The following is a 57,671-nucleotide window of genomic DNA, read 5'->3' as shown; positions in this document are numbered from 1 at the left end:
TGGATTTTGCTGATCTTCGACTGGTAATTGAGTAAATTTTTGCCAAATGTTTTTTGTTTTAAACGATGCCATTTGTCTTAAAAACTGCTCTTTATATTTCTTTTCAAATTCATTCAACAAATATGATTTTTCGCCAGTGTGATAATCTTTTCCGGCAGCTTGCCAATAAAGGTGTTCAAAGCTGGTTTCTAAATCGGTATTTTCATCAAAGTTTGCTTTGTATCTGCGGTCTGTTAAATTTATAACATCAGTCGACGCAAATTCGATCATTCTATATTGTGCACTCTGGAATCCGCTGGCAGGAGTAAGCGTGTTTCTGAATTTCATGTATTGATCTACTTCCATTCCATTTTCCATAATGCTGAACGAATTGGTAAGCATATCAAAATATCTTGTAATTCTTGATAATCTTTCACTGAAAAAATCAACCTGAATGTTTTCTGTTTCTGCTATCTGATCAATTTCCCACAAGATCATTTTAAAGATTAATTCGTTTACCTGATGGTACATAATAAAAACCATTTCATCAGGAAGTGTAGTGCGCTGAATTTGTAAATTTAATAGTGCATCAGTTTGAATGTAATCCCAGTAAGTGATTGGTTTAGCCCAAAGCAATCCTTCTAATTGAACATCAGTTTTTTGATTTATGGCTTGAAATTTAAGGTCAATTTCTTTTAAAATTGCTTCAGAATGATCTGTAGGGTTCATTATTTTTTTGCTTTAAGTGGACTTTGCAATCCTTTATATTCATCGAGATCGGCCTTAAGAGATCCTACTGCCAAATCTGCTTTAATTCTAATTGGAACTTTGTTTACATCGTCTGTTATCCAAAGTGTTAAGCTCTCTTTTTCTTTAAACACTCTACCTGTTTGTACCAATGGTTTGAATACCATCGTAGAAACCGTTCCAAATTTAGTCGTAATATCTTGACGACCTACATATTTTAACTTAAATTTTGTGATTTCGTCATCAAAAAACATATCGATTGTAATGGCTTCACCTGATTTAAGTTTGTCAATGTTTGGGTGATTTCTCAAATAGTAAAATGCAGAAACAATATCCTGTACTTCTTCTGAAACCATAATGGTTTTTTCTGATTTGCGCTTATAGTCTTTTACTAAAACTTTGTTTTCACTTTGATTAAAAAAACCTTCTTGATTTTTGGTGTAACCGCCTTCATCAATTTTTCTAACATAACGATATGGTTTTCCCGTTTCTTTGTCAAAATAGCTTTCATATAAATCTTCTACTTTGAAGAAAAATTTGGACATTCCGGTTGTGTAACCCTTTCCAACAGAGTGGTATACCTTTTTATTATTTATGGTCGCATCTTTAACTTCTAGAGTTGCATATCCAGCATTTACAAATCCATAATGTATTCTAAATTTGAAATATTCTCCAGTATCGAAAGCATCTTCTTTTTGAGGAGCAAAAGAAAGTATTGTTAGTGCTAATATAATGAGGATGAGCTTTTTCATAGTACATTCTTTACGTTTTATTATAAAGGTAGATAAATGCAAATTCTATTCCAAATGTATCAAAACAAAAAAACTCAGTCAAAGATGACTGAGTTTTTATGCTATTAACTAACCAAAAAACTATAAATTATGAAATTTATATCAATTCGGAAGGAAACCACCCCTTCCTGATTTGCGAGTGCAAAGATAGATAGAAAGTTCAAAAATAAAATAGCAAAAGTCAAGTTTAACATAACATTTGCAAAAAAAGCATCGTTTTTTGGAGAATTATACGGTTTTCTATATGTAAATTAACATTTTATAGCGTTCCTCTCAATTCTTGCTCTCTTTCGATAGATTCAAAAAGGGCTTTAAAGTTACCTGCACCGAACCCTTTTGCACCCATTCTCTGAATAATTTCGAAGAAAAGTGTCGGTCTGTCTTGAACTGGCTTGGTAAAAATCTGTAATAAGTATCCATCTTCGTCTGCGTCTACCATGATTGCCAATTTTTCGATTTCGTTCAAATCTTCTTTCATCATATCCATATGAACACCCAATCTTTCTGGAATTGCTTCATAATAAGTATGAGGAGGAGCAGATAAAAATTCAACACCGCGTGCTCTTAATTGTGATACCGTTTTAATGATATCATCTGTAGCAATAGCGATATGCTGAATTCCAGGTCCGCCATAGAAATCTAAATATTCCTCAATTTGAGATTTTTTCTTTCCTTCAGCTGGTTCGTTGATTGGGAATTTAATTCTTCCGTTTCCGTTTGACATTACTTTACTCATCAAAGCAGAATATTCTGTAGTGATTTGTTTGTCATCAAAAGATAGGAAATTCACGAATCCCATCACTTCTTCGTAGAATTTTACCCAAGTATTCATCTCGTTCCATCCCACATTTCCAACCATGTGGTCGATGTATTTTAATCCTGTTGGTTCTGGATTAAAGTCAGATTTCCATTCTCTGTAACCTGGCAAGAAAACTCCGTTATAGTTTTTTCTTTCTACGAAAATGTGAACCGTTTCTCCATAAGTGTAAATTCCAGAACGAACTACTTGACCAAATTCATCTTCTTCAACGGTTGGTTCCATAAAAGAACGCGCACCGCGTTTCATAGTTTCTTCGTAAGATTTTGTAGCATCTTCAACCCAAAGTGCAGCCACTTTTACTCCGTCGCCGTGTTTTTTCAAATGTTCGTTTATTGGAGAATCGGCCGTTAAAGGCGTTGTTAAAACAATTCTGATTTTGTCTTGTTTCAAAACATAAGATGCTCTGTCTCGCACTCCAGTTTCTAATCCGGCATAAGCCAATGATTGATACCCAAATGCAGATTTATAATAATGTGCTGCTTGTTTTGCATTACCTACATAAAACTCTACATAATCTGTTCCTAATAATGGAAGGAAATCTTGCGCTCCTTCAAATATTTTTTCTAATCCGTATTCTACTGATTTTACTTCTTTGCTCATAATTAGATAATTTGATAATGAGAAAATGAGATAATTCTTGAAATGCGTTAATTTTCTAATTGACACATTTTCTAATTTTCTAACTCCTCCTTGATGTTGATATTATTTTATTTAAAATTTTTAAAATTTCTGAAAGATCATTTAATAAACGTTTGCAATTTGGATATTCTCTATGGGCATCACATAAAAACAGCCAATATTCGGTTTCGTCTGCTTCTTTAATTGCAATTTTTAATTTATGAATAAAATCTGCTTTGCTTTCTGCGTTTTGTGATTCTTTTGAGTTTGCTCCAATTGATGTTCCGCTTTTTAATAGTTGATTTGCAATTACGAATTTCTTTTGATCTTGAAGTTCTGTTGTGTAATCAATTATGTTTAGTGCGAAATTGAAAGTCTTAATTAAAAGAGCGTTGTCTTTGTATTTTTCGTTAAAAGTCATTTTGGGCAATTAGATAATTAGTCAATGTGTTAATGAGATGATTTTTATTTTGTAAGTTTAAAATTACAATAATTGTTTTAATTATTTAATTTATACGCTTTGCAAAGTATTATCTAATTGACAAATTGCCACATTTTCTAATTATTCAGTCCACGATTTATAGTACTGACCATCGTCAAGTCCCATAGCTTCTTCAGTAACCATTAACGGACGGAAAGTATCCACCATAACAGCTAATTCCTGAGTTTCTTTGTGACCGATACTACGTTCCATTGCGCCTGGTGCTGGTCCGTGCGGAATTCCTTTTGGGTGTAAAGTGATATGACCTTGCTCAATATTATTACGGCTCATAAAATCACCATCAACATAATATAGTACTTCGTCAGAATCTATATTGCTATGATTGTACGGTGCCGGAATAGCTTTTGGGTGATAATCGTAAAGTCTAGGGCAGAATGAACAAACAACGAAAGCTGCTGTTTCAAAAGTTTGATGTACTGGAGGAGGTTGATGAACACGTCCAGTTATAGGTTCGAAATTGTGAATTGAAAATCCGTATGGGAAATTGTAGCCGTCCCAGCCCACAACGTCAAACGGATGTGTGGCATAAACCACTTCGTGAATCATTCCCTCTTTTTTGATTTTAATTAAAAAATCACCTTTTTCGTCGTGCGTTTCCAATTCGCTTGGCAAAATAAAATCACGCTCGCAAAATGGAGAATGTTCTAAATGCTGACCAGATTGGTTTTTATATCGTTTTGGAGTATAAAAAGGAGAATACGATTCTACATAAAAAAGTCGATTATCTTCTGTTTCAAATTCTATTTGGTAAATAATGCCACGCGGAATAATTAAATAATCGCCATATTCAAACGGAATATTTCCTAACATGGTTCTTAATTTTCCTTTTCCTCTGTGAATGAAAAGCATTTCATCAGCATCAGCATTTTTGTAGAAATAATTTCGAAGCGATTCTTTTGGAGCAGCCAAACCTATGATGCAGTCTTTATTAACCAACATTGCTTTTCGGCTGTCCAGAAAATCATTTTCAGGATTCAATTCAAAACCTTTAAAAAGAAGTGATTTTATATTTTTTCCGATTGCAATTTTAGGTTCAACTGAATAGGAATTTAAAATTTCTTTGACCTGTGTTGGTCTGTGTATGTGATATGATAACGACGAATGCCCGTGAAAGCCTTCGGTTCCAAACAATTGTTCGTAGTAAAAACCTCCATTTGGTTTTTCAAATTGGGTGTGTCGCTTTTGAGGAAAATCCCCAAGTTTATGATATAGTGGCATGGCTTTTTCAATTAGATAATTAGTAAATTAGATAATTCGAAAATTTGAATTGCAGAGATAAATAATCGGTTCAATTTTTTGTAATTGACTGATTATTTCAATTCGATAGAGCCATTACTCAGGATTTCTCTTGATGAGGAATTGAAGATACTCTAATAAACCTGTCCAATTTGTTTTCATTATAACAAATGTCGTAATTTTTTCGGAGTAAAAATAAAAATTATATTATTTATAACTATAAAATAACTTAGTTTTTTTGATATAATTTTTAGGATGTAAAAAAATAGGCAGAATTTATTGAAGTATTCTCGATTATACTACTAAAATTGAAATCCTATACTAAACCACGTAAAACTTTTTGACATTTCTGGAGACCAAGATTGTTTTACTTCTATAGGGCCAATTATAGTTTCTAAACCATAACCAATTGCGTATCCTGTATATTTTGGCATAGAGACCCAATCGACAGAAGAGAAAATGTCATCTCCTAAATTGGCAAAATTAGCTGATATATTGATGTGGTTTTTTTTGAAGATTTCGTAATCAATATTAATATCAGTTTTAATATAACTGTTGCCGGCAATACTTAGAAAGTCATATCCGTAGAAATAATTAAAATTATTTATTTTGTTGTAGCCATAACCTCCAAGTATAAAATCAAAAAACGGAACGCTATCGCTGCCAATATTAAACCCAGCATCGGCTCCAAATTTTATAGTTGCTTTTCTAAATAACGGTCTAACAATTGATACTTCAGCTTTTGCAATCGAAAATGGTTTAAATTTATTAGTGTAATCTGATGATGCCATGTAAGTCTGCAGATCTGTAGAAAAGTACAATCCAGAACTTGGATAATATTTTTCATCTAACGAATCGTATTTTAAATAGGCAAAGGCGCTAAAATAATTGCTTTTCTCAATTATGTTGTCCTCATTGGCAAGTGTAGGCGAATTGATTTTTAGATATTTATATTCTAAACCACCGCCCATTAAAAATTTCTGCACAAAAATAGTTTGAAAATAAGCCTGATTATTTATGTCCATGAAATCAACATTAATAAGATTGACATTTGGGGTTTCTTTAAGAACACCGCTCAAACTGGTAGTTACATTTCGGTTAAATTGATTCAATCTAGAACGGAATCCAAAACTGATGTTAAAACCATTTTCGACATAATAGTTAAAATCATATCGGAAATTATCACCCAAAATGATATCAAGCGAAGTAACATCGTTTTTTAAGAAAGTCTTTTTATGCGTAAGATTTAATAAAACGGCACTTTTGTAAAGGCCATCATAATGAAGTCCAAGTTTAAGGTAAGTCTGCGTTGGGTTTTCTCTTAAAACCAAATCCAAGTTGTCTTTGTCTCCATTTGGCTGAAGGCAATAGGAAATTGTACTAAAGTTTTGTGTTGCATTTAAGTTGTTAATTCCAGCTTTAAGACCATCATAAGTTATCGTGCTTCCTGGCTTGAAACGAAGTTTACCGCGAATATATTCTTTGGTATAATTTTCTAATTTATCCGTATTTATGTCTTGAATATGAAGTGTATCTGTGGCAACTTTTAATTTTGGTTTTTTATAAAAGTTGTTTTCGTCTGTCAATGTTTTGAGTTTTTCGTAAACAGCAAAGGCCGCTTCTTCACCTTTTCTGACGATTTCTTCTCCTCGATCAAATGAAATAACACCAAAATCGCGAATATCGGGTTTGATATAAACATCGGTATCCTTTCTTTTGTTTTTCATTTTCTCGATAGATTGCAGATTGGTAATCTGAACCAAAATTCTCGTGGCATTTTTCAGGTTTTTTCTTTTCAGCAAATCGTCCTGAACGTCGACACCAATAATAATATCTGCGCCAAGATTGCGAACTTCTTGTATAGGGTAATTGTTTACAACGCCGCCATCAACAAGAAGATTTCCGTCAATTTCTACTGGAGTAAATAGGGAAGGAAAAGCAGCACTTGCCATCATTGCTTGAACGAGATTTCCTTTGTTTAGTAAAACTTCTTCGCCTGTTTCAATATTCGTTCCGATACATAAAAATGGAGTTGGCAGTTTGTTGAAATCACGAACATGGCGCACGTTTCTAGTTAAACTGCTCAATAAATTATAGTTGTACATTCCTTTTGAAAGGGCTTCTGGAATGCCTATTCTGAAATTGCTAAATGGTAAAACAATTGCATAGAGCTCATCATTCTTTTTGCCATAAAAGTTTTTGGATGAACGCGGAATATAATCGTTAATTAATTCGTCAAAATTGGTCTTTTTAAAAATAGAATCAATTTGTGAAGCGTTGTAGCCAGAAGCATAAAGTCCGCCAATTACAGATCCCATACTGGTACCGCCGATATAATCAATTTTGATTCCGGCTTCTTCCAAAACTTTTAAAACTCCAATATGAGCAAAACCTTTGGCGCCACCACCGCTAAGAACCAAACCAATTTTGGGTCTTTTAACACTGTCTTTTTTAATTTCCTGTGTAAAAGATTTTTGCGAAAATAAAAATAACAGCAATACAACAAATGAGAATGCGCGCGAGGAAACTCCTTTGAACCAAATTTTTGAAATGTACAGTTGGAATGAACGCATAAAACTCTAGTTGGTTTTGTAAAAGTCGACAATTTTTTTGGCTTTAGAAACACCTACAACGGCTGAAATTTCTTTTTCTGTGGCCAATTTTAATCTTTTAACACTTTTGAAATGTTGTATTAACGTAGTCATGGTTTTTTCGCCAATTCCAGGAATGCTTTCCACAGAAGAATTAAGCGCCGATTTGCTTCTTTTGTCCCTATGAAATGTGATTCCAAATCTATGCGCCTCATTTCTTAAATGCTGAATAACTTTTAATGTTTCTGATTTTTTGTCCAAATATAACGGAATTGAATCGCCAGGATAGAAAAGTTCTTCCAAACGTTTTGCGATTCCAATAATAGCGACTTTTCCTCGTAAGCCTAAATCGTCAATACTTTTTAAAGCTGCCGAAAGCTGTCCTTTTCCACCATCAATTATTATCAATTGTGGCAAAGGTTCGTTTTCTTCCAATACTCTTTTGTAGCGGCGATACACAATTTCGGTCATCGAGGCAAAATCGTTCGGACCTTCAACGGTTTTAACATTGAAATGGCGATAATCTTTTTTGCTTGGTTTTCCATCTTTAAAAACGACGCAAGCCGCAACTGGATTTGTTCCCTGAATATTCGAGTTATCAAAACATTCGATATGTCTTGGTTCAGACGGAAGACGCAAATCTTTCTGCATCTGTGCCATAATTCGGTTTACGTGACGATCTGGATCTACAATTTGCAATTGCTTTAATTGTTCTATTCGGTAGAATTTGGCATTTCGAATCGATAAATCCAGAATCTGTTTTTTATCTCCAAGTTGTGGAACGGTCACTTTAATGTTTTCGCCCAAATCCATTTCAAAAGGAACGATGATTTCTTTGGATAATAATTGAAAACGCTCGCGAAGTTCGACAATTGCTAATTCCAGTAATTCTTCATCAGATTCGTCCAATTTTTTCTTCATTTCTAAAGTGTGCGAACGAATAATCGAACCATGAGAAATCTGAAGGAAATTGACATAAGCCGCACTTTCGTCAGAAACAATCGAGAAAACATCAATATTGGTAATCTTCGGATTGATAATGGTAGATCTGGATTGATAATTTTCTAAAACTTCAATCTTTTCTTTTATTTTCTGCGCTTCCTCAAATTGTAAATTCTGGGCATAAGTATTCATTACTTTCTTAAAATCCTTCAAACTTTCTTTGAAGTTTCCTTTCAAGATTTCGCGAATCGCGTTAACCTGTCTTTGATATTCTTCCAAAGGTTCCAAGCCTTCGCATGGGCCTTTGCAATTGCCAATATGATATTCCAGGCAAACTTTAAATTTTCCGGAATTAATGTTCGATTCGCTCAAATCGTAATTGCAAGTTCGAAGCGGATATAATTCTTTGATTAAATCTAAGATGGTATGTACCGTTTTAAAACTGGTGTATGGACCAAAATATTCAGAGCCATCTTTGACCATGTTTCGAGTTGAAAATATTCTCGAAAAAGGTTCTTTTTTAATACAGATCCATGGATACGTTTTATCATCGCGAAGCAAAACATTGTATCGCGGCTGAAGTGTTTTAATTAAATTGTTTTCCAGTAAAAGCGCATCAGTTTCGGTTGGAACTACGATATGTTTTATTGTCACGATTTTTTTTACCAATACGTTGGTTTTGGCAGTGTCGTGAATTTTATTGAAATAGGACGAAACCCTTTTTTTTAAATTTTTAGCTTTTCCGACATACAAGATTTTCCCGTCTTTATCATAATACTGATAAACGCCCGGATTATCAGGCAACGTTAAAATTTGAAGATCTAAGGACGGTTTTTGCATTCTACTGTGTTTGTGAAGATGTTCGAGAAGCTTTTCAAAAACCATTCCGATTTCTTAAATAAGCTTAACATTGAATTAGTTTCAAATTTACAAAATCAAAAGAATAATTTCTATATTTAGATTTTATAATTCACATGAAAAATAGTACTCCCTTGGTCATTTTTGGCGAATCGATTTTGCCAGGAGAACATAGAACCATAAACGTCGAAATTGCTCGACTTCATACGACAACTAAGCTGAATATTCCTGTTATTGTGCGCCGTTCCAAGCATGAAGGCCCTGTTGTTTTATTTTCTGCAGGAATTCATGGGGATGAAATTAACGGTGTAGAAATTGTGCGTCAGATTATCAGTAAAAAAATAAACAGACCTGCACGAGGCACGATAATTTGCATTCCGGTTATCAACATGTATGGTTTTGTAAACAAATCAAGAGAGTTTCCTGATGGACGTGACTTGAATCGTGTTTTCCCAGGAAGTAAAAAAGGTTCGCTTGCCAGCAGATTTGCCTATCATATTGTCGAAGAAATTCTCCCGATTTTAGATTATGCTGTCGATTTTCATGCAGGTGGAGCAAGCCGTTTTAATGCGCCTCAAATTAGAATTACCGAAAATAATCCTGAATTGAAAGTTCTCGCCGATATTTTTAATGCGCCGTTTACGTTGTATTCTAAAAATATAAATGGCTCTTTTAGAAAAACTTCTGAAACGGCCAATGTAAAAATGTTGCTTTTTGAAGGCGGAAAATCATTAGACATCAATAATGAAATTGCAAATCAAGGTGTTTTAGGTACAAAACGTTTGCTTCATTATTTAGGAATGTTGGATTCTAAACAAATTATGGAACCCGCATTAACGCCTTCAATTTATATAAAACAATCCATTTGGCTTAGAGCAAAATGTTCTGGACTGCTTCATGATTTTAACTTAGTTGGGAAATTTGTAACCAAAGGCACTATCTTAGCCATTATTACAGATCCGTTTGGGAAATTTGAACAAAAAGTCAAAGCGCCGCATGATGGTTATGTAATCAATGCCAATCATTCGCCAATTGTTTATGAAGGCGATGCCATTTATCATTTATCCAAAACCCCAGACGACAATGCCGACGAGTAAAAAAGAACTTCGTATAGAATATAAAAATCTTCGTAAAGCACTTTCTTTTGATGAAATAGAAGAGAAAAGCCTTGCAATTGCCAATCAATTAATTCAAATGCCAATTTGGGATAAAACGTATTATCACGTTTTTCTTCCGATTGAAGAGCATAAAGAAGTAAATACCGAATTTATCCTGCATTTGCTTTCTGGAAAAGATAAAGAAATCCTGATTTCGAAAAGTGATTTCGAAACTAGGAAAATGACGCATTTTCTTTTAACAGATAATACTAAAATTAAAAAGAACGAATACAATATTCCTGAACCCGTTGATGGAATCGAAGTTCCGTCGTCTAAAGTTGAAGTTGTTTTTGTGCCACTTTTGGCTTTTGATATTTTTGGAAACCGAATTGGCTACGGAAAAGGTTTCTACGATAAATTTCTTGCCGAATGCAACCCCGAAACCATAAAAATTGGACTTTCTTTTTTTGAATCGATAAACCAAATTGATGACGTTTTTGAATCGGATATTAAATTGGATTATTGCGTTACGCCAGAAAAAATTTATACATTTTAATTTTGCATACTAGCGTTCAAAATTTAATGCCACAGATTAAAGGATTAAAAAGGATTAATCTTTTGGAATCATTTTAATCTGTGGCAAAAAAATCTTCACATTCAAAAAAAATATTCCACACCAAATCCCTTTAAAAATCAAGGTTTCTCATTTTATTTTCACGTAAGAAAAATATTTGTAAAAAATTTGGCACGATTTTGATACTCGAAAAATTGCAAATAATCGCCTCTAGTAAATCCGGAATGCTAGTCCTTATTTGAAGCCTATAACCTTTTATTAATTTTTTAAAAACTTACTTTATGAGAAATCTTAATTTCTTTATGATGGCATTCCTCGTACTTACTATTTTCGGCTGTAAGAAAGTTGATTATGCTACCATGGAAACTGCAGATTCTACCGCAGTTGCAGCTACGACCGATTTAATTGAAGAGGAAAATTATATTCCTGAGACCAATACAGAAAGCTATGCAGGATTAGAAGAAAATCCGTTTGAATCTCCGCTAAAAGAACCTCTTTCTACTTTTTCTATCGATGTTGATAATGCATCGTATACTAATATCCGCCGATTTATAAACGAAGGGCAGAAAGTTCCAAAAGATGCTGTTCGTGTTGAAGAAATGATCAATTTCTTTAAATACAAATATCCGCAGCCAGAGGGTCAGCATCCGTTTTCTATAAATACAGAATACAGCGATTGTCCGTGGAATAAAAACAGTCGACTGCTAAAAATTGGTCTGCAGGGAAAGAATGTTCCAATGGCAAATTTGCCAGCAACTAATTTAGTTTTTCTAGTGGATGTTTCAGGTTCGATGGATGAGCCAAACAAACTGCCGTTGCTAAAAGAATCGATGAAAGTTCTGGTAAAAGAGCTTCGAAGCATTGACAAAGTTTCGATTGTGGTTTATGCGGGATCAGCAGGAGTAGTTTTGGAGCCAACTTCTGGAGATAATAAAGATGAAATTATGGATGCTTTTGACGATTTGCATGCAGGCGGAAGCACGGCAGGAGGAGAAGGAATTGAATTGGCGTACAAATTGGCACAACAAAATTTCATCAAAGAAGGAAACAATAGAGTAGTGATAGCGACTGATGGAGATTTTAATGTTGGCGCTTCTTCTGATGATGATATGTTGAAATTGATTGAGCAGAAAAGAGAGTCTGGTGTTTTCTTGACCGTTCTTGGATTTGGAATGGGAAATTACAAAGACAGTAAAATGGAAATTTTGGCTGATAAAGGAAATGGGAATTATGCTTATATCGATAACATTCAGGAAGCGAATCGTTTTCTTGGAAAAGAATTTAAAGGATCAATGTTTGCTATCGCGAAAGATGTAAAAATCCAAATTGAGTTTAATCCAAATCATGTTCAAGCGTATCGATTGATTGGTTATGAAAACCGAAAATTGAATGCAGAAGATTTTAAAAATGATAAAATTGATGCGGGCGAATTAGGTAGCGGACATTCGGTTACGGCTTTGTATGAAATAGTTCCGGTAGGTGTAGAGAGTGATTATGTCCCTTCAGATTTAAAATATACTAAAATGTCAAAAGTTGCTGAAAATCATAGTAATGAGTTGGCAACTGTAAAATTCAGGTATAAAAAACCTGATGGCAATAAAAGCATTGAAATCGTAAATGTTATAGCAGATAAGAAAACAGACTTAGAAAACAGTTCTCCAGATTTCAAATTTACGACAGCAGTTTCTTGGTTCGGATTAAAACTTAGAGATTCAAAATACATTGCCAGCAGTTCAAGTTCGGATATTAAAAGATTGGCAAAATCTGGTTTATCAAATGATGAAGATGGTTACAGATCTGAGTTTGTTAGATTGGTGGATGCGGTGAATTAATTATTAAATTCAAAAAAAACAAGAAATCCCAAATTCCAAAACAGTAATTGGAATTTGGGATTTTTATATTTGAATTATTTCTAAACGTTATTTTACTTCTTTAATTGTTGAAGAGTCAATCCAACCTTGCGTTCCGTCTGTCAATTCAATTTTTTTCCAGCCTGCAACACTTTCTAAAACATAAACTTTTGCTCCTTCGTGCAATAAAATAATGCCATTTGAAGATTTTTCAGGTTTGTGTCGTACTTGGCTTAATTCAGAAAAAACAATGGCAACACGATCGTTTTCAAAATGACTTTTTTCAGACATTCCAGCCGAAATGCTTAACGCAAAAGCAACCAGAATGATAAACATCCCAACAAAATAAATTCTTTTTGCCAATGTAGCATTTGAAAAATAATACCCGATAAAACTCAATAAAAATACAAAACCAAGTACAACAGAAATTTTAGCCCAAGCGTTATAATCAAAAATAGAGGTAAAGTTTTGAATCAGTTTTGCAAAACCTACTTTTGGAACTTCTTTAATTTCATCAATAGTCAGTTTTTTGGCAAACTTTAAATTGTTTAAAGTCTCTGGATCGTTTGGCTTAAGAACCAATGCTTTCTCATAATTATAAATCGAAGGCGCAACCTGGTTTAGTTTGTAATAACAGTTTCCAAGATTAAAATACAATTCGGCAGATTGCAATTTATCTTCTTTTATAATGTTCTCATAAACCTGTGCCGCTTCTTTATATTGTCCTTTTTGGTACAATGCATTTCCTGCTTCAAAGCGACCTTGCGCAAAGAAAACCTGCGAGATGAATAAAAAGAGATATAGTATGTTTTTCATTTTCTTTTTTAATAAGATTTTCAACTTTGCGAACTTAAATTCGACTCAATCTAAATCAATTTTCTTAGCGAACTTTGCGGTAAAAAAATTAAACAATCTGTTTTTCTAATTCAGAAATAATCATAACAGCCTTATCATAATCCTGCTGAATTGAAGCGCTCGATGCTGGTGCATAACGTGCAAATTCGCAGTTTTCAGTCAAAGCAATAAAATTCTGAACCGTTTCTGCATTTGCATTTCTAGACAACAGCAATTCTCTAATATTGTCTTTACTCATTTCTGAAGTTTCAATATGCAGTTTTGCTTTCAAGAAATTGTGCATTGCTTTTTCAAGTGCAATATAGAAAGGCTCTTTATTGTTAAGATGTTTCTTCGCTTGCGATAAATATTTCTTCGCCAGTTTATTGTTCATTCTAATTCTATTTCCAGTAACATCACTATCCATAGCTTCTTTTTTCTTTCTAGCTAAAATGATAATCGGAATAATGATGAATGGAGCAAACAATAATCCTAAATACAGATTTGAATCATAAAAATCCTTTTTCTCAATAGGAATCAATGCTGTTTTAGATTTAATATTTTTGAATTGATCTGCTTTGGCCACAACATTTTTAGCTGCTCCAGTATTTGCTTCAGCAGGTGTTGGTCCGTCTAACACATCAATCATAATTTCTTTTGAAGTGATGGTTTTATAAGATCCAGTACTCAAATCAAAATACGAAAACTGCATTGGTTTGATAGCGTATTTTCCTCTGTACTGTGGTACAATCGTGTATTTGTCTGTAATTCTGCCAGACATTCCATTCAAAGAGGTAGTTACTTGCTCATCGTGAACTGGATCGTACATCTCTAATGCGTTTGGAACAACTGGTTTTGGAAGCGTAAATAACTTCATGTTTCCAGTTCCCTGAGCACTTACGATCAAGTCAAGACCCTCACCATTTTTAAGCGTTGTTTTTGATGGAGTAACGGTAAAATTGAATCGTCCGACAGCGCCAGTAAAACTTTCGGGTTTTCCAGTTTCAGGAAGTGGTTTTACGTTAATTGTTTTTGCCCCAGCAGAAACGACTTTATTACCTTCTGTTGTAATCATTTGACCAAACATGTCACGACGATTAGAAGCCATTTCTACTTCAATATCTAAAGAAAGAGGATCAATTGTCAATCTTCCAGACTTTTGCGGATATAAAACGGTTTTCATCAAGATTACAGAATAACATCTCTGACCTTTATAACTTCCTTCTTCAATCTGTAATTGCTTAATGGCTATATTCTGATTCCAGAAATCATTGTATTTAGGTTTTGCCAATTCTTTAAAACGGTTTACTCCGATATTATTAAAATATAATTTGTAAACAACTGTAATTGGTTCGTTTAAGTACGGATTTGTTTTTGAGATTTCGGCAACAAGTTCCAATAATTCATCAGGAGATCCTGGAGGTCTGTCATTTGGATCTCTTTCTTGAGCAACTGCATTGGTTACTGTAACCTTTATAGGATTGGTTTTGTAAACCTGACCATTAAATTCAATCGCAGCCTGTTTTATTGTTATAGCGCCTTTTCTCTCAGGCTGTAAGATATAAGAATATATTTTTTGAAAAGAACTGCGACCATTAATCCAAGACTGGCTAATCTGCTGGCTTGGTCCGGCAACCATTTTAAATCCATCAAAAGAAGGCTGTTCGAAATTATCTCCGTCAACATTCATGATGAAATCAATGCGAAGTCTTTCGTTTAGTCCAAGTGTATTCTTGCTGACTCTGGCTTCAAATTGCACCTGAGCCATCAGTCCTTGAAAAGTGATTAGAAATAGAATTAAATATCTTTTCATTCTTTGTTTTAGTCGTTGTTTATTTAGCTGTTAAACTGTTTAACCGTTTAATCGTTTAACTGTATATTCGATTAAACAAATAAACAATTAAACGATTAAACTCAAAATCCTACCAGTCTTTTTCTGTTTTCTTAGGATTTGCTTTTACTTTCTGAGCATTTACTTTGTCCTGAATTTTCTTTTCTTCATTATTTACCGCATCTAACAAATTCTGAACACGCTCTTTTGATATTCCGCCAGGCTGTGGTTTTGGCTGTCCTTGGTTGTCAGACTTATCATCTTGTTTAGGATCATTTTTACCGTCTTTTTTGTCTTTGTCCTGGTCGCCTTTATCGTCTTTCTTATCTTTATCCTTGTCTTTATCTTTATTGTTGTCCTTGTTTTTGTCTTTATTTTTATCCTTATCCTTGTTTTTGTCCTTGTTTTTATCTTTATTCTGATCGTTTTTAGGAGGATTTTCTTTTAGTTTTTGTTTGGCGTAAGCATAATTGTAACGCGTTTCTTCATCGGTTGGATCGTTACGAAGTGCTTGTTTGTAAGCTTCAACTGCCTGTGTGTAATCTTTCTCTTTCATGAAAGTATTTCCAAGATTATGATAAGCCTTGTGTTTTTCAGGTCTTGTTTTGGCATTTTTTATCGCTTTCGCGTAAGCAAATTTAGCTTCCGAAATCTGATTTTGTCTATAAATGGTATTACCTAAATTATAGGCCGCTGCTGATTTTTTAGGAAATTTTGATTCCGAAATTCTATAGTTTGCCTCAGCATCAGTAAATTTATTCTGTTTATATTCTTCATTCCCAGTAGGCAATGTTTTGTCTTTTTCTTGAGCAGAAACTGCAAAAGAAACCGTTAGTAAAATATAAAGAAGTAAATTTTTCATTCTAGTTTTATTTTTTTTCGCCACGAATTTCGCTAATTGGCACTAATTTATTTTGTTATTTTCTTTTTGAATTTCACCAAAAAAGCAATTGTTTTTCGTGTAAATTCGAGCAATTAGTGGCTAACTTTTTTATTTCTTTTCATTAAATAAATCCAACTCTTTGATCCAGTTTGTTTTTCTTTCTAATAAGAAAATGTCTAGGAAAAGCAATAAAAACGCAAATCCGATAAACCATTGAAACTGCGATTGAAATTCGGCCATTTGTGTAGCTTCAAATTCTGTTTTCTGAATATTGTTTAAAGCATTTTTGACATATTCTAAAACCTCTTTCGTGCTTCCGCCGTAAACATAACCACCTTTTGTTGCTTTTGCAATTGTTTTTAAACCTTCTTGGTTTAATTTGGTGATTACTGTTTCTCCGTTTTGATCTTTCTGATAACCTCTTACAACGCCATTTTCTTTTAACGGAATTGTTCCTCCTCTTTCTGTTCCAACACCAATTGTGATGATTTTCATTCCCAATTTATTGGCCTCTTCTGCCGCAGCAGCTGCGCCTTCAGAATGATCTTCTCCATCAGAAATCAGAATTAATAATTTGCTGGTTTTGCTTTTTTCATCAAAATAAGTCGAAGACAATTTAATCGCTTCATCCAAAGACGTTCCTTGAGATGAAACCATTCCTGGACTCATGCTCTGCAGAAACATTTTAGCAACGCTGTAATCTGATGTGATTGGTAAAACAGGAAAAGCACTTCCTGCATAAGCTACGATTCCGATTCTATCACTTCCTAAATTGTTGATGATCTGTGAAACTAACTGTTTGCTTTTATCCAAACGGCTTGGAACAACGTCTTCGGCAAGCATACTTTTAGAAACGTCGACAGCAAAAACAATATCAATACCTTCTCGTTTTACGGTTTCCATTTTAGTTCCGATCTTCGGATTAACTAAACCGATAATCAAACACGTAAGTGCCAGAAGAATCACTACGATTTTTAAAACAGGTTTGAAAACTGATTTTTCAGGACTCAGCCTTTTTACCATTTCCAAATCACCAAATTCGCGTTGCGTTCTTCTTTTCCAATACATATTGAAAAGAAAAATACACACCACAATCGGGATTAGTAATAAGAGATATAAATATTTTTTTTCGTCTAATTCCATAAATATTTTTAAAATTCCAATCTCAAATAATGCTGAGATAAATTCCAAATTCCAAACTTGTTTTTAAACTCCAATTTTAAAAATTCCAAATTCCATTTTGTTATTTGGAACTTTATTTTTGGAATTTTTTGATTTGAAAAATCAAATGAAGCTTCTGTAAACTGTATTTCTTAATCCAACTTCTAATAACAGTAAAAAGCCTGCAAATAAAACAAAAAACCTGTACTTTTCATCATAATCATAGAATTTCAATTCCTGAATTTCTGTTGTTTCCAGTTTATTGATCGAGTTGTATATTTCTGCTAATTTATCATTGCTAGTAGCCCTAAAATACGTTCCGTCTGTTTTACGAGCAATACTTTTCATCAATCTTTCGTCGATTTCAACTTTTTGCATTTTGAATAAGAAACCTCCGTTTGGCGCATAAGCATATGGTGATTCTGCCATTCCGTTTGTACCAAGACCAATTGTATATACTTTTATTCCGTATTGTTTCGCAATGTCGGCTGCAGTTTCTGGTTCTATAAATCCGGCATTGTTTACACCATCGGTAAGAAGAATGATAACGCGGCTTTTTGCTTTACTATCTTTCAGACGATTTACAGCAGTTGCCAATCCCATTCCAATTCCTGTTCCGTCTTGCAAAACATTATCATATTTAATGCCTTTTATGGCTTCAAGAATAATGGCTTTATCGCTTGTAACGGGCGTTTTGGTATAAGCTTCAGAAGCGTATAAAACCAAACCAATTCTGTCGTTTGGTCTTTCTCCAACGAAATCTGCAGCAACTCTTTTTAAAGCTTCCATACGGTTTGGCTTTAAATCTTTTGCCAGCATAGAACCAGAAACGTCAATTGCCATTACGATGTCAATTCCTTTTGTCGTTTTTGTCTGGTTGCTAATGTCTACTGTTCTTGGTCGAGCCAAAGCTATAATCAAAGAACATAAAGCCAAAATTCTAAAAACGTAAAGAGCAGGTTTAAACTTGGTCCAAAACGATTCGCTGTTTTGAAATCCTGCTGTCGAACTCATTTTTAAGGTAGCCGATTGCTGGTTGCGTTTCCAGAAAAACCAGATTATTGCAATCGGAATTAATAGAAACAACCAAAGAAATTCTGGATTTAAAAAAGTGATCTTACTCATTAGTTGTTTGCTCTTTGAAGTTCAACAGAATTTAATATTCGAGTTGTAATCTCGTTTGCATAAGTATCGCCTTCTTCATGTAAAATCAAAATTTGCTGTAAACCTTGATCTTGTTTGAAAAGCAATAATTCATAATATGCTTTTGTACTCGTTTTGGTTGCCGGATTCAAAACAGTCATTGTTCCGTAACCTTTTATTCCCTGAATACCTTCGTTTGTTCGAAAATCTTCTTGTTTGACAATAATATTTTGTCCGCCTTGAGCCTCAATGATTTTTAGAGTTCCTTCAAGGGTTTTGCTTAAGTCAATATCGGTTGGCTGTTTGAATTTAGACGTAGAAACCGTTACATAGAAATTGTCAATCATGCTTCCATATGCAAAAAGCTGCATTTCTTTGATAAGAGCCATAGCTTCTTTTGGAAGTACTTTTTGCGCATCCATTCTTTTTAAAACCTTTGGAGTTTCAATAATAATGGCTGGACTTCCGTAAGCACTTTTTACCCATTCGCCTTCTAATAATTCTTTAGATGGATGGCCAATTATATTGTCTTTTACATAATTGAATCCCTTGGTAACAATAAAGAAAGTTGTTGTAGCAAACAATAATAGTATGACAGCTCCAACTGCATAACCAATTCTTGCATTGCGCTGTTTTTTCAACTGTGCCTGAATTTGTTTTTGTCTTTGCGCTTCGTTTAGTAGCTGATCTTCTATATCCTCAGGAACTTCTGTCGGAATAGCATTGTCAAGCGTTAAAATTACTTTCTGAATTTTATTTCTATCCTCAGTAATTTCAAAATCAAGCGGTTTTGATTTTGCAAATTTTACCAAATCGGCCTGACGTAAAACACGTTCGAGATTTTCAACCGTTTCAGGCGTAAGCGTCATTTTCTTTTGTGTCGATGCTACTCTGATAGCCTGAATTAACTCAGAAGTTGTACTTTCCATTGCTGGAATATGAATGGCTTCTTCGATATAATTTCTAGCGATATCAGTTAATTCGCTGTAGTATTCTTTAATTTCACCTTTTTGAACCAGTTCTTTTTGCTCTAAGTTGTTTAATAAACTAGTTGCTTTTTCAATTGGTGTTTTATAAACTTCTTCTTCGATTTTTTTCAGCTGGCGTTTTTTAACATACCAATAAACAAAAGCTCCGATTCCGATAATAGCTAAAACAATTAAAACGTAAATCCACCAATTTCCCATTCCTTCATCAGCCGAAGCAATATCTTTGATGTCATACATTTTCTGCTGTAAAGTGTCCACTTTTACGTTGGCAACTTCAACTTTAATAGAGTCACTATAAAAAGGCTTTTTGTCTATTAAAATCTTAATGCTAGGAATTGTATAACGTCCAGAATCAAACTGTGTTAAACCATATTTTTTTATGAGTTCGTAATTAGTAGCGTCTTTCTTAACCGTATCGATTGGATAAGACTCAATTACTTCTAACGGACCAATATTTTTAAGTTTTGGGAATTCAACTTTTGCTGTTGAAGATACAACTGTTTTCAGGGTCAGTTTGAACTCTGCACCAATCTTATTTTTGGTGGTGTCAATACTTGTTTCTACTTGTTTTTGCTGTGCAAAAATCATGGTAGAAAAAAGCAATAAAAATATATAAAGTTTAAATTTCATTTGATTAACGATTGTTGATTTTAGATTAACGATTTTTGATTTGTTAATCAAAATTGCCAAATTTTATCGTGATTTGAAATAGCCTAATAGTTTAGTAACGTAATTTTCGTCTACTCTGGTATTTACAATTCCAGCTCCAGATTTACGAAAAGTATCTTTAAAGTAATTTAGTTTCTCCTGATAATGCTTCTCGTAATTCATGCGAACCACTTTGGAACTTGTATCAACCAATTGAATTTTTCCGGTTTCGGCATCCAACATATTTACCATTCCTAAATTTGGAATTTTTTCTTCGCGAATATCATACACGCGAACACCAGTAATGTCATGTTTTTTTGAAGCGATTTTTAATGTATGTTCGTAAGAATCAGACATAAAATCGGAAATCATAAAAATGATGGCTTTCTTCTTTTGAGTTCCAGATAAGAATTTTAAAGCTTGAGCGATGTCTGTTTTGTGACTTTTTGGTTCAAATTCGATCAATTCACGAATGATACGCAGTACGTGTGAACGTCCTTTCTTTGGTGGAATATATAATTCTACGGTGTCAGAAAATAAGATTAAACCAATTTTATCATTGTTTTGTGTAGCCGAAAAAGCCATCGTTGCCGCAATTTCGGTTACGATGTCTTTCTTGAATTGATTTTTAGAACCAAAAGATTCCGAACCCGAAATGTCGACCATTAAAACCATAGTCAATTCGCGTTCTTCTTCAAATACCTTAACATGAGCTTCGTTGTAGCGTGCGGTTACATTCCAATCGATGTTACGAATATCATCTCCGTATTGGTATTGACGCACCTCGCTAAACGTCATTCCTCGTCCTTTAAATGAAGAGTGGTATTCTCCCGAAAAGATATGATTACTCAGCCTTTTCGTTTTGATTTCTATTTTCCGTACTTTTTTTAAAAGCTCTTTTGTATCCATTTTTGATTTGGTTTATGGTTTATGGTTGTTGGTTGATGGTGTATGAACCATCAACCAAAAAACTATCAACCATCAACTTTTTAAGGTACTTCAATCTCGTTAACGATTTTGTTGATAATGTCTACAGAAGTAATGTTTTCTGCTTCCGCTTCGTACGTAATTCCAACTCTGTGACGTAACACATCGTGAACAACGGCACGAACGTCTTCTGGAATTACATAACCACGACGTTTGATGAAAGCATAACATTTAGCGGCATTAGCCAAGTTGATACTTCCACGAGGAGAAGCTCCAAAACTGATAAGCGGTTTTAAATCGGCTAATTTGTATTTTTCTGGATAACGAGTAGCAAAAATGATATCCAAGATATATTTCTCAATTTTTTCGTCCATATAAACTTCACGAACCGCTTCTTGCGCACGTAAAATCTGGTCAACAGAAACCACTGGGTTTACTTTTTCGAAAGATCCTTTTAAGTTTTGACGAATTACAAAACGTTCTTCATCAATTTTTGGGTAATCAATAACGGTTTTCAACATAAAACGGTCAACTTGTGCTTCAGGAAGTGCATAAGTACCTTCTTGCTCAACAGGGTTTTGCGTTGCTAATACCAAGAACGGACGATCTAATTTGAAAGTTGAATCACCAATAGTAACTTGTTTCTCCTGCATCGCCTCCAAAAGTGCTGATTGAACTTTTGCAGGAGCACGGTTAATCTCATCGGCAAGTACGAAATTGGCGAAAATCGGTCCTTTTTTAATTGAGAACTCGTTTGCTTTAATGTTGTAAATCATGGTTCCGATAACATCGGCAGGCAATAAATCTGGCGTAAACTGGATACGGCTGAAAGATCCTTGAACCGCTTGAGAAAGCGTGTTGATGGCTAAAGTTTTTGCCAGACCAGGAACTCCTTCCAATAAAATATGCCCTTGTCCAAGTAATCCGATCAATAGACGCTCGACCATATGTTTCTGACCCACAATAACTTTGTTCATTTCCATTGTAAGAAGGTCTATAAAAGCACTTTCTCTTTCAATTTTTTCATTTATCGCTCTAATGTCTAAAGTCGTTGTATTTTCTTCCATATAAATATTTTTAAAACCTTGATTTTTACGCCTAATTTTTGAGAGTGCAAATTGAATATTTTTTGAGAAGTAAGATGTTAAAGAATGGTTAAAACTTCGACCAATGACCTAATTTTAAGGACTAATTGTGAATCTATTTTTATATTTTTAAGAACTTTGATGATTATGTTTTATAAAAGCATAATTATTACCAAAAATAACGCATAATTATTATGAGCAAAACAGTCTTATCGCCTATAATTTCGGGCACTATGAATTGGGGAGTTTGGGATAAAAACCTTACAACCAAAGAAATGGAAAACATGATACAAGTGAGTATCGAAAACAAAATTACGACTTTTGATCACGCGGATATTTACGGTTCGTATACGACCGAAGCCGATTTTGGAAAAGCCTTTCACGCAAGTAAGATCAACCGTGAAAAATTACAATTAATTACCAAGTGCGGCATTCAGATGATTGCTGAAAAACGCCCTGAAAACAAAATCAAACATTACGATTATTCTAAAGACTATATTATTAAGTCTGTGGAAACTTCTTTGAAGAATTTAAAAACAGATTATGTAGATGTTTTTTTACTTCACAGACCAAGTCCGTTAATGCAGGCTGACGAAATTGCAGAAGCAGTTGAAAAGTTAAAAGGAGAAGGGAAAATTATCGATTTTGGACTTTCTAACTTTACAAGTTCTCAAACAGAATTAATTCGCCAGAAAACAGAAGTGAGCTACAATCAAGTGCAATTTTCGGCAACGCATTACGAAGCAATGACAGACGGAAGCTTAGATTATATGCAGGCGCATGGAATTCGTCCGTTGTCTTGGAATCCGCTTGGAACTGTTTTTAGAGAAGATACCAAAAAAACACGTCGTCTGAAAAAACTGTTTTCTGAGTTGGTAGAAAAATACCATTTAGGTTCTGATACTTTATTATTGGCTTGGATTTTAAAACATCCAGCAAAAATAATTCCGATTGCTGGAACAGTAAACATTGCCAGAATTCAGTCTTTGATGAAAGCTGTAGAATTGGAAATGGATAACCAAGACTGGTTTGCGATCTGGACAGAAAGTATGGGCGACGATGTGCCATAATTTACGATTCTGAAAAAATGATACACCTAGAAAAATTTGAGAAAAAAGATTATTCTGAATTGATCAATTCTGTCAAAAGCGCAAAAGATTTAATGCAATTTGGCGGACCAGAATTCACTTTTCCCTTAACGGAAAGTCAAATAGATAAAACTCTTTCTGATAAGAATAGAACTGCTTTTAGAGTTGCAGATGTTTCTAATGGAAATACTATTGGACATTGCGAAATTTATTTTTACGACGGTTTTGCAAAGTTAGGACGAATCTTGATTATGGATCAAAACCAAAGAGGAAAAGGAATTGGTGAGCAGATGGTAACTCTATTGCTGCAATATATTTTTGAAAACAGGAAAGAAAGAAACATTGAATTGAATGTTTTTGACTTTAATATTGGAGCTCAAAAGTGTTATGAAAAAGTTGGATTTACTATTAATCCCGATAAAAAATACTTGAGAGAAGTCGATGGAGAAACTTGGACAGCACTCAATATGGTGTTGAATTTGGAGGAATGGAAAAATAAGAATTAAAATATTTTACCACAGATTAAAAGACTTTCACAGATTTCAAAAGAATCATTTTAATCCTTTAATCTGTGGCAAAAAATAAAAAAAATGAAATGAAAAAAACAGTTTTAATTACTGGTGCTACAAGTGGAATCGGAAAAGCAACCGCTCAGATTTTAGCAAAAAACAATTATAAAGTTGTTCTCTGCGGAAGACGTCAAGACCGTTTAGAAGAACTTCAAAAAGAACTTTCTGCTTTTACAGAAGTGCATACTTTAGCATTTGATGTTCGAAACAAAGAAGAAGTTCTAGAAAAAATAGGCGCTTTGCCAAACGAATTTTCGACAATCGACGTTTTAATTAATAATGCAGGAAATGCACATGGTTTAGATCCAATTCAAAATGGCGATTTAGACGATTGGGATGCGATGATTGATATTAATGTAAAAGGACTTTTGTATGTTTCAAAAGCAATCATTCCGCAGATGGTTGAGAGACAATCGGGACATATCATTAATATTGGTTCGACAGCAGCTAAAGAAGTGTATCCGAACGGAAATGTATATTGCGGTTCTAAACACGCCGTTGATGCCATTACAGCAGGAATGCGAATCGATTTGAATCCGTTTGGTATTAGAGTTGGAGGCATTCATCCAGGAATGGTGGCGACAGAATTTAGTGAAGTTCGTTTTAAAGGAGACGTTGAAAGAGCAGCAAATGTTTACAAAGGATTTGATCCGCTTCAGGCAGAAGATATTGCTGATATTATTCATTTTGTAGTTTCAAGACCGTATCATGTTAATATTGCTGATTTGGTTGTCATGAGTACGGCTCAGGCGTCTTCGACGATTGTGAAGAAAAATATTTAAAAATTAGATAGTTAGACTTCTTAGAAGTTAGATCTTTAGTTTAATTTAGAAAACTGAAAATCAATCTAAGAAGTCTAAAAATCTAAGTCAGTCTAATAATCTAGAAAGAATGATTAATAAGCGCCTTTTAATTAAAAATCTCCTCGCTCATAATGACGAAAGCAGTTTTTATGATAAGAAAAGGCAGTTGAATCTTCATTCGAGAGAAGGGAAAGGAAAGTTTTTAAAACACATTTGCGCGCTATCAAATTCCAATCCGAACAATAATTCTTATATTGTAGTTGGAGTAGAAGATCAAGATAACGAAATTGTTGGAGATGATTTCTTCGATGATAGCCGAATTCAAAATTTGGTGAATGCATTTTTAGAAAACCCTCCAAAAATTCAGTACGAAAACGTCCCTTTTCCAAACCTTCCAAAAGATAAAGTAATCGGTCTGGTTACCATTAAACCTAAAAGTAAAATCTCATACTTTAAAAAAGGAATTCATACCATTTTAGCGAATAGCGTTTTCATAAGACGTGGCAGTAATTCGATTCCGCTCGAAGAACACGAGGAAATCGAAAAAAGCAATCAGAATACAGAAACTGTAATCGGGATTGAAAATAGCTCTCGAAACAGCATTCAATATACTTTAGATGGGGTTATCGATTTTATGAATTTCAGGCATAAAGATATGTCGCCAAAATATCATGTTTTTAAAGAGTTGTTTGTAATCTGCTGGGCTGGAGTTCCAAAAAAACTTCGTGAAAAAACGTATTTGTCGCGTGTAGATATCGAATTGATAAACGAACAGATTAAGCTTTTTTATTCTGCGCAAGACGTTGTCACGATAGATTATAATGACGATACTTTTACAATCACAGAATATGTTCCTTTGGGGTTGAATGACAAAACGAGTTATTATCCGCTTGAAGAACAAACGATTCATTTTTTTGACAATGGTTATTATAAAATCGATCGTCAAATGCTTTTTCAGCCACCAGAATTCAACAGAAAAATGTTACATCACATTTATAATTCTAATATAGCTCTGCTAAGAAAACTTGAAAAAGAGATGTCATTATCTGAGCGTGAAATGAAAGACCTAGAGAATCTGCCTTCTACTTTTATGATTTGTCATTTGAATGGTTTTGAAGATGCCAGACAAAAATTGATTGACGCTAAACTACTTTTAAAGCCGTATAAAAATATTTATTCTTCTTTTAAAGAAGCTTTGAGGGTTTTGCGTAAAATGAAATATGATGTTCAGTAGAAAAGGTTCTAAGTTGCTGAGATACTAAGATTCTGAGATTTACTGTAGAGATGCACTGCAGTGCGTCTACGTCCAGCATATCGACAAAGATTGTGTTAGACGCACTGCAGTGCATCTCTACGATATACAGGAACCAAATAAATGGCTTGATTTATTTTTTTTTTTTTTATTGAAAATTCAAATATTTTTTTACTTCTTCATAGGGAAATATAAGCTCTTTTGGACCATCTGCGTAAGATGCGGCTTCGTATGAATTGTAATATAAAAGTAAACCTGCAGAGGTATAAAAAATGTTTTGAGGCAGTTGAAATTTATCATTTTCGAACATCAAGCCAGTAGCATTAATATTGGCTTTTTCAGGAATTTTATATTTTGCTCTAAAAGTTTTTTCGGCGAAAGCTTTAAACTCATTTTCGTTTTTAAATAATTGTTTGTTGAAAATTGTCTTACCAGTTTTTTTATCAAATAACAATGATCGATAGCCTTGATATCCGTGAGCGCCTCCAGTAAAAGTATAGTGATCAATTTTAAGGTTTAAAACTTGGTCAGATTCAAATTCGACATTTCCAATAATTTTTGCTTCCCAACCAAAAGTGTCATTTGGGAATTTTTGATGCATTTCTTCATATGAAGCAATAAAAGATTTAGCCAACGATTTATAATCATCAACTTTTACTGAATCTTCTTCGAAAAATACAATCTCTTTAATCACAGCAAAGACTTTTTTATTGATGCTGTCTGATGTTACTTTAATATTTTTAGCAATAGGAACTTCTATCGTGATTTTTGGGCAGTCATTTGCGCACGGTACAGTAGATTTCTCTTCAAATGTTTCATTTTCAAATGAAAGCTCTTTTTTGCAACTTGTAAAAATCAAACACAAAAAGATTATAAATATGGAATTTTTCATATCAAAAAGTGTTAATTATCTACAAAGGTAAGAAGTTGTGTCACGATAAAATAAATTAAGCGGTAAATTTGTAAAAGAATTACAGAATTAAAATTTATAACTATATGAAATTCAATACAAAAGTAATACATGGTGGTCAGCATCATGATCCAAGTACAGGTGCGGTTATGCCTCCGGTATATCAAACTTCAACATTTGTGCAATCAAGCCCGGGGAAACCTTTGGCAGATTACGAATATAGCCGAGCTTCAAATCCTACTCGTACAGCTCTGGAAGAAGCGTTGGCAAGTATTGAAAACGGAACTCGCGGATTGGCTTTTTCTTCTGGTCTAGCGGCAACGGACTGTGTTTTAAGATCTTTTAAAGCAGGTGATGAAATCATTGCAATGGATGATTTATATGGTGGAACTTATAGAATGTTTTCGAGAATTTATAAAGATTCTGGAATTAAGTTTCATTTTGTTGATATGACTGATATTGAAAAATTCAAAAGCTTAATCAACGAAAACACCAAATTAATCTGGGTTGAAACTCCGACAAACCCGTTGATGAAATTGGCAGATATTCAGGAAATAGCAAAAATTACTCAAGAGAAAAAAATTCTTCTTGCTGTAGATAATACTTTTGCGACTCCATATTTACAAAAACCTTTAGATTTAGGAGCAGATATTGTAATGCACTCTGCAACAAAATATTTAGGCGGACATTCTGATGTTATTGCCGGTGCTTTAATTGTAAAAGACGCAGCACTTGGAGATCAATTGCATTTCCAGCAATTTGCAACTGGAGCCACACTTGGTCCAATGGATAGTTTTTTAGTTTTAAGAGGAATTAAAACATTAGCATTAAGGGTTCAAAGACACTGTGAGAATGGTGAGAAAATAGTAGAATTTTTAAGCAATCACCCTAAAATTAAAACCGTTTATTATCCAGGTTTAAAGAATCATCCGTTCCACGAAATTGCTAAAAAGCAAATGAAAGCTTTTGGCGGAATGGTTTCATTCGATTTTAAATCGGGTAAAAAAGAAGATTCTATCGCGTTTTTAGAGAAACTGAAAGTATTTACTCTTGCCGAATCTTTAGGTGGAGTAGAATCATTGGCTAATCATCCAGTATTAATGACACACGCATCGATTCCTGCAGATAAAAGAGCAGAAGTTGGTATTACTGACGATTTGGTTCGATTAAGCGTTGGTATTGAAGATGCAGAAGATTTAATTGCGGATTTGGAACAAGCCCTTTCTTAAAAAAAGAATTTGCAATAAAACTAAAATCCCAAATTCCACTTTTTAATAGTTCTGGAATTTGGGATTTTTATATTTTGGATTTAAAATTTTTTTAAAATTGTAAATAGTAGATGTATCCGAAGTTAAACCAAACTTGCCAGTCGTTAGATTTATTTTCTTTGTAGATATCTTTGTTTGGATTTAATCCGTCGATCCAGTCTGAGCTGTACATATGAAAACGAGTTTCAAACATCAAATCACTCATTTCAGTCAGTTTATAATGAACTCCAATTGCTGCTGTTGCTGCTAATGCTACACCGGTTTCGGTAGAGAATCCATGTGCACGTCCGTCAGATGGAGTTAAATATTTTCCTGGAGTATTAGCAGGAAATGTAATGTCTCCTAAATGTGATCCAACTTTTGCTGAATAATAGCTTACTTGAACCCCAAAAGCTCCATACGGACTGAAGCTACCAATTGTGTTTTCGAAATCGTGAATTTTCATAAAAGGAGAAAATTCTAGCTGTGTGCCCAAGCTTACAATGCTTGAGCTGGCATGCATGTTTCTCAACTGTGTTGCAAATAATCCGTTAGACTTATAATCAACCCATTTGCCATGATGTTTTAAATTGGTTCGGCTGTAAGACAGATCAGATCTTACTTTAAAATGTTCTGTGAAATAATTTTCTCTATTGTTATTGGCAGAGAAGTTAATAAAGTGCATGACTCCAATGCCAAAACCTGTGTTTCCGACATTATTATCAAAGTTGTTTCTTTCTCCAAAATCGGACTGTAAAGTTACTGGTCCTGCATAGATTCCGATCTCTTGGGCTAATCCTTGCGCTGATACGGCAGTTGAGATGCCGAACAAGGCAAATAATGTGATAAATAGGTGTTTAGACATTTTTAGGGGCTTACAAATCGTGGCAAATATATAAAAAACCTAATCGATTCAAAATATTAAATCGATGTATTGAAAAATAAGTAACAAAATACTTAATTTACTAACTTTTAAAAGGTGATTTGCATGTAAACACCTACATGAAAAATGTGTTTTTTTTGGAATGTTTGAAAAAACCACAAATCGATTCAAAAAAGTGAAAAATGTAACATTGAATCATTATTTGCTATATCTTTGTCAGTTAAAACGAAAACGTTTTCTTAAACATGATTTCTTATTTTTATAAGAGTAAAAATTAAATCTAAATTATCTGAAAAATTTATTTCAAAGATGGAACAAAAAATAAATGAATTTATGGCTCTTATTGAGTCAAAAAATCCAAACGAGCCAGAATTTCTTCAAGCAGTTAGAGAATTTGCAGAAACTGTAATTCCGTTTATATCTGAGCGTAAAAAATATGATGGAAAGAATATTCTTTTAAGAATCGCTGAACCGGAAAGATCAATAATATTTAGAGTTCCGTGGGTAGACGATAAGGGAGAAATTATTGTAAATAGAGGTTTTAGAATTCAGATGAACTCTGCAATTGGACCTTACAAAGGAGGGATTAGATTTCACCATACAGTAAATTTATCAGTTTTAAAATTCCTTGCTTTCGAACAAGTTTTCAAAAACAGTTTGACAACTCTTCCAATGGGCGGAGGTAAAGGAGGATCTGATTTTGATCCAGAAGGAAAATCTGATGGAGAAATTATGCGTTTCTGCCAGTCATTCATGACAGAATTATGCCGTCATATTGGACCAGATCTTGACGTTCCGGCTGGAGATATTGGCGTTGGAGCAAGAGAAATTGGTTATTTGTTCGGACAGTACAAAAGAATTAGAAATGAATTTACTGGAGTTTTAACTGGAAAAGGTTTAGCTTATGGAGGTTCATTAATCAGACCAGAAGCTACAGGATATGGAGTAGTTTATTTTACAGATCAAATGCTTCGTACTATCGGACATGAGATTAAAGGTAAAAGAGTAGCTATTTCAGGATTCGGAAACGTAGCTTGGGGAGTAGCTTTAAAAGTAAATGAATTAGGAGGTAAAGTAGTTACTATTTCTGGACCTGACGGATACATTTACGATGAAGAAGGTATTTCTGGAGAAAAAATCGATCATATGCTTGAAATGAGAGCTACTGGAGATAATAGAGCAGAAAGATATTTAGAGAAATATCCAAATGCTGTTTTCCATAAAGGAAAAAGCCCTTGGGAAGTAAAAGTAGATATCGCAATTCCATGTGCTACTCAAAACGAATTAAACGGTGATGATGCTAAGAAATTAATAGATAATGGCGTTTTATGTGTGACTGAAGCTGCAAACATGCCTTCTACATTAGATGCTATTAAACTTTTCTTAGACAATAAAGTGTTATTCGCTCCTGGAAAAGCTGCAAACGCTGGTGGTGTGGCTGCTTCTGGATTAGAAATGACTCAAAACTCAATCCGTTTGAACTGGACAAGTGAAGAAGTAGACTTGAGATTAAAAGAAATCATGATCGGAATTCATAACCAATGTAAAAAATACGGTGCTGAAGAAGACGGATATGTGAACTACGTAAAAGGAGCAAACATTGCCGGATTTGTGAAAGTTGCCGATGCGATGCTTGCACAAGGTGTTGTTTAAGATTTACTTACTACTATAAGAAATACCCTCGATTGTCTGGATAAGATATCGAGGGTATTTTATTTGTGTTAAAAATTAAATAAAATCTTGATTGTAGTATATTTGTCCTAATTGAATACATTAAATGATGAAAAAAGTATTTTTCTGCAGTTTGTTTTTACTTCTCATACAGTTTTGCGGAGCGCAGGGCAAATTGTCTTGGCAGGGATATTTTTCATTTAATGAAATAAAAGATATTTCTGAGTCGGCTACAAGTGTTTTTGCGGCTTCAGAAAATGCGTTGTTTTCAAAAAATACAGGAACAAATATTCTTAAGACCACAACTACCGTCGATGGACTATCAGGTCAGACCATTTCTGCGGTTTATTATAGCGAGGCATTCAAAAAAACGATAATCGGATACGAAAATGGTTTGATGATTTTGATTAATGATGTTGACGGAAGTATTCTCAAAGTAGTTGATATCATTAACAAACAACTGCCCGCAAATGCAAAAAAGATCAATCACTTTATGGAAGATAATGGATTGGTTTATGTTTCTTGTGATTTTGGAATTGTGCAATTCAATTTGAAAACTTCGCAATTTGGCGATACTTATTTTATTGGTGACAACGGAGCTGAAATAAGCATAAAACAAACAGCGTTATATAACGGATTTATTTTTGCTGCAACATCAAGTGGGATTAGAAAAGCAGATAAGACAAATGCTAATCTTATAGATTACAATCAGTGGTCGATTGTAAATGGAGGAAATTGGTCTAGCGTAGAGACTCTGGATACTGAGCTTATCGCAATAAATGATTCAGGATATATTCATAGATTCAACTTAAATACTTTTGTTGGATTTTTGCAATTGCCTCAAGCAGCAGTCGATACTAGAGCCAAAAATCATAGTTTATTTATTACAACTGCCAATACGGTTTATGTGTATAATAATCAAATGGTGTTGAATCGACAAATTTCAAATTCTCAAGTTTTAGATAATACTTTAAATTTTAGCTGTGCAACGGCTGTTGGAAATCAGATTTTTATTGGAACAAAAGAAAAAGGTCTATTTGCTTCTTCTCTTAATAATGTAGCCGCTTTTGAGAATAATACGCCAGCTGGACCAATTCGAAACAATATTTTTGCTATAGATGCAGGTTCTAGTGTTTTGTGGACAGTTTACGGCGACTATGATGTTTCGTATAATCCTTATCCTTTAGATAATTACGGAATTAGCAGGTATAATGCTTCTGGTTGGCTGAACATTCCGTATTCTGAAGTCTATGACGCAAAATCAATCACAAGAGTTCTTGTTAATCCAAATAATGAAAAACAAGTTTATGCGAGTTCATTCTTTTCTGGTTTGGTAAAAGTTGAAAATGATGTGCCTAATTTTTTATACAATGAAAAAAATAGCGGTTTAGAATCTATAACTACAGAAGGACCAAATTATATTGATGTTCGTATTAATGCAACAGCATTTGATAAATCTGCAAATCTTTGGGTAACAAACAGCCGAATTAAAAATGGACTGAAAGTTTTAAAAACAAATGGACAATGGGGAAGTTATGCCATGACTTCGATTATAGACAATGCTGAAGAAGAAAACTATTCGAGTATAGCCATAGATCGAAATAATGTAAAGTGGATTGGAACTCTAAAAAGTGGAGTTGTTGGGTTTAATGAAAGCACTAATACGTTCAAAAAAATGACTTTTGGTGTTGATGCTGGAAATTTACCAATAGCAGATGTTCGAGCTGTAGCACTAGATACAAAAAATCAGCTTTGGATTGGAACTACAAAAGGACTTAGGGTTTTATCAAATGTTGGAAGTTTTCAATCGGAAAGTCAATTAAAAGCAAATCCAATTATTATTACTGAAGACGATTTGGCGCAGGAATTATTGTATGAACAGTTTATTACTTCAATAGCAGTTGACGGAGCAAACAATAAATGGATTGGTACTGCAGATTCTGGTGTATTTATGGTTTCTCCAAATGGTCAGGAAACCAAATATCATTTTACTATAAACAATTCTCCGCTGCCGAGCAATTATGTAAATGATATCAAGATAAATGCTAAAACAGGAGAAGTTTTTATTGCAACCAATAAAGGACTGGTTTCGTTTAATGGAATTGCAACAGAGGCAAACGATGATTTGAGTAATGCATATGTTTATCCAAATCCGGTTCGTCCAAATTATAACGGAACTGTTAAAGTTGCTGGACTGATCGATAAAGCCAATGTGAAAATCACAGATATCGAAGGAAATTTAGTTTATGAAGTAACATCATCTGGAGGAACAATCGAGTGGGACACAACCGCTTTTGGCAAATATAAAGTAGCTTCTGGAGTTTACATGGTTTTTATTTCTGCGGAAGATGGCGGTGAAACTAAAGTCAAAAAAGTAATGATTATTCGTTAGTCTGAAAGTCAAAAGTATCAAAAGCAAATAGCCAAGAAGTCTAATAATCTAGTATCTAAGAAGTCTAAAAAAGTGCTCGTCAAAACAAAAGCCATAGTAATCTCTTCTATAAAATTTCAGGAAAAAAGCTTGATTGTAAAATGCTTTACACTTTCTAGCGGACTGAAATCTTATTTTGTGCGCGATGCATTTTCCAGCCGTAAAGCAAGTCAAAAGATTGCTTATTTTCAGCCTTTTTCGATTTTAGAAATTGAAGCCGTTCATAAAAATAAAGGAACACTTGAAAATTTTAAAGAAATAAAAACAGCCGTTCCGTTTCAGACTATCCATACTGATATTGTTAAAAGTACAATGGTGATGTTTTTGTCTGAAATGCTTCATTATTCCATTCAGGAAGAAGAAAAAAACGAGCAGCTTTTCCTTTTTTTGGAAACCGCTCTGACTTGGCTGGACCATCATGAAGAAATTTCAAATTTTCATTTGATTTTGCTTTTAGAAATTACCAAATATTTAGGTTTTTATCCAGATATTTCAGAAATTAATTTGCCTCATTTTGAAATGAATGAAGGTGTTTTTGCACTTTTTCAAGGAGCGAGTGTTTTATCAGAACACGAAACCAATTTGTTTAAAAAACTATTGGAATTAAAATTTGATAACGATCAAAAAGTTTTTCATGTTTTAGAAAGGCAAATCCTCTTGAAAATTCTAATTGACTACTATAGTCTGCACTTAGAAGGATTCAAAAAACCTAAATCTTTAGAGGTTTTAAAGGAAGTTTTCTCTTAAATCACTAAAAAGGATATTATTTATTGCGGAATCTACTCGAAATTTCCTGAAATCGGTCTTTTTTGTCTTATCTTTTATCTATTTTCCTCAAAATTCCTTACTTTCGCACCTCGTTTAAGAAAAGGATAAAATGAGTACAAAATTTACTGAATACAAAGGACTTGACTTACCAACTGTAGCGTCTGAAGTTCTTGATTTTTGGAAGAAAGAAAATATATTTGAAAAGAGTGTAACAACTCGCGAAGGTGCCGAACCTTTCGTATTTTTTGAAGGCCCGCCTTCAGCAAACGGATTACCTGGAATTCACCACGTAATGGCACGTGCGATTAAAGATATTTTTTGCAGATATAAAACTCAGAAAGGTTTTCAGGTAAAAAGAAAAGCCGGATGGGATACTCACGGTTTGCCTGTAGAATTAGGTACCGAAAAAGAATTAGGAATTACAAAAGAAGATATTGGTAAAACAATTTCGATCGAAGAATATAACGAAGCGTGTAAAAAAACCGTTATGCGTTATACTGACGTATGGAATGATTTGACCGAAAAAATGGGGTATTGGGTTGATATGGAAGATCCATATGTGACTTATAAACCAAAATATATGGAATCTGTTTGGTGGCTTTTGAAACAAATCTATGATAAAGGTTTGTTGTACAAAGGATACACAATTCAGCCTTACTCTCCAAAAGCAGGAACAGGATTGTCTTCTCACGAAGTTAATCAGCCTGGCGCTTATCGTGATGTTACCGATACTACAATCGTAGCGCAATTCAAAACTTTGCCAGAAACGCTTCCGAGCTTTTTGCAAGGTTTTGGAGATATTCACATTTTAGCTTGGACGACAACTCCTTGGACGCTTCCGTCAAATACCGCTTTGACAGTTGGTCCAAAAATCGATTATGTTTTAGTAAAAACTTTCAATCAATATACTTTTGAGCCAATCAATGTGATTTTGGCTAAAAACTTAGTTGGAAAACAATTCGGAAAAGGATATTTTGTAAGTGAAGATGACGCTGATTTTGACAATGTGAAAAATGGCGACAAAAAACTTCCATACAAAATCTTAACTGAAGCAAAAGGAGCAGATTTAGTAGAAATCCGTTACGAACAATTATTGCCTTACGTATTGCCGTACCAAAATGCTGAAAATGCGTTTAGAGTAATTTCTGGAGATTTCGTTACAACAGAAGACGGGACAGGAATCGTGCATACAGCGCCGACTTTTGGTGCAGATGATGCTAAAGTAGCAAAAGAAGCAAAACCAGAAGTTCCGCCAATGTTAGTTTTAGACGAAAACGGAACTGCAGTGCCTTTGGTTGACTTACAAGGAAAATTCACTTCTCATGTAGGTGATTTAGCTGGTAAATATGTTAAAAACGAATATTACGATGCAGGACAAGCTCCAGAGAAATCTGTAGATGTTGAAATCGCTATTCGTCTGAAAGAAGAAAACAAAGCTTTTAAAGTTGAAAAATACGTGCACAGTTATCCACACAGCTGGAGAACAGATGAGCCGTTATTATACTATCCTCTAGATTCATGGTTCATCAAAGTAACCGATGTAAAAGATAGAATGTTCGACCTGAACGAAACTATCAATTGGAAACCTAAATCTACTGGTGAAGGACGTTTTGGAAATTGGCTTAAAAATGCTAATGATTGGAACTTATCTCGTTCTAGATATTGGGGTATTCCGTTGCCAATTTGGAGAACAGAAGATAAAACGGAAGAAGTTATTATCGGTTCTGTTGAAGAATTGTACAATGCAATCGAAAAATCAATCGAAGCAGGTTTCCAAAAAGAAAATCCGTTTAAAGGATTTGAAATCGGAAATATGTCTGAATCAAATTACGATTTAATCGATTTGCATAAAAATGTTGTTGATGCTATCACTTTGGTTTCGGCTTCTGGAAAACCAATGAAGCGCGAAAGTGATCTAATTGACGTTTGGTTCGATTCTGGAGCAATGCCTTATGCACAATGGCACTATCCTTTTGAAAACAAAGACAAAATTGACGGAAATAAAGATTTTCCAGCGAATTTCATTGCCGAAGGAGTAGACCAGACACGTGGATGGTTTTATACCTTGCACGCTATCGGAACTTTAGTTTTTGATAAAATTGCATATAAAAACGTAGTTTCAAATGGTCTTGTTTTGGATAAAAACGGAATTAAAATGTCTAAGAGTAAAGGAAATACGATAGACCCATTTAAAACCATTGCAGAAAACGGCCCAGATGCTACGCGTTGGTATATGATTATGAATGCAAATCCGTGGGATAACTTGAAGTTTGACCTTGAAGGAATTGCTGAGGTGAAACGTAAATTCTTCGGAACGCTTTACAATACCTATTCATTCTTCTCGTTATATGCTAACATCGACGGATTTAAATATGCTGAAGCTGAAATTCCGTTAAACGAAAGACCAGAAATCGATCAGTGGATTATTTCTGAATTACATTCGTTAATCAAATTTGTTGATGAATGCTACGAAGATTATGAGCCAACAAAAGCAACTAGAGCAATTTCTGACTTCGTTCAGGAAAACTTAAGTAACTGGTACGTTCGTTTGTGCCGTCGTCGTTTCTGGAAAGGAGAATATGCAAAAGATAAAATTGCAGCTTACCAAACGCTTTATACTTGTTTATTGACTATAAGCAAATTGAGCGCTCCGGTAGCTCCATTTTTTATGGATAAATTGTACAGAGATTTAACGTCATCTACGGGAACCGAGGATTTTGCTAGTGTTCACTTGGCTGAATTCCCAAAATTTGTCGAAAACTTTGTTAATAAAACGTTGGAAAGCAAAATGCAGAAGGCGCAAACCATCTCTTCTTTAGTTTTATCACTACGTAAAAAAGAGATGATTAAAGTTCGTCAACCTCTGCAAAAGGTAATGATTCCGGTACTTGACGATAATCAGCGTGCAGAAATCGAAGCAATTTCTGACCTTGTAAAAGCTGAGGTAAATGTTAAAGAAATCGAACTTTTAGATGATGCTTCGGGTATTTTGGTAAAACAAATTAAGCCTAATTTTAAAGCTCTTGGACCACGTTTTGGAAAAGACATGGGCTTGATTTCTAAGGAGATACAAGGTTTTTCTGCAGAGCAGATCAATCAGTTGGACAAGCAAGGGACGCTAGATATTGTTATTGCAGGAAATAGTGTAACTTTATCACTAGAAGATGTGGAAATTACATCGCAAGATATCGAAGGATGGTTAGTTGCTAATTCAAACGGAATAACAGTTGCGCTTGACATTACACTTACCGAAGAATTGAAAAACGAAGGTATCGCCAGAGAATTAGTAAATAGAATACAAAACATCCGTAAAGATTCAGGATTTGAGGTTACGGATAAGATTAAAGTTCAAATAAAAAGAGACGGCATTTTAGAAGATGCAGTTTCGAAAAATGAAGACTATATTAAGTCTGAAACATTAACAGACGAACTGGTTTTTGCTGACACGTTAGAAAACGGCACAGAAATTGAGTTTGATGACATTAGAACCATTATATTAATTTCAAAATAGCGTAGAAAATGATAGATGAAATTACAAGATACTCTGATGCAGATTTAGCAGAGTTCAAAGAGATAATCCAAGCAAAAATTAAAAAAGCACAAGAAGATCTTGATTTGATCAAAAGTGCCTATATGAACGATTTGAATAACGGAACTGACGATACTTCTCCAACTTTTAAAGCTTTTGAAGAAGGAAGTGAGACCATGTCAAAAGAGGCGAACTCTCAGTTGGCTATCAGACAAGAGAAATTCATTCGTGACTTAAAAAATGCTTTATTCCGTGTTGAAAATAAAACATACGGTATCTGCAAAGTAACAGGTAAATTAATTAGCAAAGAAAGGCTTAAAATCGTTCCTCATGCAACAATGAGTATCGAAGCTAAAAACTTGCAGAGATAAATTTTAAAGATATATCTTCTAAATAGAAAAACGCTCCTTTTTAAGGGGCGTTTTTTTTGTTTAATGTTTGTTAACGTTCTAGTTTACTGGGGAAATGGCGTATTGAAAGAAATTATTTATAATTAATCAAAATAAATTAAATTCAAAGACGACTTTTTTTGTAAGAATAAAACGGGTAGAATTACTTAAGATTTTTTAAGAATAGGCCAAAAAAAACGCCTTGATTAGAGGCGGTTTTTTTTAAAGTAAAAATGTTATGCTAGATTCTTTTCAACATCAGCTTTGTGTTTTCTTAAAATAGCTCTTGTCATACCTAAATTTGCTTTTGAAGCATCAGCTGCAAGATAGATCATGAATTTTTTGTTAGGAGAAATGTCGATAATGTGAATCTGATTAGATAATGTAATCAAAATGTCTTCAATATCCTGGTTTAAGCCTAGGGCTTTTACTGCATTCAGTTTTGCTTTTACAACTTCAAGATTATAAGCCGCTGCAAGTTCGGGATCAAAGCTAGGGTCGATTGTTAAATTTCCAAAGCTTAATCCAGATTCAATTTCTGTTACTGCTACAGCGATAAAGCCGTTTACGTTGCTTTTCATTTCGCTTAAAAATACGTTTAAAAAATCATTGCTCATAGTTCACTAGGGTTAAATTGTTAATAGAATTTTATGGTTATTTCAATAGGGAATTTTTGCTTAATTCTGCGGAAACTTCTTCTGTAGAACGCATTAATAATGCTAAGTTGCTCCCTTCTTTAGAAAAAGCAACAATAAAGTTAGAGCCACTTATTTTGTTTCCGACAATTACACCTTCAGCGCTTTTTAGATACAATTGCTTTAAAGCACCCTTTTCTAAATCAATTAAGAATTTTTCGCTCATGGATAAAATGGCAGCGCTCATCGCGGCAATGCTGTCGCCGTAGTCAAGATTTAAGGAAGTGATAAGTTTTCCTTTTCCGTTCAAAATTAATGCAGCAGTAGATTTGGTGCTAACAAGAAAGTCATTTAAAGTAGTAGTGATTTCATTCATAATTTGTAGGATTTTGGGAGGAATGTTAAATTCAGTTTATTTGGTATTTGGTTTTAAAAATTAATTTGTATTTATCCTAAACAAGTGTTAATTTTTATTAACAAATATAAATTAAATTATGTATCATTGCAGTACCAAATCAGTAATAATTTAAATTATTTACTACGAAAAACTTACATTATGGCTAAAGTACTGAAATTCAAAGAGGTAAACTCTGATGTAGAACGCAGAATGAAAGAATTTGAAAAACTGCGCGTTAAATTTAAAGCAGATGTAAAGAAGGGAGAAGCTAAGAAGCTGGCTGCCGGAAAAGAGAGTAAAGGAATTTTTAAATCAATTTCAGATTTCTTCTCCGACAGTCCAAAAACACCAGCAAAAGCTGCTGTAAAGAAGTAAACTTTATCAGGTTTAGATTAGCATATAAACTTGTTTAGTTTGTTAGAAAAGAATTAACGCTCCATTAGGAGCGTTTTTTTTGATTTAATTGTTATTTTTGCCCATCAAAAAATCATAAAATGTCATTACGAAAAGCGTATTTCCTTATATTCTTAGTTTTAATTGTTGATCAGCTTTCTAAAATCTATGTCAAAACAAATTTCATCCTTGGTGAAGAAGTTGTAATTGCTGATTGGTTTAGAATTCATTTTATTGAAAATGAAGGAATGGCGTGGGGAACAAAAATACCTGGGGAGTATGGAAAATTAATTCTGACAGTATTCAGAATTTTTGCTGTTTTCGGAATTGGCTGGTGGCTTTCTGATTCGATAAAAAAACGTTATTCTACTTATTTAATAGTTGCTATTGCATTAATCTTTGCTGGAGCGGCAGGAAATATTATCGATTCTGTTTTCTACGGAGTTATTTTTGATGATAGTACCCATAATCTTGCGACAATTTTTTCTCCAGCGCCATATGGAACTTGGTTTCATGGTTTGGTTGTAGATATGTTTTATTTTCCTATTTGGGAAGGAAACCTTCCAGAGTGGCTTCCACTATTTGGGGGTAAACATTTTGCTTTCTTTAATGCTATTTTCAATGTAGCCGATGTGGCAATTTCTACAGGTGTAGGAATACTTTTGGTTTTCAATCGAAGAGCTTTTCCAAAACATTAATAAATTTCAGAAATTCCAATATTTTCAAAATTCCAAATCCCAATATTTATAGCATTCGCAACAAAAAGATATTGGAATTTGGAATTTTTCATTATTGAGGGTTGAATATTTTGTATTATTTTTACAATACAAAAAAATCAAACTATGCAAAGTCCGTCTTTTTCCATTTATGATGCTTCTGCGGGATCAGGAAAGACGTATACATTGGTAAAAGAATATTTGAAAATTATTCTTTCTTCGCCAAAAAACGATGCATACCGAAATATTTTAGCCATTACCTTTACCAACAAAGCGGTTCACGAAATGAAAAGCCGTATTGTTGGAAATCTGTCTGAATTTGCAAAAGACGATCCGTCACCAAAAGCGGTGGATTTGATGGAAGACTTGTCGCGCGATACAGGACTTTCAATTATTAAAATCAAAACCAAATCGCAACAAATCATTAAGCACTTAATTCATAATTATGCTGCTTTTGATATTTCTACCATTGATAAATTTACCCATAAAGTTATCCGTGCTTTTGCGCATGATTTAAATCTTCCGATGACTTTTGAGGTTACTCTGGACACCGAAAATTTATTGGTTGAAGCTGTTGATGCCATAATTGCGCAAGCGGGTGAAGACGAAACATTGACCAGGCTGCTCATCGATTTTACAATGGAAAAAACCGATGATGACAAAAGTTGGGATGTTTCACGCGAAATTCTCGATACTGGAAGATTGGTTTTGAATGAAAATAATCGAAATGAAATTCTTCATTTTCAGAATAAAACAATTGAAGAGTTTGTAGAGATTAAAAAGAAAATGCAGGCACTTTGTAAAGAGTTGGAAGATGTCAACGAAAGTCTTGCAGTAAAAGCAATTGAATTGATTGATAAAAACGGAATTGATCCGAAATCATTTTCAAGAGGAACTTTTCCAAATCATTTGCAAAGTATTAAGGAAGGGAAGTTTAATCCGAAAAATAAAACTTTTCATGAGTTTGATGATATTGCGATTAACAAAACAGCAAAAGACCGAGCTTTAATTGAAAATATTATTCCAGAATTGCTTCAAATATTGAAAGAGGTTTATCAGAATTTCGAAAAAAGAGATTTTTATAAAGCCTTTTTAAAAAATATTACTCCCCTTTCATTACTAAATACAGTAAGTAATGAGTTGGCAAAAATTCAATCGGAACAAAATATCTTATCGATTTCAGAATTCAATGCGATAATTCACCGCGAAATTCAGAATCAGCCGGCGCCTTTTATTTATGAACGTTTGGGCGAGCGTTATCGCAATTTCTTTATTGATGAATTTCAAGATACTTCAGAAATGCAATGGCAGAACTTGATTCCATTGATTGATAATTCGCTTTCTGGTTTAGATGATCTGGGAAATAAAGGTACATTGATGATTGTTGGAGATCCGAAACAGTCAATTTATCGTTGGCGTGGTGGTAAAGCTGAGCAATTTATAGAATTAAGTAAAGATGTAAATCCGTTTAATAATCCAGATAAGCAACTTAAACATTTAAACACAAATTATCGTAGTTACAGTGAAATTATTGAGTTTAATAATGCTTTTTTTAAATTGATATCGAATGAATTTTCAAATGAAGATTACAAAGATTTGTATGAAAATCATAGCTTTCAAAATATCAATTCCAAAAAAGGCGGTTATGTGAATATTTCATTTCTTCCAATTGTCGATAAAAATGATTATGGTGATGAAGATGATGTTTTGGAAAAATCAGATTTGTATGTTTTGGCAACTTTGAATACAATTCAAGAAGTAATTAAGCAAGGTTTTGAGTATAAAGATATTGTGATTCTGACTAGAAAAAGAGATCAAGGAATTGCAATAGCAAACTATTTGACAGAACAGGGAGTTCCTCTGCTATCTTCAGAAACTTTGATGATTCAAAATGCGTCAGAAGTTCGTCTTATAATTCATCTTCTTAGGTATTTAAATAATAGTTCGGACTTAGAATCGAAAGCTAATTTTTTGCATTTCTTGGCTTCAACGAAAGATTTGTTGATGCCTATTCATGATTTTATTGCTATGGGAATGAATCATCGATTTGAAAAAGAATTTGAAGAGTGGCTTTTAACATTTGATGTTTCTTTTTCTTTTGAAGATGTTCGGAAAAAATCTTTGTATGAAGCGGTCGAAATTATCATCTCTAAATTTATTCTTCCATCAGAAGGAAATGCTTATGTTCAGTTTTTTCTGGATATTGTTTTGGAAAGAGATATTAGAAACCAAGCAGGAGTTGCAGATTTTTTAGTTTTCTGGGATAAAAATTCGCATAAGTTTAGCATTCCATCGCCAGAGGGAAATAATGCAGTTCGAATTATGACCATTCATAAATCGAAAGGGTTAGAATTTCCAGTTGTAATTATGCCTTTTGCTGATGAAGATTATAACCGAAAGCCAAAAGATAAATTGTGGCTCGATACGGAGGAAATAGATTTGGGAGTTCCAAAAGCATTAGTTGATAATAGCAGTGCGGTTGAAAGTTTTGGAGAAAGTGCATCGGCAGTTTTTAATTTGAAAAAACAAGAAGAGCTTTTGGATAATATAAATGTGCTCTATGTTGCTCTGACTCGTGCTGAAGAACAGCTTTACGTAATTTCGCAATCTCTAAAGGCTAAAAGTGATGGCGAATATCCAAATAACATGGCGTCCTTTTTTATTAAATTTTTAATTAATGAAGGGGTTTATGATGAAGGAAAAGTGAATTATGAGTTTGGAAATAAAATAAGACTTTCAAAAGCCACCAAAACGGTTGATACAGTTAAATCAATTCCAATAGTGAGAGACGTTTTGAATTCCAAAAACATAAAAATTGCACAACGTGAGGCCTTAATGTGGGGAACGCATCAGCAGGAAGCAATATTGTATGGAAATGTTATTCATGAGATTTTGGCTTTTGTTAAAGATAAATCAGATGTTGATTTGGCCGTAACAAAAGCGCTTGAAAATGGATTGATAACTTTTGATCAAGTAGATCAAGTTTCGCAGACTTTGAAAGAGATTGTGAATCATCCTGAACTTAGTGTTTGTTTTAATGGAAATCATACTGTACTAAACGAACAAACAATTGTTCAGAAAGAAGGGAGAATTTTAAAGCCTGATCGAATTGTATTTTTGGAAAACAAAGAGGCTTATTTGCTGGATTATAAAACTGGAGCATCAAATGCTAAATACCAGCAACAAATTAAGGAGTATCAAGACGCAATTGAAGATTTGGGATATTCAGTGTTAAAAAAAGCTCTTGTATATATAGGAGAGGAAATTGAAGTGGTAAATTTGTGAAAAAATTAATCAGGTGTTAAAGAAAAAACGAAGCTAAATTTTGGTTAAGTTGTTAATTTTTAACGTTTTAAATAAATAAAAAATGTACGGTAAAATAAAAGAACATCTGCAAAAAGAATTGCAGACGATTGAAGAAAATGGAATTTTTAAAAAGGAGAGAATTATTACCTCTCCTCAAGGTGCTGAGATCACAATTTCGACTGGAGAAACAGTATTGAATTTTTGTGCAAATAATTATTTAGGGCTTTCTTCGCATCCAGAAGTAGTGCAGGCAGCAAAAGATGCCATGGATACACATGGTTTCGGAATGTCATCTGTGCGTTTCATTTGCGGAACACAGGATATCCATAAAACATTAGAAAAAAAGATTGCTGATTTTTACGGTACAGAAGATACCATTTTATATGCTGCCGCTTTTGATGCAAACGGTGGAGTTTTTGAGCCTTTATTAGGAGAGAACGATGCGATTATTTCAGACAGTCTAAATCATGCTTCTATTATTGATGGGGTTCGTTTATGTAAAGCGGCTCGTTATCGTTATGAAAATAATAATATGGAAGATCTGGAGCAGCAGTTGGTCAAAGCCAATGAGGCTGGAGCTCGCTTTAAATTGATCGTAACCGATGGGGTTTTTTCTATGGATGGTTTAGTGGCGCCATTAGACAAAATTTGCGACTTGGCTGATAAATATGATGCAATGGTAATGGTAGACGAATGTCATGCGGCTGGTTTTATCGGAGCTACAGGAAAAGGAACTCTTGAGGCAAAAGGAGTAATGGGAAGAGTGGATATTATTACCGGAACTCTTGGAAAAGCTTTAGGAGGTGCTATGGGAGGTTACACTACTGCTAAAAAAGAAATAATAGAATTGTTACGTCAGAGATCTAGACCTTATTTATTTTCAAATTCATTAGCTCCTGCAATTGTTGGGGCTTCAATAAAAGTGTTTGAATTATTGGAAAAAGATACAGCGCTTCGTGATAAACTAGAATGGAATACCAATTACTTTAAAGAAGGTATGAAAAAAGCAGGTTTTGATATTATTGATGGGGATTCTGCAATTGTTCCTGTTATGTTATATGATGCCAAACTATCTCAAACCATGGCAAACGAACTTTTGAAGCAAGGAATTTATGTCATTGGATTTTTCTTTCCGGTAGTTCCAAAAGAAAAGGCAAGAATTCGTGTTCAGCTATCTGCCGCACATGAAAAAGAGCACCTTGATAAGGCTATAAATGCCTTCACAGTTGTCGGTAAAATGTTAAAAGTTATATAATTACCACTTTGGTTAAATTTTTGTAGGTTTTTTTTAACATTTCATTTTGTATTTAAAAAATTTGGTGTTACTTTTGCTTGTAATTAACTAAATTGTAATTAAAAAAATTAAGTATGAAACATCTTAACAAACTTTTAGTTGCTGTATTGATGGCGATGGGTTTAAGTTCTCACGCGCAAGACAGTAACAATCCATGGGCGATCTCTTTCGGGGTTAATGCTGTGGATACTAGAACAAGTTCAGGTGCTGGTCATGGTTTCTTTGACCAACACTTTTCTCAGCCATTCGCTGTAAAAGATAACTGGAATATTCTTCCATCTCTATCTTACATTGGAGTAAATAGATATGTGGGACATGGTTTCTCAGTTGGTTTACAAGGATCTGTAAACAAAATTGATAAATATGTTACTTTTAACCCAACTGCTGCAGGTCATGACAACAGAGGTAACGTTGTAACTAATCCTGGTGATTTAATGTACTACGGAATCGATGCTAGTATCAAATATAGCTTCCAAGAGTTGATTAAATCTAAAGTAGTTGATCCTTCGTTATCAGTTGGTGGAGGTTACACTTTCTTCGGAGATAGTAGCTATGGAACTGTTAACCCAGGTGCTGGTGTTACTTTCTGGTTTACAGATGCTATTGGTCTTGAGCTTGCTACAAGATACAAATGGGCTGTTAGTGGAGATAGACAAGATGCAAATGGTGTTCCAGATGCTCCATCTCACTTCCAACACACTGCAGGTTTAGTTTTCAAATTCGGAGGTAAAGATACTGACGGAGACGGAATCTATGACAAAGATGATGCTTGTCCAGATGTTGCAGGTTTAAAACAATTCAACGGATGTCCTGATACTGACGGTGACGGAATCGTTGATGCTTCTGACGCTTGTCCAGATGTATTTGGTTTAGCTGCATTAAACGGATGTCCTGATACAGACGGAGACGGAATTGCTGATAAAGATGACGCTTGTCCAGATGTTGCTGGTTTAGCTGCTTTAAAAGGTTGTCCTGATACTGACGGTGACGGAATCGCTGATAAAGACGACAAATGTCCTACAGTTGCTGGTCCAAAAGAAAATGGTGGTTGCCCATTCTTAGATGCTGATAAAGATGGTGTTGCTGATAAAGATGATGACTGTCCAACAGTTTATGGTCCAGCTAGCAACAGAGGATGTCCAGAAGTTACTTCTGAGGCGTTAGAAGATCTTAAAGTTCAAGCTAGAGCGGTATACTTCAACTCAGGAAAAGCTACTTTCAAAACTGGTGATAAAGAAACTCCAGCTAGATTAGACGCTATTAAAGAAATCCTTAAAAACTATCCAAACGCGAAATTCTCTATTGAAGGACACACTGATAGTACAGGTTCTGCTAAATTGAACCAAAAACTTTCTGAGGATAGAGCTAAAGCTGTAATGGATGCTTTAATCCAAAGAGGTGTTAATCCAGAAAACTTAGAGTATAAAGGATTTGGTTCTAGCCAACCAGTTGCAAGTAACAAAACTGCTGCAGGTAAAGCTCAAAACAGAAGAACTGAAATTAGACACATTGGTTCTAAATACCAAGGTAAACTATAATTAGTTTTCTAAATAAACAAGAAAAGCCATTCTTAATTGAATGGCTTTTTTTATTTTTATACTATGGTAAATGATTCTTTTCTTCAGAAAATTGCGTCTGTCGTAATTCAGAATTTTGCGGAGAAACTTTCTGATATAACAATAATACTTCCTAATAAAAGGGCAAAAGTTTTTCTGATTGAAGCGCTTAAAAAAGAGACTTCAAAGACTATTATTGCTCCAGAAATTACAAGCATAGAGGATTTTGTTCAAGATGTCGCTTCAATTCGTGCAGTTGATTCGATAGAGCTTTTATTTGAGTTTTATGAAGTTTATTTGTCTATTACAGAAAAGAAGCATCAACAGTCTTTTGAGTTATTTGCTAATTGGGCCAAAACCCTTTTGCAGGATTTTAATGAAATCGACAGGTATCTTTTAGATCCTTCACATGTTCTGTCTTATCTAAAAGATATTGAAGACATAAAAAAATGGGGACTTGAAGTTGATCAAAAAACAAAACTCTTAGAGAATTATATTGACTTTTGGAAATTGCTTCCTGTTTATTACGACTCATTGTACAATCATTTGTTGTTTAAATCGATTGGGTATCAAGGTTTAATTTATAGAGAAGCGGTGAATAATCTCAATCATTTTTCAAATACGATTGGAAATCGCACTTTTATTTTTGCAGGATTTAATGCTTTGAATGCTGCTGAAGAGAAAATAGTGCAGCATTTGCTAGCTTTGGATCAGGCGAAAATTTATTGGGATGCAGATCAAGCTTTTCTAAATGATCCCTATCATGACGCTGGGCTTTTTTTAAGAAGATTTAAAGAAAGTTGGAAATATTATAAGTCAAATATTTTTGAATGGATTGTGGATGATTTTTCGCAATCAAAAAATATTCAAGTTATAGGCACTCCAAAAACAATTGGTCAGGCAAAATTAGCGGGTAGTATTATTGAAAATTTAATAGATCAAAATCCTAATGCTTCACTAGATAAAGTTGCGCTTGTGCTTGGCGAAGAAAACTTATTAGTTCCAGTTTTATATTCGCTTCCTGCGTCAGTCGGTGCATTAAATATTACTATGGGATATTCGGGAAAGAATAACCCATCACAAATATTTGTAGCTAAGTTGTTTAAAATGCATACTAATGCGCTTTCTAGAAAGGGCGGTAGTTATGTTTTTTATTACAAAGATGTACTTGATATTTTAACACATCCCTTGGTTGAGCCTTATGCAAAGGCGCAAAGATTGGTAAGAATTATTAAAGAGAATAATTATACTTTTATTACACATCATAAAATTTTAGAGCTTCATCCTGAACCTTCGCTTTTTTTTAATTTGCTGTTTGAAAGATGGGAAAACGGTTCTGTAGCTGTCCTAAAGAATATTTCAGCTTTGTTAATTGCGATTAAAGAACATTTTAGCAATGACAACGAAGAAGAAAAGATTGCTAAAGCTTTTGTTTATGGCGTTTTTAAAGTAATTAACAAACTGATAAATTATTATTCGAAACATCAGCATATTGATAATATAGAAACTCTTCATTCTATTTACAAACAAATTATAGATTTGGCAGAAGTGTCCTTTGAAGGAGAACCATTGCGTGGTTTGCAGATTATGGGGGTTTTAGAAAGTCGTGTTTTAGATTTTGACACTGTTATTATAACTTCTATGAATGAAGGGAAATTTCCAGCGGGGAAATCGCAGAATTCATTTATTCCATACGATGTAAAGCGTGAGCTAGGGCTTCCAACTTTTAAAGAAAAAGATGCGATTTACACCTATCATTTTTATCATTTGTTGCAAAGGGCTAAAAATATATATTTAATTTATAACACCGAAAATGATGGATTGGATGCAGGGGAACGAAGTCGCTTTATTACGCAATTGGAAGTAGAGAAAAAAATAAAGCATGATATTACTTTCGATATTTATAATCCCGAGTTGCCAAATACAGCTCACGAACCAATTTCTGTTCCGAAATCTGGACTAGTGATGGAGAGGCTCAAGGAAATTGCTGTAAATGGTTTTTCTCCGTCTGCATTGACAAGTTATATTCGAAATCCGATTGAGTTTTATTTTCAAAAGATACTGAGAATTCGTGAGGTAGAAGAAGTAGAAGAAAATATTGCTTTGAATACTTTAGGAACCATTATTCACGAAACCCTAAAAGCGCTGTATGAACCTTTTATTGGGAAGTTTATTTCTGAGACGGATCTTCTAAATTGTTTTAAATTATTGGACGATGAAGTTTTGAAGCAGTTTAAATTGGTTTATAAAGAAGGCGAAATCAAGAAAGGTAGAAACCTTTTGGCCTTTGAAGTGGCTAAACGAAATGTTGCTAATTTTCTCAGAATGGAAGTGGAGTCGGTAAAAAATAATGAAGCGATTCAGATTATTGCTTTAGAGCAGACTTTTGAGCGTGAATTTGTTCATCCAAAACTGCCATTTCCTGTTTTGATTAAAGGAAATGTCGATCGTATTGAACGCCGAGACGGGAAAATTAGAATTATCGATTATAAGACGGGAAAAGTTGAAAAGTCTAATGTTATCCTTAAAACTTGGGAAGGATTGACGCAAGAGCTTAAAAATGATAAAATCATTCAGGTTTTGGCATATGCTTTCATGTATGAGAAAGAGGCAGGAGAACTTCCGATAGAGGTCGGTATTATTTCATTTAAAAACTTAAAATCCGGATTTTTACCCTTTGGATTTAAAGAAGAGAAAGATTTAAACGTTTTGGTTACTTCTCAAATATTGAATTCATATTTAGAAGAAATTGCTAATTTATTAGGAGAGATTTATGATGTTAACATTCCTTTTGAAGAAAAAATATAGAAATCTTATCAGGAAATTTAGAAACATATTTGAATTTTATAAAACTACTTTGGCTGTTAATTTAACTTTCTCAGTTATAGTGTCTCTTTTCGGAGGGCTTAATCAATTTTTACTTATGATAGCTACACTAGGTTTTGTATTAAGCATTGGATTTAAAGAGGCTTTCCGTAAAGATGAATACTTATTTTATATGAATAATGGGATTTCAAAGAGGGCACTTTTGTTCTGTAGTTTCTTAGTGAATCTTGTTTTTGTATTTTTACTTCTGGTAGTTCTAATCTCATTTTAAATATTTTTGAAAAAGCATGTCCTTAAAATAAGTGGTATTCAAAAAAGCTTTAATGATAAATTGTTGCTTTCGGATATTTATTTGGAATTGCAAACAGGACAAATAATGGGTTTATTTGGAAGAAATGGCTCTGGTAAATCTACATTATTTAAGATTATATTCGGAATAGTAACCGATTCTGATAAGAGTATTTTTATTGATGGAATTTCAAAACATAATTCACCTACATTGATATGTGAAATTAGTTATTTGCATCAAAACCAGTTTGTTCCGAATCATTTTTCAGTTTTTAAAGCCATTAGATTATCAATAGATAAACAAAAACTAGACGCTTTTTGTGATGATGGTTTTTTAAAATCGCTTTTTAATCAAAAGGTTAGGAATTTATCTTTTGGAGAACTGCGATATCTTCAGGTTAAATTGATTCTTTTTAACCAATCAAAATTTGTATTATTAGATGAGCCATTTAGCGGTTTGTCTCCAAAGATGATTGAAATTGTATTTAAGTTAATTAAAGAAAATTCTAAAGAAAAAGGAATATTTATTACTGATCATCATTATGAAAAGGTAATAGAAATTGCCACAGATTTAAGAATGTTGAAGAACGGAAAATTAAGCATAATCAGTAAGAAAGCAGAACTTATTGAAAATGGTTACTTGGTAAATCCGGTAATTTTATAGGTGTTTTTAACCAAATATTTTTTTGAAGAAACCTTTTTTAGATTTTTCCTCAGAAGCTTTGGTATTAATATATCCGTTTTCAATACGAAATCTTCTAAACTTCTCCAGTTTTACATTTAGATCAAAGCGTAATTCGTCAACAGTTTTCATTTTAGTAAAAATTTTTGCAAATCTATATAAAAACTTTTTGTCAAACGTAATAATCTGCAAATTTTAATTCTAGAATTAAAATTTGTTAAACAAAATGTTAGGTTTTTGATATTATTAGTTTTTTATGTTAATTTTTTTTGCATATTTTTTGCAAATAAATACGATTAATTATGTGATAAATAAAAGTGTGCCAGTACGTTATATTGCATCTTTTTTTTAACAAGTGTTTATCGAACAATTACCAATATTAAAATATCTTTGATGCTTCCAAAAACATGACAAATAATAATATGGTTGATTTACAAACACTAGTAGAAGAGACCGGAGCAGAGTCTGGGCTGAGTTTTAACATTGATGGCATCTTAAATGAATCTGTTAATTTAGAATACGACGGAAATGTTGCAGCAATGATCGGAATGATTTTAAAGATGTGTCTTGAAATGTCTGAAGATGTTAACAACGGCGATCTTAAACAAGTTATGATTAAGAATAATGACGGAATTGTTGTAGCAAGTAAAAGTCAAGATGATAATTGCATCGCATTGCTTTCTAAAGATTTGAGTAAAATGGGGTTGTTGTTAAGAAGAATGGATTCTATTTTTAAGAACTAGATTAAATCTAATGTTTTTCTTATATAGTTAGTTGTAGATTCTACATAAAGAAAATCTGAATTTAATAAAATCTGACTCTATTTAAATATAAAAAGATATTGTTTTCAGAGTTATAATGATATTTTGCCCCCAAGAATGAGAAAAAGGCTGTTTCAACCCTCGGTTAGAAATGGCCTTTTTCGATTTTAATAGTTGTCTTTTTATTCGAAGAAATGCAGTAAAACGGTTTTTAGTTCTTCTTTGTTTTCAATTTGACTCATGTGCCCATCTTCAAATGAAATTAACTCAACAGTGGTGTCTTCAATTTGAGAAAGACTTTCTTCATAGTTTAAAACAGGATCTTTTTTTCCTAATATCAATAAAACAGGAAAACGATTTTCTTTTAAAAGCCATTCTCTGTCTTTTCTAATTTTCATTCCTTCCTGAGAAGCTATAATTCCTTGTAATGGCGTTTTTAAGGCTTCTATTTTTACTTTCTCAATTTCTTCGGACAATCTCGTTCTGTTATTTTCGCTGAATAAATTTGCAATTGCCAGACTTATAAAGTTAACATAGTTTTGTTTTACGGCTTTAATTGCACGAGTTCTGTTTAGTTTTTTCTCGGCACTGTCTTCTTTTGACGTTGAATTTAGTAAAACCAATTTTTGGATCTTCTTCGGATACAATTCGGCGAAAGCCAAGCCAACATATCCGCCCATAGAATGTCCTACGATAATAGCTTTTTCAATTTTTAGGTTTTCCAAGACTTCATTTACAGCATTGGCATTATCTTCCATTTCATGAACGTAACCTAGCGGTTCAGATTCTCCATGGCCTAATAGATCGATTGTTATGACACGGTATTTTTCTGAAAACAAATCAACATATTCTGCCCACATTTTTTTGTTTTCTAAGAAGCCGTGAAGCAAAACGATTGTATTTCCTTTTCCTAAATCTGTAAAAGATATTTTGGTGTTTTTATATAAAATGTTTTTCAAAACGATATTTTTTGTTGAGAAGTACAAAGTTATGAAAGCTGAACTAAAATATCGTGATGTCTTGATTTAATTGGGAAATCTTTAAAATAGCAATAAATTTATTTATGGCATATAATCATTTGTAATAAAATGAAAATGGCTTCCGTGTCTGAAAGCCATTCTAAATTAAAATCTATTGTCACCATCTAAGAGATTTCCTAGTCCGCCTAGAATACTTCCTTCATCGCGGCTATTTCCGCCAGATCTTGGTGCCGATGCAATGATTCTGTCAGCTAATCTTGAGAATGGTAAAGATTGTATGTAAACGGTTCCAGGACCTTTGAGAGTGGCATAAAATAATCCTTCGCCACCAAAAATAGAATTCTTGATTCCGCCAATAAATTCAATATCATAATCCACATCTTTAGTAAAACCGATAATACATCCCGTGTCTACTTTTAGGATTTCGCCGTGAGCTAATACTTTTTTAGCCATTGTCCCACCAGAATGTACAAACGCCATTCCGTCTCCTTCAATTTTTTGCATGATAAAACCTTCACCACCAAATAAACCGCGTCCTAATTTCTGAGAGAATTCTATTCCTACAGAAACGCCTTTTGCAGCGCATAGAAAAGAGCTTTTTTGGCAAATAAATTTACCTTGAAATCCAGTTAAATCAATTGGAAGAATTTTTCCTGGATAAGGCGATGCAAATGAAACTTTACTTTTAGTATGACCTTGATTTAAAAATGCTGTCATAAATAAGCTTTCGCCAGTAAGAACTCTTTTGCCGGCGCTTAAAAGTTTGCCAAACAAACCCGAACCTTGCTGTTGAGAACCGTCTCCAAATATAGTTTCCATCTGGATGTTGTTTTCCATCATCATAAAACTGCCTGCTTCTGCAATTACAATTTCTTGAGGGTCTAGTTCTATTTCGACATATTGCATTTCTTCGCCAAAAATCTGATAGTCTATTTCGTGTGCCTGCATAATTTCTTAGTTATTTGTTTTCAAAATTAGACTAATCATGTTTTAAAATGTTACAGCTTTTGGTGTATTTCAGTGGTTTTTAAAAACATAAAATCATTTTGTTATTTTAAATTAGTCTTAATTACGTGTTTAATTCCCTTAAATTATATATTTTTGCACCGTTATTATATTTATCAGAATGGCATTAGTTAGTGATTTAACGACCAAAGTATTATTTGAAACCGAAAAAGGATATAGTTATCAATGTGATTTGACTAATAGTATAATTATCAATTTTATTGATACAGTGTCAAGTTATAAAATTCAAGATTTTTTGATTTTTCAAAGAAAGGTTAATAGCGTTGACATTCTTAACATGCTTTACGACTTATCTGATCAGTCAGATGCACAGCTGATTGAAACTACCAAAAGAAATTTTTCCAGAAATCTCACCATCTGCGAAATAGTGCAGTTAAGAGATTTGTTAAACGGAACTAAATTTACTCTCACATTACATTCTATGCTTTGTAGCGTAGCAAATGTTGAACTTATTTAGATTCTTACTTAGATTAAATCCAAATTTTCAGGCACTTAGAGATGCCTGCTTTAATTTTTGTAATTTTACACGTATAAAAATTAAAGGTTATGAAAGATTTACTAAGAACACGTACTTCATTAACTGAAGGTGTAGAAAATATATTGAATTTACAGGCAAAAATAGAAAGTGACGCTTCTAACAAATATTTAGCTATGGCTGCATGGTTGGATAGAAATGGTTATGCTAATACAGCATCGTATTTGTATAAGCAAGCTGAAGAAGAAAGAGAGCATTTTCTGAAAATTTTCAAATTCATTACAGATATGGGCGGTATTGCCATTACACCATCTGTTCCAGAAGTGCAACAGGAATTTGCTTCTTTTAGAGAAGTATTCGAAATTGCTTTGCAAAACGAAATTGCAGTTACTCAAGCAATCAATAAAGTAATCGCAAAATGTAGAGCTGAAAACGACTATGCGACAGAAGACTTTATGATGTGGTATGTAGCGGAGCAAAGAGAAGAAGAGAAAAATGCAAGAAGAGCTTTAGAGCTTTTTGATCTAATTAACGGAAACGAAGCTGACGGCAAATTCCAATTAGATCTTCAGATTTCAAAAATCGGATAATAAACGTTTATAAAATTAAAAAGCCCTTAATAAATTTATTAAGGGCTTTTTTTATTTATGAATTCATCAGGCTTTCAATCTCGTCAACTTCAATAGGAATATTGCGCATTAAGTTAAATGGTTCTCCTTTTTCCTGAACCACAACGTTATCTTCTAAACGGATTCCGAATTTTTCTGCTGGAATATAAATTCCTGGTTCAACCGTGAAAACCATATTCGCTTTCATTGGTTCGTGAAGCAATCCGTAATCGTGCGTGTCAAGTCCCAAATGGTGAGAAGTTCCGTGCATGAAATATTTTTTGTAAGCTGGCCATTCTGGATTTTCGTTCTGAACATCAGCTTTGTCAATTAAGCCTAAACCAAGTAATTCAGAAGTCATGATTTTACCCACTTCAACATGATATTGTTTCCAAAGCGTTCCTGGCGTAAGCATTTTTGTAGCTTCGTTTTTTACTCTCAAAACAGCATTGTAAACCGCTTTCTGACGATCTGTAAAACGTCCCGAAACAGGAATCGTTCTCGTCATGTCGCTTGAATAATTTGCATATTCTGCAGCAACGTCCAACAAAATCAAATCTCCGTCTTTACATTGCTGATTGTTTTCGATATAATGTAAAACATTTGCATTGTTTCCAGAAGCAATAATTGGCGTATAAGCAAAACCTTTAGAACGGTTACGGATGAATTCGTGAGCCAATTCAGCTTCGATTTCATATTCTGTAACATTTGGTTTTACGAATCCTAATAATCTGCGGAAACCTTTTTCTGTAATATCACAAGCATGTTGAATCAAATCGATTTCTTCGCTTTCTTTTACAGAACGCAATCTTTGTAAAATAGGGTTGCTTTTTGCAACATTATGCGCTGGATAACGCTCTTTCCACCATTTTACAAAACGAGCTTCGCGAGTTTCTGTTTCAACAGTTGCACGATAATGTTCGTTGGTATTGATGTACATCGTATCGGCATACGTCATCATTTCGTTCAAAACTTTATGAAAATCCTGCAGCCAATAAACGGTTCTAATTCCAGAAACCTGAAAAGCACGTTCTTTAGTCAGTTTTTCACCTTCCCAAACTGCAATATGTTCGTTGGTTTCTCTCAAGAAAAGCATTTCTCTCTGATGCTCATAAGGCGCATCTGGAAACAAAAGCAAAACGCTTTCTTCTTGATCTACACCGCTCAGGTAAAAAATATCTCTGTGTTGTGCAAACGGCAAAGTACTGTCGGCACTAACTGGATAAATGTCGTTTGAGTTGAATACTGCAACAGAGTTAGGTTTCATTTCAGCCATGAACTTTCTGCGGTTTTTTACAAAAAGAGCGCTGTTTATTTGATGATATTTCATAATTATTTCGTTTTTGAACTTCGAATTTCAAAATTAATGATTTTTGAATTAGTGGCGTATAGCTGATTTATTAAAGTTTTCTTATTTGTTTTTTGGGTTTGCCACAAAGGCGCTAAGGCACGAAGTTTTTTTAACCGCAAAGAACGCTAAGGTTTACGCAAAGTACGCAGGAGATGTTTGCTCGCAAAGACGCGAAGTCGCAAAGTTTTTTGTTGCAAAGTACACAAAGTATAAGTTTTGTTTTGTTTTCCTGAGCGAAGTCGAAGGATCGCAAGTAGCTCTACAAAGATTGATAACCACAAAGCTTGTCATTCTGAGGAACGAAGAATCACACTAGAAACTCCATAAAGATTTGTAATTTTGTTTCACGCAGATTTAGCAGATTCGGCAGATTTTTTCTTTTCAAAATGGCAGTGAACCACAATATTGTCATTTCGACGAAGGAGAAATCTTCACAAGTAACTCTCCAAAGATTGACGATTTTGTATATTAGCTAATTAAAGATAAATGGAATTGATTCAGTAAATTGTAATTAACATCTATGAAGTATTCAAATGTGATTTTTGGAAAGGATTTATATGATTTGACTTTTCAAGATTTGGAAGATTATTTTTTAACTCAAAAAGAGGAGAATTTAAATCTAGAATTTAAATCTTATGTTCCTCAAGGATCGCATAAAGAAAAAGAAAATGTTATTAAGAAGAGCGTTTGTGCATTGTTAAATTCTGAGGGAGGAATAATTATTTGGGGAGCTCCTGTGGAGGGAAAAGACCCAAACGGAAATACCATAGCGATTGGTGGATTAACCCCATTTAACACTATTTTAGATAGAGATAGATTAATAAATATTTTAAGTTCGTCATTAATACCGATGCCTATTGGTATTAGAGTTCAGTTTTTGAATAATGGTAATGGCAGTTTTGTTGTAATAATAGAGGTAGAAAGAAGTATAGAAAGACCACATCAATATGATAACAGATATTATATTAGATTGGATGGACAAACAAGAGTGGCACCACATTATTTGATAAAAGCATTAATACAAAGTAAGGACTTTCCAATACTAAGAGGGCATATTAAATTGAAAGAAATTAGACCACATGGAGATTATATATTGTTAACATTTAGGAAATTGCTTTTTAATACCTCACAGTTTAATAATGAGAAAAATGCTTTTATGAAAATTCTTGTTCTTCCTGGAGAAATTCATGTTAATGGACAAAATAAAGGTAGTGAATATAATATTGATCTTGCTATTTTAAGTCATGGAAGGCCAAGTATGTCAGATATTATAATAGTATTGAAAACAGCAAATCTAAATACTGACTTGAAAATAGCGTTCCAATTTGGAGGTGAAAAATCTCAATCAAAAATCTCGACTTATCAATATAGTTTTAGAAAAGGCTTAAATTTTGGGAAGGTAAAAGATGAAGAGGATTATTTAGTAAGTAAAGATGAAAATAAGTTGCCTTTAATTGAAAATGATGATGAAAAGATAAATAAGATTCTGAATTTTTAAAATCTCTAACAAAAATATGAATGCAAAAAAACCGAAGCCTTCTATTTTGAAAACTTCGGTTTTTTCTTTTATAAAAATAAATTTCTATTTCTTATCAAGCAACTTTTCCAAAAGCGCTACTTTCTCTTTTTCGGCTTCTACCAACCTTTCATAAAGTTTTTCGTTCTTTTCAATAACTTCCAAAAGTTTATCAAGCGGATTAAATGTACAATTATTATGATTTATTGATGAAGAGCCATTGTCATAACTATTCCCCATAATATTAAAAACAGCTTCTTCAGAAAAGTTTCTGATTACATCAGCTGGAACACCTAAAACTTCAGCAATTTTCTTTAGTTTTTCTTCATCAACGTTTTCAGTTCCTTCAATAATAGAGATGGTCTGTTGGCTAACACCAAGCGCAATCGCAAGCGCTTCCTGCTTCATATCTCTAAGTTCTCTAATTCGGCTAATGTTTCTGCCGATATGTTTTGGTTTTATTGCTGTGCTCATGATTCAAAGATATTTAAAATTCTTTTACCTTTTTGGTTTATGCAGAAAACAAGTTTGCAGTTGCAAGTTCTTTTTTGTGGAGTAAAAATACAATTTTTCTGACTATCGAATTGGTTTTGAATTTAGAATTGTGTAATCTTGATAAAGTAATCTTTTTATAGAAAATACCATGACCGAAAGAGAAAAAATAATCCAAAATTATATTGAAGGCTATAATCAATTTGACATTGATAAAATGATTGCTGATTTTGACGAATCAGTTATTTTTGAAAACATTCAAAATGGCGAAATCAACCTGACTTTGAATGGAATAAAAGAATTTACAGTTCAAGCCGAAAAAGCCAAAGAATATTTTTCGGAAAGAAAGCAAACTATAACATCGCTCAGACAGGATGAAATTACAGCAATTGTTGACATCGATTATTATGCAGTTTTGGCAATAGATTTTCCGAACGGATTAAAAGCTGGTCAGAGATTAAATATGAAAGGGAAGTCGATTTTTCAGTTTTTAGATGACAAGATTATCAAATTGACTGATATGAGTTAAGATTATGAGCTTACAAGTAGAAATCAGAAAAGCAGGAAATCAAGATTTAGATTTTGTCTACAAAGCAATCTGCGAACTCGAAAATGAGGTTTTAGATTTTGAAGTTTTCGAAATGATATTCAATGAAAATATTTCAAACTCCAAAAATCTTTATCTCATCGCAGAAAACGAAACAGAAGGTTTAGGGTTTATTA

At 33.6% G+C, this 57,671-nt stretch carries 50 protein-coding genes (2 of these 50 cut by a window edge); 26 read left to right on the top strand and 24 right to left on the bottom strand.

Annotated elements, in window-relative coordinates; all coding sequences use genetic code 11:
- From ACNRYB_RS03300 to uvrC, 7 genes are all read right to left on the bottom strand, one after another.
- Positions 1 to 708 carry the 5' portion of a tryptophan 2,3-dioxygenase family protein gene (locus ACNRYB_RS03300; RefSeq protein WP_129746668.1) on the bottom strand. Its footprint begins 234 nt before the window's first position, so only the first 708 of its 942 coding nucleotides appear in the window; it begins with the start codon at positions 706 to 708; its stop codon lies off the left edge, out of view.
- The gene (locus tag ACNRYB_RS03295) at positions 708 to 1,478 is read right to left on the bottom strand and encodes a DUF3108 domain-containing protein (RefSeq protein ID WP_129746667.1); all 771 of its coding nucleotides are present in this window, start codon (positions 1,476 to 1,478) and stop codon (positions 708 to 710) included. Before ACNRYB_RS03295 ends, ACNRYB_RS03300 begins: the two co-directional genes overlap by 1 nt.
- Positions 1,479 to 1,776: 298 nt before the next feature.
- The gene (gene hppD / locus ACNRYB_RS03290; protein WP_008465353.1) at positions 1,777 to 2,937 is read right to left on the bottom strand and encodes a 4-hydroxyphenylpyruvate dioxygenase; all 1,161 of its coding nucleotides are present in this window, start codon (positions 2,935 to 2,937) and stop codon (positions 1,777 to 1,779) included.
- 79 nt (positions 2,938 to 3,016) lie between these two features.
- Positions 3,017 to 3,376: a four helix bundle protein gene (locus ACNRYB_RS03285; protein ID WP_473729217.1), complete on the bottom strand. Its 360-nt coding sequence runs from the start codon at positions 3,374 to 3,376 to the stop codon at positions 3,017 to 3,019.
- Between the two features lie 141 nt (positions 3,377 to 3,517).
- A complete protein-coding gene (locus ACNRYB_RS03280; protein WP_473729216.1) occupies positions 3,518 to 4,675 on the bottom strand; it encodes a homogentisate 1,2-dioxygenase in 1,158 nt (385 codons plus the stop codon).
- 320 nt (positions 4,676 to 4,995) lie between these two features.
- Positions 4,996 to 7,266, bottom strand: a complete 2,271-nt coding sequence (locus tag ACNRYB_RS03275) for a patatin-like phospholipase family protein (protein WP_473729215.1) — start codon at positions 7,264 to 7,266, stop codon at positions 4,996 to 4,998.
- Between the two features lie 6 nt (positions 7,267 to 7,272).
- Positions 7,273 to 9,066: an excinuclease ABC subunit UvrC gene (gene uvrC, locus ACNRYB_RS03270; RefSeq protein ID WP_473729214.1), complete on the bottom strand. Its 1,794-nt coding sequence runs from the start codon at positions 9,064 to 9,066 to the stop codon at positions 7,273 to 7,275.
- Positions 9,067 to 9,200: 134 nt separating this feature from the next.
- Here uvrC and ACNRYB_RS03265 point away from each other — a divergent pair, with 134 nt between their 5' ends.
- From ACNRYB_RS03265 to ACNRYB_RS03255, 3 genes are all read left to right on the top strand, one after another.
- The gene (locus ACNRYB_RS03265; protein WP_473729213.1) at positions 9,201 to 10,181 is read left to right on the top strand and encodes a succinylglutamate desuccinylase/aspartoacylase family protein; all 981 of its coding nucleotides are present in this window, start codon (positions 9,201 to 9,203) and stop codon (positions 10,179 to 10,181) included.
- The gene (locus tag ACNRYB_RS03260) at positions 10,168 to 10,737 is read left to right on the top strand and encodes a 5-formyltetrahydrofolate cyclo-ligase (RefSeq protein WP_473729212.1); all 570 of its coding nucleotides are present in this window, start codon (positions 10,168 to 10,170) and stop codon (positions 10,735 to 10,737) included. Before ACNRYB_RS03265 ends, ACNRYB_RS03260 begins: the two co-directional genes overlap by 14 nt.
- A 299-nt stretch (positions 10,738 to 11,036) precedes the next feature.
- Complete coding sequence (locus ACNRYB_RS03255) at positions 11,037 to 12,587, top strand: vWA domain-containing protein (protein WP_473729211.1); 1,551 nt, start codon at positions 11,037 to 11,039, stop codon at positions 12,585 to 12,587.
- Between the two features lie 87 nt (positions 12,588 to 12,674).
- On the opposite strand, the gene ACNRYB_RS03250 is transcribed toward ACNRYB_RS03255, so the two are convergent.
- From ACNRYB_RS03250 to ACNRYB_RS03215, 8 genes are all read right to left on the bottom strand, one after another.
- Complete coding sequence (locus tag ACNRYB_RS03250; RefSeq protein WP_129746659.1) at positions 12,675 to 13,421, bottom strand: tetratricopeptide repeat protein; 747 nt, start codon at positions 13,419 to 13,421, stop codon at positions 12,675 to 12,677.
- Between the two features lie 88 nt (positions 13,422 to 13,509).
- Positions 13,510 to 15,252: a BatD family protein gene (locus tag ACNRYB_RS03245; protein ID WP_129746658.1), complete on the bottom strand. Its 1,743-nt coding sequence runs from the start codon at positions 15,250 to 15,252 to the stop codon at positions 13,510 to 13,512.
- Between the two features lie 109 nt (positions 15,253 to 15,361).
- Positions 15,362 to 16,132 (bottom strand): tetratricopeptide repeat protein, encoded by a 771-nt coding sequence (locus ACNRYB_RS03240; RefSeq protein WP_473729210.1) that lies wholly within the window; start codon positions 16,130 to 16,132, stop codon positions 15,362 to 15,364.
- 129 nt (positions 16,133 to 16,261) lie between these two features.
- Complete coding sequence (locus ACNRYB_RS03235) at positions 16,262 to 17,296, bottom strand: vWA domain-containing protein (protein WP_129746656.1); 1,035 nt, start codon at positions 17,294 to 17,296, stop codon at positions 16,262 to 16,264.
- 141 nt (positions 17,297 to 17,437) lie between these two features.
- Positions 17,438 to 18,439: a vWA domain-containing protein gene (locus ACNRYB_RS03230; RefSeq protein WP_473729209.1), complete on the bottom strand. Its 1,002-nt coding sequence runs from the start codon at positions 18,437 to 18,439 to the stop codon at positions 17,438 to 17,440.
- Positions 18,439 to 20,076, bottom strand: coding sequence for a hypothetical protein (locus tag ACNRYB_RS03225; protein ID WP_473729208.1), 1,638 nt, complete (start codon positions 20,074 to 20,076; stop codon positions 18,439 to 18,441). The genes ACNRYB_RS03230 and ACNRYB_RS03225 overlap by 1 nt, the downstream gene beginning before the upstream one ends.
- Before the next feature lie 63 nt (positions 20,077 to 20,139).
- Positions 20,140 to 21,003, bottom strand: a complete 864-nt coding sequence (locus ACNRYB_RS03220; protein WP_129746653.1) for a DUF58 domain-containing protein — start codon at positions 21,001 to 21,003, stop codon at positions 20,140 to 20,142.
- A gap of 80 nt (positions 21,004 to 21,083) precedes the next feature.
- Entirely contained in the window at positions 21,084 to 22,088 is a 1,005-nt protein-coding gene (locus tag ACNRYB_RS03215) for an AAA family ATPase (RefSeq protein ID WP_008465328.1), read from the bottom strand.
- Positions 22,089 to 22,300: 212 nt separating this feature from the next.
- On the opposite strand from ACNRYB_RS03215, the gene ACNRYB_RS03210 reads away from it, so the two are divergent.
- The 4 genes from ACNRYB_RS03210 (at position 22,301) to ACNRYB_RS03195 (ending at position 25,800) form a co-directional block, all read left to right on the top strand.
- Positions 22,301 to 23,176, top strand: a complete 876-nt coding sequence (locus tag ACNRYB_RS03210) for an aldo/keto reductase (protein WP_129746652.1) — start codon at positions 22,301 to 22,303, stop codon at positions 23,174 to 23,176.
- 17 nt (positions 23,177 to 23,193) lie between these two features.
- On the top strand, positions 23,194 to 23,700 hold the full coding sequence (locus ACNRYB_RS03205; protein ID WP_473729207.1) for a GNAT family N-acetyltransferase: 507 nt from the start codon (positions 23,194 to 23,196) through the stop codon (positions 23,698 to 23,700).
- Positions 23,701 to 23,789: 89 nt separating this feature from the next.
- Complete coding sequence (locus ACNRYB_RS03200) at positions 23,790 to 24,545, top strand: SDR family NAD(P)-dependent oxidoreductase (protein WP_473729206.1); 756 nt, start codon at positions 23,790 to 23,792, stop codon at positions 24,543 to 24,545.
- Between the two features lie 109 nt (positions 24,546 to 24,654).
- A complete protein-coding gene (locus tag ACNRYB_RS03195; protein WP_473729205.1) occupies positions 24,655 to 25,800 on the top strand; it encodes a DUF5929 domain-containing protein in 1,146 nt (381 codons plus the stop codon).
- Positions 25,801 to 25,966: 166 nt separating this feature from the next.
- On the opposite strand, the gene ACNRYB_RS03190 is transcribed toward ACNRYB_RS03195, so the two are convergent.
- Complete coding sequence (locus ACNRYB_RS03190; protein WP_129746647.1) at positions 25,967 to 26,710, bottom strand: DUF3298 and DUF4163 domain-containing protein; 744 nt, start codon at positions 26,708 to 26,710, stop codon at positions 25,967 to 25,969.
- 104 nt (positions 26,711 to 26,814) lie between these two features.
- Between ACNRYB_RS03190 and ACNRYB_RS03185 the strand changes: the two genes are divergently transcribed.
- A complete protein-coding gene (locus tag ACNRYB_RS03185) occupies positions 26,815 to 27,957 on the top strand; it encodes a cystathionine gamma-synthase (protein WP_473729204.1) in 1,143 nt (380 codons plus the stop codon).
- 91 nt (positions 27,958 to 28,048) lie between these two features.
- On the opposite strand, the gene ACNRYB_RS03180 is transcribed toward ACNRYB_RS03185, so the two are convergent.
- Positions 28,049 to 28,840 carry a THC0290_0291 family protein gene (locus ACNRYB_RS03180; protein ID WP_129746645.1) on the bottom strand — a complete coding sequence of 264 codons (792 nt, stop codon included), beginning with the start codon at positions 28,838 to 28,840 and terminating at the stop codon, positions 28,049 to 28,051.
- Between the two features lie 327 nt (positions 28,841 to 29,167).
- On the opposite strand from ACNRYB_RS03180, the gene gdhA reads away from it, so the two are divergent.
- The 5 genes from gdhA (at position 29,168) to ACNRYB_RS03155 (ending at position 37,628) form a co-directional block, all read left to right on the top strand.
- Positions 29,168 to 30,511, top strand: a complete 1,344-nt coding sequence (gene gdhA, locus ACNRYB_RS03175; protein ID WP_129746644.1) for an NADP-specific glutamate dehydrogenase — start codon at positions 29,168 to 29,170, stop codon at positions 30,509 to 30,511.
- Positions 30,512 to 30,635: 124 nt separating this feature from the next.
- Complete coding sequence (gene porZ / locus ACNRYB_RS03170; protein ID WP_473729203.1) at positions 30,636 to 32,921, top strand: type IX secretion system anionic LPS delivery protein PorZ; 2,286 nt, start codon at positions 30,636 to 30,638, stop codon at positions 32,919 to 32,921.
- Positions 32,922 to 32,993: 72 nt separating this feature from the next.
- Entirely contained in the window at positions 32,994 to 33,707 is a 714-nt protein-coding gene (recO, locus tag ACNRYB_RS03165) for a DNA repair protein RecO (RefSeq protein ID WP_129746643.1), read from the top strand.
- A gap of 130 nt (positions 33,708 to 33,837) precedes the next feature.
- Positions 33,838 to 37,239 (top strand): isoleucine--tRNA ligase, encoded by a 3,402-nt coding sequence (ileS, locus tag ACNRYB_RS03160; RefSeq protein WP_250348475.1) that lies wholly within the window; start codon positions 33,838 to 33,840, stop codon positions 37,237 to 37,239.
- An 8-nt stretch (positions 37,240 to 37,247) separates the two neighbouring features.
- Positions 37,248 to 37,628: a TraR/DksA family transcriptional regulator gene (locus tag ACNRYB_RS03155; RefSeq protein ID WP_012022792.1), complete on the top strand. Its 381-nt coding sequence runs from the start codon at positions 37,248 to 37,250 to the stop codon at positions 37,626 to 37,628.
- Positions 37,629 to 37,882: 254 nt separating this feature from the next.
- On the opposite strand, the gene ACNRYB_RS03150 is transcribed toward ACNRYB_RS03155, so the two are convergent.
- Both ACNRYB_RS03150 and ACNRYB_RS03145 read right to left on the bottom strand, forming a co-directional pair.
- Positions 37,883 to 38,263: a hypothetical protein gene (locus tag ACNRYB_RS03150; RefSeq protein ID WP_129746641.1), complete on the bottom strand. Its 381-nt coding sequence runs from the start codon at positions 38,261 to 38,263 to the stop codon at positions 37,883 to 37,885.
- Positions 38,264 to 38,300: 37 nt separating this feature from the next.
- Positions 38,301 to 38,657: a roadblock/LC7 domain-containing protein gene (locus ACNRYB_RS03145; RefSeq protein ID WP_129746640.1), complete on the bottom strand. Its 357-nt coding sequence runs from the start codon at positions 38,655 to 38,657 to the stop codon at positions 38,301 to 38,303.
- Positions 38,658 to 38,837: 180 nt separating this feature from the next.
- On the opposite strand from ACNRYB_RS03145, the gene ACNRYB_RS03140 reads away from it, so the two are divergent.
- From ACNRYB_RS03140 to ACNRYB_RS03110, 7 genes are all read left to right on the top strand, one after another.
- Positions 38,838 to 39,053: a hypothetical protein gene (locus tag ACNRYB_RS03140; protein ID WP_129746639.1), complete on the top strand. Its 216-nt coding sequence runs from the start codon at positions 38,838 to 38,840 to the stop codon at positions 39,051 to 39,053.
- 119 nt (positions 39,054 to 39,172) lie between these two features.
- A complete protein-coding gene (locus tag ACNRYB_RS03135; protein ID WP_129746638.1) occupies positions 39,173 to 39,769 on the top strand; it encodes a lipoprotein signal peptidase in 597 nt (198 codons plus the stop codon).
- 144 nt (positions 39,770 to 39,913) lie between these two features.
- Positions 39,914 to 43,072: a UvrD-helicase domain-containing protein gene (locus ACNRYB_RS03130; RefSeq protein ID WP_473729202.1), complete on the top strand. Its 3,159-nt coding sequence runs from the start codon at positions 39,914 to 39,916 to the stop codon at positions 43,070 to 43,072.
- 82 nt (positions 43,073 to 43,154) lie between these two features.
- Complete coding sequence (kbl, locus tag ACNRYB_RS03125) at positions 43,155 to 44,348, top strand: glycine C-acetyltransferase (RefSeq protein ID WP_473729201.1); 1,194 nt, start codon at positions 43,155 to 43,157, stop codon at positions 44,346 to 44,348.
- Positions 44,349 to 44,461: 113 nt separating this feature from the next.
- Positions 44,462 to 45,925 (top strand): OmpA family protein, encoded by a 1,464-nt coding sequence (locus ACNRYB_RS03120; protein WP_129746635.1) that lies wholly within the window; start codon positions 44,462 to 44,464, stop codon positions 45,923 to 45,925.
- A 63-nt stretch (positions 45,926 to 45,988) separates the two neighbouring features.
- Positions 45,989 to 48,751, top strand: a complete 2,763-nt coding sequence (locus ACNRYB_RS03115; RefSeq protein WP_473729200.1) for a PD-(D/E)XK nuclease family protein — start codon at positions 45,989 to 45,991, stop codon at positions 48,749 to 48,751.
- A gap of 295 nt (positions 48,752 to 49,046) precedes the next feature.
- Positions 49,047 to 49,721, top strand: a complete 675-nt coding sequence (locus tag ACNRYB_RS03110) for an ATP-binding cassette domain-containing protein (protein ID WP_473729199.1) — start codon at positions 49,047 to 49,049, stop codon at positions 49,719 to 49,721.
- A gap of 6 nt (positions 49,722 to 49,727) precedes the next feature.
- On the opposite strand, the gene ACNRYB_RS03105 is transcribed toward ACNRYB_RS03110, so the two are convergent.
- Entirely contained in the window at positions 49,728 to 49,871 is a 144-nt protein-coding gene (locus ACNRYB_RS03105; protein ID WP_165352435.1) for a hypothetical protein, read from the bottom strand.
- A gap of 275 nt (positions 49,872 to 50,146) precedes the next feature.
- Here ACNRYB_RS03105 and ACNRYB_RS03100 point away from each other — a divergent pair, with 275 nt between their 5' ends.
- The gene (locus ACNRYB_RS03100; RefSeq protein WP_242502509.1) at positions 50,147 to 50,482 is read left to right on the top strand and encodes a roadblock/LC7 domain-containing protein; all 336 of its coding nucleotides are present in this window, start codon (positions 50,147 to 50,149) and stop codon (positions 50,480 to 50,482) included.
- Positions 50,483 to 50,682: 200 nt separating this feature from the next.
- Here the strand turns inward: ACNRYB_RS03100 and ACNRYB_RS03095 are convergent, their stop codons facing one another.
- Positions 50,683 to 51,459, bottom strand: coding sequence for an alpha/beta fold hydrolase (locus ACNRYB_RS03095; protein ID WP_473729198.1), 777 nt, complete (start codon positions 51,457 to 51,459; stop codon positions 50,683 to 50,685).
- Positions 51,460 to 51,624: 165 nt separating this feature from the next.
- Positions 51,625 to 52,428, bottom strand: coding sequence for a TIGR00266 family protein (locus ACNRYB_RS03090; protein WP_473729197.1), 804 nt, complete (start codon positions 52,426 to 52,428; stop codon positions 51,625 to 51,627).
- A gap of 178 nt (positions 52,429 to 52,606) precedes the next feature.
- On the opposite strand from ACNRYB_RS03090, the gene ACNRYB_RS03085 reads away from it, so the two are divergent.
- Entirely contained in the window at positions 52,607 to 52,963 is a 357-nt protein-coding gene (locus ACNRYB_RS03085) for a hypothetical protein (protein WP_129746630.1), read from the top strand.
- Positions 52,964 to 53,052: 89 nt separating this feature from the next.
- Positions 53,053 to 53,571, top strand: a complete 519-nt coding sequence (locus ACNRYB_RS03080; RefSeq protein ID WP_129746629.1) for a ferritin — start codon at positions 53,053 to 53,055, stop codon at positions 53,569 to 53,571.
- A gap of 55 nt (positions 53,572 to 53,626) precedes the next feature.
- Here ACNRYB_RS03080 and ACNRYB_RS03075 read toward each other — a convergent pair whose 3' ends face one another.
- Positions 53,627 to 54,919 (bottom strand): aminopeptidase P family protein, encoded by a 1,293-nt coding sequence (locus tag ACNRYB_RS03075; protein WP_129746628.1) that lies wholly within the window; start codon positions 54,917 to 54,919, stop codon positions 53,627 to 53,629.
- A gap of 541 nt (positions 54,920 to 55,460) precedes the next feature.
- On the opposite strand from ACNRYB_RS03075, the gene ACNRYB_RS03070 reads away from it, so the two are divergent.
- The gene (locus ACNRYB_RS03070; RefSeq protein ID WP_473729196.1) at positions 55,461 to 56,438 is read left to right on the top strand and encodes an AlbA family DNA-binding domain-containing protein; all 978 of its coding nucleotides are present in this window, start codon (positions 55,461 to 55,463) and stop codon (positions 56,436 to 56,438) included.
- A gap of 84 nt (positions 56,439 to 56,522) precedes the next feature.
- Here ACNRYB_RS03070 and ACNRYB_RS03065 read toward each other — a convergent pair whose 3' ends face one another.
- Positions 56,523 to 56,930: a helix-turn-helix domain-containing protein gene (locus tag ACNRYB_RS03065; protein ID WP_066033377.1), complete on the bottom strand. Its 408-nt coding sequence runs from the start codon at positions 56,928 to 56,930 to the stop codon at positions 56,523 to 56,525.
- 169 nt (positions 56,931 to 57,099) lie between these two features.
- Here ACNRYB_RS03065 and ACNRYB_RS03060 point away from each other — a divergent pair, with 169 nt between their 5' ends.
- Both ACNRYB_RS03060 and ACNRYB_RS03055 read left to right on the top strand, forming a co-directional pair.
- A complete protein-coding gene (locus tag ACNRYB_RS03060; RefSeq protein ID WP_473729195.1) occupies positions 57,100 to 57,477 on the top strand; it encodes a nuclear transport factor 2 family protein in 378 nt (125 codons plus the stop codon).
- A 4-nt stretch (positions 57,478 to 57,481) separates the two neighbouring features.
- A protein-coding gene (locus tag ACNRYB_RS03055) for a GNAT family N-acetyltransferase (RefSeq protein WP_129746624.1) crosses the window boundary here: on the top strand, positions 57,482 to 57,671 show its beginning. It continues 248 nt past the right edge of the window; 190 of the gene's 438 nt are visible here — the first part of the coding sequence; the start codon lies at positions 57,482 to 57,484; the stop codon falls past the right edge of the window.

Source organism: Flavobacterium sp. CR10 (assembly GCF_055814415.1).
This window is presented reverse-complemented; position numbering and strand designations above follow the sequence as displayed.

Bases quoted from the DNA above. Each gene is read 5' to 3' on its own strand.
- kbl (WP_473729201.1), top strand. From the start codon at position 43,155: ATGTACGGTAAAATAAAAGAACATCTGCAAAAAGAATTGCAGACGATT.
- ACNRYB_RS03265 (WP_473729213.1), top strand. From the start codon at position 9,201: ATGAAAAATAGTACTCCCTTGGTCATTTTTGGCGAATCGATTTTGCCA.
- ileS (WP_250348475.1), top strand. From the start codon at position 33,838: ATGAGTACAAAATTTACTGAATACAAAGGACTTGACTTACCAACTGTA.
- ACNRYB_RS03190 (WP_129746647.1), bottom strand. From the start codon at position 26,710: ATGAAAAATTCCATATTTATAATCTTTTTGTGTTTGATTTTTACAAGT.
- porZ (WP_473729203.1), top strand. From the start codon at position 30,636: ATGATGAAAAAAGTATTTTTCTGCAGTTTGTTTTTACTTCTCATACAG.
- ACNRYB_RS03200 (WP_473729206.1), top strand. From the start codon at position 23,790: ATGAAAAAAACAGTTTTAATTACTGGTGCTACAAGTGGAATCGGAAAA.
- ACNRYB_RS03245 (WP_129746658.1), bottom strand. From the start codon at position 15,252: ATGAAAAGATATTTAATTCTATTTCTAATCACTTTTCAAGGACTGATG.
- ACNRYB_RS03105 (WP_165352435.1), bottom strand. From the start codon at position 49,871: ATGAAAACTGTTGACGAATTACGCTTTGATCTAAATGTAAAACTGGAG.
- ACNRYB_RS03235 (WP_129746656.1), bottom strand. From the start codon at position 17,296: ATGGAATTAGACGAAAAAAAATATTTATATCTCTTATTACTAATCCCG.
- ACNRYB_RS03115 (WP_473729200.1), top strand. From the start codon at position 45,989: ATGGTAAATGATTCTTTTCTTCAGAAAATTGCGTCTGTCGTAATTCAG.
- ACNRYB_RS03260 (WP_473729212.1), top strand. From the start codon at position 10,168: ATGCCGACGAGTAAAAAAGAACTTCGTATAGAATATAAAAATCTTCGT.
- uvrC (WP_473729214.1), bottom strand. From the start codon at position 9,066: ATGCAAAAACCGTCCTTAGATCTTCAAATTTTAACGTTGCCTGATAAT.
- ACNRYB_RS03285 (WP_473729217.1), bottom strand. From the start codon at position 3,376: ATGACTTTTAACGAAAAATACAAAGACAACGCTCTTTTAATTAAGACT.
- ACNRYB_RS03195 (WP_473729205.1), top strand. From the start codon at position 24,655: ATGATTAATAAGCGCCTTTTAATTAAAAATCTCCTCGCTCATAATGAC.
- ACNRYB_RS03085 (WP_129746630.1), top strand. From the start codon at position 52,607: ATGGCATTAGTTAGTGATTTAACGACCAAAGTATTATTTGAAACCGAA.
- ACNRYB_RS03130 (WP_473729202.1), top strand. From the start codon at position 39,914: ATGCAAAGTCCGTCTTTTTCCATTTATGATGCTTCTGCGGGATCAGGA.
- ACNRYB_RS03295 (WP_129746667.1), bottom strand. From the start codon at position 1,478: ATGAAAAAGCTCATCCTCATTATATTAGCACTAACAATACTTTCTTTT.
- ACNRYB_RS03180 (WP_129746645.1), bottom strand. From the start codon at position 28,840: ATGTCTAAACACCTATTTATCACATTATTTGCCTTGTTCGGCATCTCA.
- ACNRYB_RS03280 (WP_473729216.1), bottom strand. From the start codon at position 4,675: ATGCCACTATATCATAAACTTGGGGATTTTCCTCAAAAGCGACACACC.
- ACNRYB_RS03075 (WP_129746628.1), bottom strand. From the start codon at position 54,919: ATGAAATATCATCAAATAAACAGCGCTCTTTTTGTAAAAAACCGCAGA.
- ACNRYB_RS03230 (WP_473729209.1), bottom strand. From the start codon at position 18,439: ATGAGTAAGATCACTTTTTTAAATCCAGAATTTCTTTGGTTGTTTCTA.
- ACNRYB_RS03145 (WP_129746640.1), bottom strand. From the start codon at position 38,657: ATGAATGAAATCACTACTACTTTAAATGACTTTCTTGTTAGCACCAAA.
- ACNRYB_RS03205 (WP_473729207.1), top strand. From the start codon at position 23,194: ATGATACACCTAGAAAAATTTGAGAAAAAAGATTATTCTGAATTGATC.
- ACNRYB_RS03135 (WP_129746638.1), top strand. From the start codon at position 39,173: ATGTCATTACGAAAAGCGTATTTCCTTATATTCTTAGTTTTAATTGTT.
- ACNRYB_RS03155 (WP_012022792.1), top strand. From the start codon at position 37,248: ATGATAGATGAAATTACAAGATACTCTGATGCAGATTTAGCAGAGTTC.
- ACNRYB_RS03060 (WP_473729195.1), top strand. From the start codon at position 57,100: ATGACCGAAAGAGAAAAAATAATCCAAAATTATATTGAAGGCTATAAT.
- ACNRYB_RS03255 (WP_473729211.1), top strand. From the start codon at position 11,037: ATGAGAAATCTTAATTTCTTTATGATGGCATTCCTCGTACTTACTATT.
- ACNRYB_RS03140 (WP_129746639.1), top strand. From the start codon at position 38,838: ATGGCTAAAGTACTGAAATTCAAAGAGGTAAACTCTGATGTAGAACGC.
- ACNRYB_RS03070 (WP_473729196.1), top strand. From the start codon at position 55,461: ATGAAGTATTCAAATGTGATTTTTGGAAAGGATTTATATGATTTGACT.
- ACNRYB_RS03100 (WP_242502509.1), top strand. From the start codon at position 50,147: ATGACAAATAATAATATGGTTGATTTACAAACACTAGTAGAAGAGACC.
- ACNRYB_RS03275 (WP_473729215.1), bottom strand. From the start codon at position 7,266: ATGCGTTCATTCCAACTGTACATTTCAAAAATTTGGTTCAAAGGAGTT.
- gdhA (WP_129746644.1), top strand. From the start codon at position 29,168: ATGGAACAAAAAATAAATGAATTTATGGCTCTTATTGAGTCAAAAAAT.
- ACNRYB_RS03150 (WP_129746641.1), bottom strand. From the start codon at position 38,263: ATGAGCAATGATTTTTTAAACGTATTTTTAAGCGAAATGAAAAGCAAC.
- ACNRYB_RS03240 (WP_473729210.1), bottom strand. From the start codon at position 16,132: ATGAAAAATTTACTTCTTTATATTTTACTAACGGTTTCTTTTGCAGTT.
- ACNRYB_RS03250 (WP_129746659.1), bottom strand. From the start codon at position 13,421: ATGAAAAACATACTATATCTCTTTTTATTCATCTCGCAGGTTTTCTTT.
- ACNRYB_RS03210 (WP_129746652.1), top strand. From the start codon at position 22,301: ATGAGCAAAACAGTCTTATCGCCTATAATTTCGGGCACTATGAATTGG.
- ACNRYB_RS03185 (WP_473729204.1), top strand. From the start codon at position 26,815: ATGAAATTCAATACAAAAGTAATACATGGTGGTCAGCATCATGATCCA.
- ACNRYB_RS03220 (WP_129746653.1), bottom strand. From the start codon at position 21,003: ATGGATACAAAAGAGCTTTTAAAAAAAGTACGGAAAATAGAAATCAAA.
- ACNRYB_RS03065 (WP_066033377.1), bottom strand. From the start codon at position 56,930: ATGAGCACAGCAATAAAACCAAAACATATCGGCAGAAACATTAGCCGA.
- ACNRYB_RS03120 (WP_129746635.1), top strand. From the start codon at position 44,462: ATGAAACATCTTAACAAACTTTTAGTTGCTGTATTGATGGCGATGGGT.
- ACNRYB_RS03225 (WP_473729208.1), bottom strand. From the start codon at position 20,076: ATGAAATTTAAACTTTATATATTTTTATTGCTTTTTTCTACCATGATT.
- ACNRYB_RS03090 (WP_473729197.1), bottom strand. From the start codon at position 52,428: ATGCAGGCACACGAAATAGACTATCAGATTTTTGGCGAAGAAATGCAA.
- hppD (WP_008465353.1), bottom strand. From the start codon at position 2,937: ATGAGCAAAGAAGTAAAATCAGTAGAATACGGATTAGAAAAAATATTT.
- ACNRYB_RS03215 (WP_008465328.1), bottom strand. From the start codon at position 22,088: ATGGAAGAAAATACAACGACTTTAGACATTAGAGCGATAAATGAAAAA.
- ACNRYB_RS03080 (WP_129746629.1), top strand. From the start codon at position 53,053: ATGAAAGATTTACTAAGAACACGTACTTCATTAACTGAAGGTGTAGAA.